Raw genomic sequence first — 56825 nt, 5'->3', positions numbered from 1 at the left:
AAGGTGGCTCTCATGGGCCGCCTGCACCGGCTCGGCCTGGACCGGGGGCTCCTCGCGCGGGGGCACGGAACCCAGTCCGCTCGTCTGGCGCACGGGCTCGGCGGCCCGGACCGGCGTAGCCGGCTCCTCGCGCTTGGTGGAGCTCGCGCCCAGGACGTTCTCCCGCCGGGCCGGCGGCTGTCCGCCGTCGAAGCCCGCCGCGATCACGGTGACCCGCACCTCGTCGCCCAGTGCGTCGTCGATGACCGCACCGAAGATGATGTTCGCCTCGGGGTGCGCCGCCTCGCTCACCAGCTGCGCGGCCTCGTTGATCTCGAAGAGACCGAGGTCGCTGCCGCCGGAGATGGAGAGCAGGACACCGCGGGCGCCGTCGATGGACGCCTCCAGGAGCGGCGAGGAGATCGCCATCTCCGCCGCGGCCACCGCGCGGTCGTCGCCGCGGGCCGAGCCGATGCCCATGAGTGCCGATCCGGCCTCGGACATGACCGACTTGACGTCGGCGAAGTCGAGGTTGATCAGACCCGGGGTGGTGATGAGGTCGGTGATGCCCTGGACGCCCGAGAGCAGCACCTGGTCGGCCGACTTGAACGCGTCGAGCACGCTGACCTGGCGGTCCGAGATGGACAGCAGCCGGTCGTTGGGAATGACGATGAGGGTGTCGACCTCTTCGCGGAGTTCGGCGATGCCGTCCTCCGCCTGGTTCGCGCGACGCCGGCCCTCGAAGGTGAACGGGCGGGTGACCACACCGATCGTCAGGGCGCCCAGCGAGCGAGCGATATTGGCGACGACGGGGGCGCCACCGGTGCCGGTGCCACCACCTTCGCCTGCGGTGACGAAGACCATGTCGGCCCCCTTGAGGACCTCCTCGATCTCTTCACGGTGGTCCTCTGCCGCCTTACGACCGACGGCCGGGTTCGCCCCGGCGCCGAGGCCGCGGGTGAGTTCACGACCGACGTCGAGCTTGACGTCGGCGTCGCTCATCAACAGGGCTTGCGCATCCGTGTTGATCGCGATGAACTCGACGCCCTTGAGACCGACCTCGATCATTCGGTTGATGGCATTGACACCACCGCCGCCGACACCGATGACCTTGATGACTGCGAGGTAGTTCTGCGGTGCTGCCACGTCGAAGGCCTCTCGCCTCGAGTTACGTGTCGTCGCTTGGCGGTAGTCCCGCCGCGACGACGGATGCCGATTGGGACGGTCCGAACGCCGACCCAAACCCTAACGTTGAAGTTTAGGGTTACCAGTGCGTCTGCTTCATGGACTCTTCCGAACAGGACACTAAGTCGACAAGTGGCGCACGTTCAACGAACACGCCGAACCTCCCGTTTTTCTTTTCACCCTATGTGATCACCCGTAGCGCTGGCCAACCAGGGTGCTGGCCAGGCGAAATGTGCGTCAACTACCCGACACCGCCGGAGCGGTGGGTGCACTCACGTCGAAGTGTCCCGCTTTGGGAGCGGCTTTCATGAGGGCGGTGAGGACTTTCGCCTTCACCGCCCCTTCTTCGCCGCTCCCCCAGATCACCGTGCGGTCTCCGCCGAGCTCCAGGGAGACCGCGTCGTACGAGGTGACCCGCACGACCCGGGTCTCCCCGGCGACCTCGTCCGGAAGGTCTCCGGCGACCCGCACCGCTTCCCGCACCAGCCGGTCGCTGCCGAACCGGCGCAGACTCGCGGACTGATCCGGAGTCAACTCCAGCAGGGGTACGTGTCCGGGAGCCTTGTCCACCGTGGCGAAGCGCACGCCTTCGGCGTCCACTTCGATGAACTTCGCACCCTTCTCCACCAACAGGACCGGCTGTCGTTCGGTCACTTTAAGTCCGATGCCGTGCGGCCATGACCGTACGACATCCACGGAGTCGATACGAGGCAACTTCTGGCGCAACCTCGCGGCGACGGCGTCCGTGTCGACCGAGATCAGCGGCGCCCCCATCGGCACCTCCGCCGCCGTCTCCACCTCCGCCGGCGTCAGTACGTCGACGCCGGTGATCCGGACCTGCTCGGCGCGGAGCCAGGAGGAGCCGTAGAGCGCCCAGAGGACGCCGGAGCCGAGCAGCAGCGCGGCCGCGGCGATCACGATCAGGAGCATGCGCCGGGACATCCGGCGACCCTCCGCGCTCGTGCGCGGCGGGCGGTCCGGGGTGTCCTTCTGCTGCTTCGCACCGCGCTGGGCGGTCGTCGGTCCGGCCACGCTCGCTCCTTATGCCGGGTCCGGGGGCGCCGCCCCCGGACCCGCCCGCCTCACGCGCCTCGGCGTGCGGCGATCGCTTCGTACACCATGCCGACCAGCAGGTCGTCGGCGTCCCGGCGGCCGAACTCGGCGGCGGCTCGGGACATTTCGTACAGCCGGTGCGGATCCGACAGCACCGGGAGGACGTTGCCCTGCACCCACTCGGGGGTGAGCGCCGCGTCGTCCACCAGCAGTCCGCCGCCGGCGTTGACCACCGGCTGGGCGTTGAGCCGCTGTTCGCCGTTGCCGATCGGCAACGGGACGTAGGCGGCGGGCAGCCCGACGGCGGAGAGTTCGGCGACGGTCATCGCGCCCGCGCGGCAGAGCATCATGTCGGCCGCGGCGTACGCCAGATCCATCCGGTCCACGTACGGTACCGGGATGTAGGGCGGCATCCCGGGCATGTTGTCGACGCGCGGCATTTCGTTCTTCGGGCCGACCACGTGCAGGATCTGGATCCCGGAGCGCTGGAGCAGCGGCGCGACCCGCTGGACGACCTCGTTGAGGTGACGGGCGCCCTGCGAGCCGCCGGAGACCAGCATGGTCGGCAGGTTGGGGTCGAGGCCGAAGGCGGCACGCGCCTCGGGGCGGACCCGGGCCCGGTCCAGCGTGGCGATGGTGCGGCGCAGCGGGATGCCGATGTAGCGGGCACCACGGAGCTTGCTGTCGGGGGTGGAGACGGCGACCCCGTGCGCGTACCGCGAACCGATCTTGTTGGCCAGGCCCGGCCGGGCGTTTGCCTCGTGCACCACGATCGGCACTCCGGCGCGCTTGGCGGCCAGGTAGCCGGGCAGTGCCACGTAGCCGCCGAAGCCGACCACGCAGTCCGCCCTGGTGCGCTCCAGGATCTGCTCGGCGGCCTTGATGGTGCCGCGCAGCCTGCCCGGGACGGTGATGAGTTCGGGGGTGGGCTTGCGCGGCAGCGGTACGGCCGGGATCAGGGCGAGTTCGTACCCCCGCTCGGGTACGAGCCTGGTCTCGAGTCCGCGCTCAGTGCCGAGTGCGGTGATTCCCACGCTCGGGTCCTGCCTGCGCAGGGCGTCCGCGAGGGCGAGCGCGGGCTCGATGTGGCCGGCGGTCCCCCCACCGGCGAGTACGACATGCACCGAAATTCACCGCTCTCCGGACGGACGCTTCTTGACGCGCCGTCTCATCGTCTTCCATCTCACCCCGGGCCTCCGCATGGCCAGGGCGGCCTTCGCTGCGGGATCCGCTCGCGCGAACGCGATCAGCAGCCCGACAGCGAACATGGTCGGCAGCAGGGCCGACCCCCCGTAGGAGAACAGCGGGAGCGGGACACCGGCGATCGGCAGCAGGCCGAGCACCGCACCGATGTTGATCACGGCCTGAGCCGTGATCCAGGTGGTCACACCTCCCGCTGCGTACCTCACGAAGGGGTCCTCCGTGCGTCCGGCCACGCGGATACCCGCATAGCCTAGAGCCGCGAAGAGGGCGAGTACCGACAGCGTCCCCGCCAACCCCAGTTCCTCCCCGGTGATGGCGAAGATGAAGTCGGTGTGTGGTTCGGGCAGTTGGCCCCATTTTTCCACACTTGCACCGAGCCCCGATCCGAACCATCCACCGGACGCCAGGGCGTAGATGCCGTGCACGGCCTGCCAGCACGAGCCGCCGGGGCCCGGTTCGCTGGCCCCCATGCAGTCGAGGCGGGACATGCGGTTCGGACTGGTCTTGATCAGCAGGAAGGCGATCAGACCGGCGGAGGCGAGTACTCCGGCGAACAGCCGGGTCGGTGCTCCGGCCAGCCAGAGCAGTCCGAACAGGATGGCCGTGAGAATGATCGCAGTGCCCATGTCACCGCCGAGCATGATCAGCCCGAGCAGCATGAAGGCGACCGGGACCAGGGGCACGAGCATGTGCTTCCACTGGTTCAGCAGCCGTTTGTCCTGTTTGCGGGCGAGCAGGTCGGCGCCCCACAGGACGAGGGCCAGCTTGCCGAACTCACTGGGCTGGAGCTGGAAGGGGCCGCCCAGGTAGAGCCAGTTCCGGTTGCCGTTGACCGACATCCCTATCCCCGGCACCTGGACCAGCACCATCAGGAAGACGGCTCCCAGCAGGAGGGGGTAGGACAGGGCCCGGTGCAGTTTGACGGGCATCCGGGCGGCCGCCGCCATCAGTCCGGCCCCGAGGACTGCGGCGAGGAACTGCTTGCGGAAGAAGTACGTGCCCGGCTTGCCGAGCTCCAGCGCCTTGATCATCGAAGCGGAGTAGACCATCACCAGACCGAGCACGGTGATGAGGAGCCCGGCGCCCAGGATCAGGTAGTACGCGGTCAGCGGGCGGTCCCACGCCCGGCGCGCCTGCTCGTACAGCCGCCGCGGGCCACCGCCCCGGGGGGAGCCGGGGGCGCCGGAGGTCCTGGAGCGCGCCTCAAGGGGCCGCCGGGCCCCGGCGGCGGGCCGCACGCGCAGCGCGAGCCCGGCGGGCAGCGGGGCGCCCCCGGCCGCGAGGAGGGGCGGTTGGAGCGCCCGGCTGATCGCCGTGGTCGCCCGTGAGCGGTCCCCGCCGCGTGCGGCAGAGCTCTCGTCGGCCGGCATGGTCCCTGTCCCCTCCACTGCTCGTGCCCGGGGCTTCGCCACCGAGGGTCCGGCCCCGGCACAACCGTGCGTGCCCGGGTGCTCCGGGACGGTACGGCGTGGAGGCCGGGCCGGTCAGGCGCTCTCGGCGGCCAGCGTGCGGACGGCGTCCGCGAAGGCCTCGCCCCGCTTGTTGTAATTGACGAACATGTCCATCGAGGCGCAGGCCGGGGCCATCAGTACGGTGTCTCCCGGCCGGGCGAGCCGTGCCGCCTCGCGGACCGCCTCGGACATCGCCCCAGTGTCGGTCCGGTCGAGCTCGGTCACCGGGACCTCGGGCGCGTGTCGCGCGAGGGCTTCGCGGATCAGCGCCCGGTCGGCGCCCATCAGTACGACGCCCCGCAGGCGCTTCGCGCAGCCGGTCACCAGCTCGTCGAACGTGGCGCCCTTGGCGAGGCCGCCGGCGATCCAGACGATCGGGTCGTAGGACGCCAGGGAGGCCTCGGCAGCGTGCGTGTTGGTGGCCTTGGAGTCGTCGATGTACGCCACTCGGGCAACGTCCGCGACGTGCTCGATGCGGTGCGGGTCGGGGCGGAAGGCCCGCAGCCCGTCGCGCACGGCGGCGGGTGCCACGCCGAAGGCCCGGGCGAGCGCGGCGGCGGCGAGCGCGTTGGCGATGTTGTGCGGGGCCGGCGGGTTGACGTCCGCGACCTCGGCGAGCTCCTGGGCCTGCTTCTGCCGGTTCGTCACGAACGCCCGGTCGACAAGGATGCCGTCGACGACCCCGAGCTGCGAGGGCCCGGGGGCGCCGAGGGTGAAGCCGATCGCCCGGCAGCCCTCCTCGACGTCCGCCTCGCGCACCAGGTCCTCGGTGGCGGGGTCCGCCACGTTGTAGACGCAGGCGACGGTGTTGCCCTCGTAGATCCGGCCCTTGTCGGCGACGTACGCCTCCATGGAGCCGTGCCAGTCGAGGTGGTCGGGGGCGAGGTTCAGGACGGCCGCGGAGTGGGCGCGCAGCGAGGGCGACCAGTGCAGCTGGTAGCTGGAGAGCTCGACGGCCAGGACGTCGTACGTCTCCTCGCCGAGGACCGCGTCCAGGAGCGAGACCCCGATGTTGCCGACGGCGGCGGTGCGCAGCCCGGCGGCCTCCAGGATCGAGGCGAGCATCCGCACGGTCGTGGTCTTGCCGTTGGTGCCGGTGACCGCGAGCCAGGGGGCCGGTTCCCGGCCGTCCCGCCCCCGCAGCCGCCAGGCGAGTTCGACGTCGCCCCAGACCGGGACGCCCGCCTCGGCGGCTGCGGCGAAGAGCGGCTTGTCGGGCTTCCAGCCCGGGGTGGTGACGATGAGCTCGGTGGACTTCGGCAGGGTGGCCCCGTCGCCGAGGCGCACGGTGATGCCCTGCGCCTCCAGCTCCTCGGCCTGGGCGCGGGAGCGCTCGTCGTCCCCGTCGTTGACCACGGTGACGACGGCGCCGAGGCCGTGCAGCACCCGGGCCGCCGGGATCCCGGAGACTCCGAGTCCGGCGACCGTGACGTGCTTGCCCTGCCAGTCCACGTTGCTCACTTCTTGGCTGCCCATCCTGCGTAGAAGAGGCCGAGGCCGACGATCACGCACATGCCCTGGATGATCCAGAAGCGGACCACGACAAGGACTTCGGACCACCCCTTGAGTTCGAAGTGGTGCTGGAGCGGTGCCATCCGGAAGACGCGCTTGCCGGTCATCTTGAACGAACCGACCTGGATGACGACGGACATCGTGATCATCACGAAGAGACCGCCGAGCACCGCCATCAGGAACTCGGTGCGGGAGCAGATCGCCAGACCGGCGAGCGCGCCGCCGAGGGCCAGCGAGCCGGTGTCACCCATGAAGATCTTGGCGGGTGAGGTGTTCCACCACAGGAAGCCGAAGCAGGAGCCCATGAGTGCGGAGGCCACGACCGCGAGGTCGAGCGGATCTCGTACTTCGAAGCAGGCGCTCGGGTTGGTGAGGGTCGCCGCGTTGGCGCAGGACTCCTGGAACTGCCAGAGCCCGATGAAGGTGTACGCGCCGAAGACCATCACCGACGCACCGGTGGCCAGGCCGTCCAGACCGTCCGTCAGGTTCACGCCGTTGGACATGGCGAGAATCATGAAGAGGGCCCAGAGCACGAAGAGCACCGGGCCGATCGACCAGCCGAAGTCCTCGACGAACGAGAGCTTGGTGGAGGCGGGGGTGTTTCCGCGGACGTCCGCGAACTGGAGCGAGAGCACCGCGAAGGCGATGCCGACGATCAGCTGACCGGCCATCTTCGCCTTGGCGCGCAGGCCCAGCGAGCGCTGCTTGACGATCTTGATGTAGTCGTCGAGGAAGCCGACGAGTCCCATGCCGGCCATCAGGAAGAGGACCAGTACGCCGGAGAAGCGCATGTCCTCGCCGGTGATCACCTTGGCCAGGACGTACGCGATGATCGTCGCCAGGATGAAGGCGATGCCGCCCATGGTGGGCGTGCCCTTCTTCGATCCGTGGCTGCGCGGGCCGTCGTCCCGGATGAACTGCCCGTAACCCTTGCGGGCGAGCAGCTTGATCAGCAACGGGGTACCGACCAGGGTCAGGAAGAGCCCTATGGCCCCCGCGAAGAGGATCTGCCTCATCGGCCGGCAACCTCGCCCTCGGACGCGTTGTCCAGCAGTGCACTGACAACCTGCTCCAGGCCGACCGACCGGGACGCCTTCACCAGCACGACGTCTCCCGGGCGCAGTTCACTGCGCAACAGGTCGACGGCAGCCTGTGCGTCGGACACATGCACCGACTCCTCACCCCACGAACCCTCGTTGTATGCGCCCAGTTGCAGCCAGGAGGCTTCTCTTCCCCCGACCGCGACGAGCTTGCTGACGTTGAGCCGGACGGCAAGCCGTCCGACCGCGTCGTGCTCGGTGAGCGAGGCGTCGCCGAGCTCGGCCATCTGGCCGAGCACCGCCCACGTACGACGCCCCTTCCCCATGGCGGCCAGCGCGCGCAGCGCGGCCTTCATGGATTCGGGGTTGGCGTTGTAGGCGTCATTGACGAACGTCACGCCGTCCGGACGCTCGGTGACCTCCATGCGCCAGCGGGAGAGGGTGCCCGCCTCGGAGAGCGCCACGGCGATCTCGTCTGCGGACAGGCCCAGCTCATGGGCGACGGCGGCCGCGGCGAGCGCGTTCGACACGTGGTGCTCACCGTACAGGCGCATGGTCACATCACTGCACCCGGTGGGTGTGTGGAGCCTGAACGAGGGGCGGCCGTCCTCGGTGAGACGGACGTTCTCACCCCGTACGTCCGCATCCGCGGCTTCGCCGAAGAGCAGCACCCGGGCCTTGGTCCGGGAGGTCATGGCGCGGACGAGGGGGTCGTCGGCGTTGAGTACGGCGAGGCCGTCCTCGGGGAGGGACTCGACCATCTCGCCCTTGGCCTGGGCGATCTGCTCACGGCCGCCGAACTCGCCGATGTGCGCGGTGCCGACGTTGAGGACCAGGCCGATCCGCGGCGGAACGAGTCCGGTGAGGTAACAGATGTCGCCGATGTAGCGGGCACCCATTTCGAGGACCAGGTGCTGGGTCTCCTCGGTGGCGCGCAGCGCGGTCAGCGGGAGGCCGATCTCGTTGTTGAGGTTGCCCGCCGGGTAGACCGTGGGGCCCTTGCGCTCCAGGAGCTGGGCGATCAGGTCCTTGGTGGAGGTCTTGCCGGCGGACCCGGTCAGGGCGACCACGGTGGTGCCGAGGCGCCCCACGACGGCGCGGGAGAGCGCGCCGAGCGCCGCCACCACGTCGTCGACGACGATCGCGGGCACGCCGACCGGGCGGGCGGCCAGGACGACTGCCGCGCCCGCCTCGACGGCGCTCTGCGCGTAGTCGTGGCCGTCGACCCGTTCACCGGCGAACGCGACGAAGAGGCTGCCTTGCTTCACCTCCCGGGAGTCGATGACGACGGGCCCGCTGACGATCACGGCCGGATCCGGAATGTCGTACGACTGCCCGCCGACGATTCCGGCGATCTCGGCGAGGGAAAGGGCGATCACTTGGTCATCCCTGACTGTTGTTCTCATGGGTGGGGGCACGGTGGGTGCCGTTCTCGTGTCCCAGGGACCGCTCGATGGCCGTGCGCAGGACGACCCGGTCGTCGAAGGGGCGCACGACGCCGTGGACGTCCTGGCCCTGCTCGTGACCCTTTCCGGCGATCAGCACGGTGTCGCCGGGGCCCGCGCGGCGGACGGCGGCCGCGATGGCGGCGGCCCGGTCCGCGTCGACCAGGACGTCACCGCGTTCGTGCACGGGCACTTCGGCGGCGCCCGCGAGCATGGCGGCGAGGATGCCGAGGGGGTCCTCGGACCGGGGGTTGTCGGAGGTCAGTACGGCGGTGTCGGCGAGCCGCGCCGCGGCCGCGCCCATCGGGCCGCGTTTGGTGGTGTCGCGGTCGCCGCCGCAGCCGAGGACGATGTGCACCTTGCCCTCGGTGACCTTCTGCAGGGAGCGCAGCACCGACTCGACGGCGTCCGTCTTGTGCGCGTAGTCGACGAGTGCGAGGTACGACTGCCCGGCGTCGACCCGTTCCAGCCGGCCGGGCACGCCGGGCACGGCGGCGACGCCGTCGGCCGCGGTCTGCGGGTCGATGCCGGCGACGGCGAGGGTGACGATCGCGGCGAGGGTGTTGGCGACGTTGAACGGGCCGGGCAGCGGGGCCGCGGCGGTGGCGTGCTCCCCCTTGGGCCCGACGACGGTGAAGGTGGAGCCGAGCTGGCCCACCTCGACGTCCTCGGCGCGCCAGTCGGCGTCCGGATGGCCCTCGGCGGAGAACGTGGTGACGGGGACGGACGCCTCGGTGATCAGCCTGCGGCCGTACTCGTCGTCGAAGTTGACGACGCCCTGCCTGCTGCGCTGCGGGGTGAACAGCCGCGCCTTGGCCTGGAAGTAGTCCTCCATGCCGGAGTGGAACTCCATGTGCTCCGGGCTGAGGTTGTTGAAGACGGCGACATCGAAGACGCAGCCGTCGACCCGGCCGAGCACCAGGGCGTGGCTGGAGACCTCCATCGTCACCGCGTCGACACCGCGTTCGCGCATGACGGCGAACAGGGCCTGCAGGTCGGTGGCTTCGGGAGTGGTGCGCTCGGACTTGATGCGCTCGTCGCCGATCCGCATCTCCACGGTGCCGATGAGGCCCGTGCTGCGTCCGGCGCCGCGGAAGCCGCCTTCGATGAGGTAGGCGGTCGTGGTCTTGCCGGATGTTCCGGTGATGCCGATCTGGAGCAGGTCGGTACCGGGGTGGCCGTAGATCTCGGTGGCGAGTTCGCCCATCCGGCCGCGCGGGTCCTCGGTGACCAGCACCGGGAGTCCGGTGGCGGCGGCGCGTCCGGCGCCCGCCGGGTCGGTGAGGATCGCGGCGGCGCCGAGACCGGCGGCCTGGGCGGTGAAGTCGGCACCGTGCAGACGGGCACCCGGCAGCGCCGCGTACACGTCCCCGGGGCGTACGGCCCGGGAGTCGTGGGTGATGCCGGTGACTTCGCCGTTGCCCGGCGGTTCCACTCCCAGCCGGGCTGCCAGCGTCACCAGGGAGGTCGGCCGCAGCCGATCCGGGCGGGGCGCTCCCGGGTAGTTCACAGGGGCGTCCTTCTGGGTGGTTCGGGACTGTTCAGCGTGGGGCACGGCGGTGAGCGTACCGGGCGCACCCGGCCTCTCGCGAAGTGAGGGGGCGGGGGTGCGGTGGTTCCCGTTCCGGTTCCCCGGATCGGGGGTGATGGTTGTCACTGAGGGTCTCCCCGAGTTCACTCGCCGGGTTTGAAGGACACCGGCAGGCGGGCCGGCTCACTGCCGGAGGGTGCGGTCTGCAGCGTCTTCAGCGCGAATTCCATGACCTGCTTGTAGATGGGTCCGCAGATCTGGCCGCCGAAGTAGCTGCCCTTGGTGGGGTTCTGGATGGCGCAGTAGACGGTGATCTGGGGGTTGTCGGCGGGGGCGAAGCCGGCGAAGGAAGCGGTGTACCCGTGGTAGCCGCCGCGTACCGGATCGACCCGGTTGGCCGTACCGGTCTTGCCCGCGACCCGGTACCCGGGGATCTTGGCCTTCGTTCCGGTGCCTTCCTCGTCGCCGACGACGGACTCCAGCATGCTGGCCAGCGTCTTGGCGGTCTTCTCGCTGACCACCCTGGTCTGTTCGGGTGCCTCGGCGGGGGTGAAGCGGCCGTCCGCGCCCTTGGTGCCGCGGACGAGGGTGGGTGCGACGCGGACCCCGCCGTTGGCGATCGTCGAGTAGATCGAGGCGGCCTGCATGGCGTTGAGCGAGAGGCCCTGGCCGAACGGGATCGTGTACTGCTGCGAGGTCGACCAGTCCTGCGGCTTGGCGAGGATTCCGGCGGTCTCACCCGGGTAGCCGAGCCCGGTCGGTGAGCCGATGCCGAATTTGCGCAGGTAGTCGTAGAGCACCTTGTTGGACTGGGCCTGGGTCTTGCCCAGCTGCCCGGTGGCCAGGATGGTGCCGATGTTGCTGGACTTGGCGAGTACGCCGTTGAGCGTGAGGTACCAGGTCGGGTGGTCGATGTCGTCCTTGAAGAGCCGGTCGCCGCGGTGCAGACGGTTGGGGACCGTGACGTGGGTGCCGGGTGTGGCGGCACCTTCCTCCAGCACGGCGGCCATCGACATGACCTTGCTGGTGGAGCCGGGCTCGTACACGTCCTGGAGCGCCGCGTTGCCCAGGGAGGCCGCGTCGGCCTGCGAGAGGTCGTTGGGGTCAAAACCCGGTGCGTTGGCCATGGCGAGGACCTCGCCGGTGCGGGTGTTCTGCACGACGACGTAGCCGCGGTCGGCCTTGGACTTCGCGACCTGGTCGGAGATGGCCTTCTGGGCCGCCCACTGGATGTCCCGGTCGATCGTCAGCTCGATGTCGGAGCCGGCGACGGCGGGGACCTCCTTGGTGCCCGCGGTGGGCACCCGGCGCCCGCCGGACTGGGCGTACTTGATCGTGCCGTCCTCGCCCGCGAGCTCCTTGTCCAGCTGCGATTCGAGGCCGCCCGCGCCCTCGCCCTCGGCGTTGACGTACCCCAGTATCCCGGCGGCGAGGCCGCCGTTGGGGTAGACGCGCTTGGTGGTCGACTCCTGGAAGACGCCGGCGAGCACATTGGCGCCGGGGCCGCCGGCCGCCTTGTCCTTCTCCGCCTTCTCGGCGAAGACGGACTTGAGGTCCTTGATCTGCGTCCAGACCTGCGGGGTCTGCCTGCGGGCCAGCACCGTGTAGCGGCTTTTGGGCTTGGCCAGCTTCTTGGTCAGTCCGGCCGCGTCGACGCCGAGGATGGGCGCGAGGAGTGCGGCGGCCTGCTGGGGCGCGTCGGGTGCCTTGCTGTCCTCGGGGGTGAACATCTTGGGGTCGGCGGTGATGTCGTACGCGTCGACGCTGGTGGCCAGCGCGATGCCGCCGCGGTCGGTGATCTCGCCGCGCTCGGCGGCGACGGTGTAGCTGAGGTAGCGGTTCTTCTCGGCCTTGGCCGCGTACGCGTTGGCGTCGACGGCCTGCACCTGCAGGAGCCGGACGACGAACGCGATCATGACGAGGGTCAGGGCCAGGCTGACGAGCCGCAGCCGCGGCCGTGGGCTTCCCAGGCGCAGCGGCCTGCCCGAGCGGGTGCGCGGGGTCCGTCCGCGCGGCGCCGCGGACGAGGGCCGCCGTCGCTGTTCGGCGCGGGCGGCGGGCCGGGGGCGGCCGGCGCGGGCGGCCGCGTTACGCGGACGCGCGGGGCCGGGGACCCGTCGGCGCGGTGGTTCCTGGGAGGGCACTGCGTCACCGTCCGGGGCTCGTGGAGGGCTGTGCTGCCGGGGTACGCGCGTTCGCGGAGGTGCTCGGCTCCGCCGGGGCGGTGCCGGTCGTGGTCGCGGACGCGCCGGGCGCGGTGGGCGAAGAGGTGGAGCGGGACGGGACAGAGGCCGGCGGGGCGGCCGCGAGGGGCGGTTGGGGGGTTTCGGGTTTCGGCGTCGTGGTGACCGGAGCGGCGCTGGCGGCGGAGGGCACCCCTCGGACCTTGCCGTCCGGGCCGAGGAAGACGGGACTGCCGCCGGGGACCATGCCGAGCTCCTGAGCGCGCCGCGCCAGGGCGTCGGGTTCGGAGGCGCTGTCGACGTCGCGCTGGAGAGCCTGCTGGTCGTCGGTGAGCTCCGTGGTCCGCTTCTTCAGCTCACTCAGCCGGAACGATCCTTCGTTGAGCGCGGAGTTCAGCAGCAGCAGCGAGATCAGGCCGCCGCCCAGAAGCAGGACGACCAACAGGACGAAGGGGGCCCGGGCGGCGTTGGCCGGTCCGGCCGGCATCAGCCGGCTGAGCCGCGCCGCACGCCCTTTCAGCCGGCCGGCCGCCTTGCTCACCGCGCCGCTCCGTCCCCGGACCGGGTCCGCCAGGTCTTGCGGTGGCTGCTCATCGCTCCTCCTCGCGGATCCGCTGGGCTCCGCGCAGGCGGGCGGGGGCGGCGCGCCGGTTCTCGGCGACCTCCTCCTCGGTGGGCAGTTCGGCGCCGCGGGTCAACAGCTTGAGCCGGGGCTGGTAGCGCTCGGGGACGACCGGCAGGCCGGGCGGGGCGGTGTTGGCGGCGCCCGCCGCCAGCACCTGCTTGACCAGGCGGTCCTCCAGCGAGTGGTACGAGAGGACGGCGATGCGCCCGCCGACGGCGAGGCTCCGCACCGCGGCCGGGATCGCCCGCTCCAGCACGGTGAGCTCGCCGTTGACCTCGATGCGCAGCGCCTGGAAGGTGCGCTTGGCCGGGTTGCCGCCGGTGCGCTTGGCGGCCTGCGGCAGCGAGTCACGGATCAGCTCGACGAGCCGGGCGCTGTTGCTGAACGGCTCCTTCTCCCGCTCGCGTACGACGGCGGAGACGATCCGCTTGGCCTGCTTCTCCTCGCCGTAGGCGCGCAGGATCCGTACCAGCTCCCCCGGCGGGTAGGTGTTGAGCACCTCGGCCGCGCCGATTCCGGTCGTCTGGTCCATGCGCATGTCGAGCGGGGCGTCCTGGGCGTACGCGAACCCGCGGTCGGCCTCGTCCAGTTGCATGGAGGAGACGCCGAGGTCGAACAGGATGCCCTGGACCTTGGGGATGCCGAGGCGGTCGAGCACCTCGGGCAGTTCGTCGTAGACGGCGTGCACCAGGGTGGCGCGGTCGCCGTAGGGGGCGAGGCGCTCGCCGGAGAGCCTGAGCGCCTCCTTGTCCCGGTCGAGCGCGATCAGCCGGGCGGTGGGGAAGGCGGAGAGCAGCGCCTCGCTGTGTCCGCCGAGGCCCAGCGTGCAGTCGACGACCACGGGCTGCTGCGGGCTCGATGCCTCCAGAGCCGGGGCCAACAGGTCCAGGCACCGCTGGAGCATCACCGGGACGTGTCGGGTCTGGCTCATGCGCCCTCTCAGGCTCAGGTCCCGGGGCGCTGCACGTACGGCCTGGTCCCCGCCCGCTCGCGAAGGGGAGGCCCGCCGGCGCCGGGGAAGGGGCGTCAGCCGACCGGCGAGCGGGAGAGGGCCGGGCCGTACGTACGCCGCGCACACGGGGAAACTTCGGAATGTGCAGGGTGTCGGTAACTTCCCGTCACTTTAGTCCACCCTGCCATTCGATCGATTCCGGATCAATCAACCCGACAGCGCGTCGGCCCCGCTTTGTTCACCCGGCCGGGTGACCCAGGGTGAGGCTTGTGGGTTACCTCACAACAAGCGTCGTTGACGTTCTTTGTCCGCTTCGACACCGGGCCGGTGGGGCCGACGAGGGATAACGTCTAGTCCATGTCGACTTCTGCGCACTCCCCTGCCCCGAGCCAGGCCCGCACCGGCGGCACCGTCACCGACCGCCTCGTCGAGGCGAACGTCCAGTACGCCTCCGAGTTCAGCGATCCCGGAATGGACGCGAAGCCGGTACTGCGCGTCGCCGTGGTCGCCTGCATGGACGCCCGCCTCGACCTGCACAAGGCACTCGGCCTGGCACTCGGCGACTGTCACACCGTCCGCAACGCGGGCGGCGTGGTCACCGACGACGTCATCCGCTCGCTGGCGATCAGTCAGCGGGCCCTCGGCACGCGCAGCGTGGTGCTGATCCACCACACCGGCTGCGGCATGGAGTCGATCACCGAGGAGTTCCGTCAGGAACTGGAGAGGGAGGTCGGCCAGCGCCCGGCCTGGGCGGTGGAGGCATACACCGACGCCGACCAGGACGTGCGGCAGTCGATGCAGCGGGTCCGCACCTCGCCCTTCCTGCTGCACACCGACGACGTGCGCGGTTTTGTCTTCGACGTGACCACCGGTCTGCTGCGGGAGATCCTTCCGGTTTCCTGACCTCTCCCGGTCCCGGTTTCCCGACCTGCCTGATCCGAGGGTGTCGAACGGGCACGATCGGGCAGCGAAAATCCCCATCGACCCGACATTTCGGCCCCGGTTATCCACAGGCGAGTGACACGAAGCGGTAACGGCAACAAGAATGCGGAGGTGACACCCCGCCGGACCCGTCCGGCGCGGTGTCCGTATTTCGGGGTGGGCCGGGCCGCACAAGGGCGCCGGCCCGTGACTGGGGAATTCCCGTGCTCCTGGTGAGCGTGGGGCAGGGCCGAGGAGGGCCGGGTGACGACCTATGACGATCGAGCGAGCCTCACAGATCTGACCACCACAGCGGAGCGGGTGCGCAGGTCGGTGGAAAGTGTGATCGAGGGCAAGCCCGAGGTCGTGCGTCTTTCGCTGACCGTGCTGCTCGCGGAGGGCCATCTCCTGATCGAGGACGTCCCCGGAGTGGGCAAGACCATGCTCGCCAAGGCGCTGGCACGGTCCATCGACTGCTCGGTGCGCCGCATCCAGTTCACACCGGACCTGCTGCCCTCGGACATCACCGGTGTGTCCATCTTCGATCAGCAGCGCCGCGACTTCGAGTTCAAACCGGGCGCGATCTTCGCCCAGATCGTGATCGGCGACGAGATCAACCGCGCCTCGCCCAAGACCCAGTCCGCGCTCCTGGAGTCGATGGAGGAGCGCCAGGTCACGATCGACGGACACACTTACGAACTGCCCGACCCCTTCATGGTCGTGGCCACCCAGAACCCGGTGGAGATGGAGGGCACGTATCCGCTGCCCGAAGCCCAGCGCGACCGGTTCATGGCGAGGGTGTCGATCGGCTACCCCAGCGCCGAGGCCGAGCTGCAGATGCTCGACGTGCACGGCGGCGTCTCGCCGCTCGACGACCTGCAGCCGGTGGCCCACGCCCACGACATCGTGAAGCTCATCGAGGCCGTGCGCACGGTCCACGTCGCCGAGGCCGTCCGGCGGTACGCGGTGCAGCTCGTCGGGGCCACCCGCAACCACCCCGACCTCAGGCTCGGCGCCTCGCCGCGTGCCACCCTTCACCTGCTGCGCGCGGCCAAGGCCTCCGCCGCGCTGAGCGGCCGGGACTACTGTCTGCCGGACGACGTGCAGGCCCTGGCCGCCTCCGTGCTCGCCCACCGGCTGCTGCCCACCGCTCAGGCCCAGCTCAACCGGCGCACCGCCGAGCAGGTGGTCCTGGAGATCCTGCAGCAGACCCCCGTACCGACGGCGTCGGGCGGCGCGGCCGTACCGGCGCCCCAGCATCAGCCGGGCGCGATGTACGGCGGCCGGCAGCAGCCCGGCGCGCGGCGGATCTGATGGCAGCCGGGGGGCCGCCCGCGATGGACGACAGCGACGACAAGGGGGGCCTGCGGGCTGCCCTGGGCGGCCTGACCACGCGCGGACGGTCCTTCCTCGCGGCCGGTGTGGCCGCCGCCGTCTGCGCCTATGTGCTGGGCCAGGGTGATCTGCTGCGGGTCGGCCTGCTGCTCGCCGTGCTGCCGCTGGTCTGTGTGACGATGCTCTTCCGGACCCGCTACCGGGTCGCCGGCACCCGGCGGCTCTCACCGTCCCGGGTGCCCGCGGGCACGGAGTCGCGGGTCCATCTGCGCATGGACAACGTCTCGCGGCTGCCCACCGGTCTGCTCATGCTCCAGGACCGGGTGCCGTACGTGCTCGGGCCACGGCCCCGCTTCGTCCTGGACCGGGTGGAGGCGGGCGGCCGGCGCGAGGTGTCCTACCGGGTGCGGTCGGACCTGCGCGGGCGCTACCCGCTCGGCCCCCTGCAACTGCGGCTCAGCGATCCGTTCGGGATGTGCGAGCTGACGCGTTCGTTCAGCGCGTACGACACGCTCGTCGTCATCCCGCGGACCGAGCCTCTGCCCCCCGTGCGGCTGGCGGGCGAGGCCACCGGTTACGGCGAGGGGCGGCAGCGGTCGCTCGCCCTGGCGGGTGAGGACGACGTCATCCCCCGGGGCTACCGGCACGGCGACGATCTGCGCCGTGTCCACTGGCGCTCCACCGCGCGCTACGGCGAGCTGATGGTGCGCCGCGAGGAGCAGCCGCAGCGGGCCAGGTGCACGGTGCTGCTGGACACCCGCCGCATCGGCTACCAGGGCGCGGGCCCCGACTCGGCGTTCGAGTGGGCCGTCTCCGGAGCGGCGTCCGCGCTGGTGCACATGCTGGAGCGGGGCTTCGCGGTCCGGCTGCTGACGGACGACGGCACGACGGTGCCGGGCGAGGGCGACGGCGGTTTCGCCGGTTCCACCCAGAACTCGGCGGACTCGGCCGGACTGATGATGGACGCCCTCGCCGTGGTCGGCCATTCGGACGGCGGCGGTCTCGCCCGCGCGTACGACGTGCTGCGCGGCGGCGAAGAAGGACTTCTGATCGCCTTCCTCGGCGAGCTGGACGAGGAACAGGCCGCGGTGGCGGCCCGGATGCGGCAGCGCAGCGGCGGGGCCGTGGCCTTCGTCCTGGACAGCGCCGCCTGGGTGCACGGCGGATCCGCCGCGTCCGACGCGGCGTGCGAGCAGCGGCTGCGACTGCTGCGCGATGCGGGGTGGACGGTGGTGCCGGTCCGGCCGGGCACGGATCTGGCCCGGTTGTGGCAGCAGGCGAGCCATCAGGGTGCGCTGAGCCAGTCCGCCGCCGTGGGCGGCACGACAGGCGGCACGACAGGTTTCTCCGGTGGTTGGTCATGAGGGGACGTTCATGAGCGGTCGTGGTCGGCTGGCGCTGTGCGCCTTTGCGGCGACGCTGATGGCGGCTTGTTCGATGCTGCCGCTGGTCGACCCGGTCACCTGGATCCTGCAGGCCACGTTCCTGCTGGCCATCCAGGCGGGCGTGGGCGCGCTCGGTCGGCGGGTGCCGCTGCCGCGGCCTGCGACCGTGGCCGTGCAGGCGTTGGTCCTGGTGGTGCTGCTGACCGTGGCGTTCGCCCGCGAGGAGGCGTTGGCGGGCTTCCTGCCCGGCCCGCAGTCCGTGCAGCGGCTCGTGGATCTGCTGACGGCGGGCGCGGACGATGTCGGGCAGTACGCGATCCCTGCGCCGGACACGGCGGGCATCCGGCTGATGCTGGTGGGCGGTGTCCTGCTGATCGGGCTCGCGGTGGACGCGCTGGCGGTCACGTTCCGCAGCGCCGCACCGGCGGGGCTGCCCCTGCTGGCCCTCTACTCCGTCGCCGCCGGTCTCTCCGACGGCGGGGCGGACTGGCTGTGGTTCCTTCTGGCCGCCTGCGGCTATCTGCTCCTCCTGCTGGCCGAGGGGCGTGACCGCCTCTCCCAGTGGGGCCGGGTCTTCGCCGGAGCCGGCACGCGCCGGGGCGGCGGCCCGTCCTCCGGCATCGGCGCCCCGGGCAGCGGGGCGCTCGCCCCGGTGCGCACGGGGCGGCGCATCGGCGCGCTCGCGCTGGGCATCGCGCTGGTCGTGCCCGCGGCCCTGCCCGCGCTCGACAGCGGCCTGCTGGCCGGCACGGGAGGCGGCAACGGCAAGGGGAGCGGCGGCGGCACCATCTCCGCCGTGAACCCGCTGGTCTCGTTGCAGAACGACCTCAACCAGCCGGAGAACCGGGAGGTGATGTCGTACCGCACCAACTCGACCGGTGTGCAGGACTTCTACCTCCGCATCCTGGCCCTGGACCAGTTCAACGGGAATGAGTGGCGGGCCTCGACCCGCCGGCTGAAGGACGTACCGAAGCGGCTCCCGAACCCGGTGGGTCTGTCGCCGGACGTCGTCGTGACGGAAGTCAGTACGAACATCTCCGCCTCCTCCTCGTACAAGCAGACCTACCTTCCGCTTCCCTACCCGGCGACCGAGGTGCGGGTCGGCGGGCGCTGGCGGTTCGAGCCCGAGGGCCGGACCCTCGTCGGGGACGACGGGGAGACCACCGGCGGCGCGCAGTACGAGGTCTCCAGCCTGGTCGTGCAGCCGACGGCCGCCCAGCTCTCGGGCGCGGGCGAGGTGCCGGCAGCCCTGCGCCGCGAGTACACCCAGGTGCCCGACTCCCTGCCCAAGGTGGTGAAGGAGACGGCCGACGAGGTGACCAAGGGGGCCTCCAACGCCTACGAGCGGGCGGTGAAGCTGCAGAACTACTTCGCCTCCGAGGGCGGCTTCACGTACGACACCTCGGTGAGCTCGGGTACCGGCAGCGCGGCGATCGGCCGCTTCCTGAAGGACAGACGGGGCTTCTGCGTCCACTTCTCTTTCACCATGGCCGCGATGGCCCGGACGCTGGGCATCCCGGCCCGGGTCGCCGTGGGCTTCACCCCCGGCACGGCCCAGTCGAACGGGGCGATGTCGGTCGGTCTGCGCGATGCGCACGCCTGGCCGGAGCTGTACTTCGAGGGCGTGGGCTGGACCCGCTTCGAGCCCACGCCCACGCGTGGCTCCGCGCCGTCCTACACGCAGCCGGACGCCCCTTCCGGTGACTCGGCCGATCCGGCGCGGCCGGAGGCTGAGGCGTCGGCGGCGGTACCGGCCGCCCCGTCCGCCTCGGAGAGCTGCCCCGCCCAGATGCGCCGGCAGGGCGAGTGCGGCAGCTCGGCGCTGCCGGGGGCCGCGGCGCCGTCGGACACCGGAACGTCGACGGGCGCCGTGCTCGGAGTGGGCCTGGCGGCGGTGCTCGTCCTGCTGCTCCCGCTGCTGCCCATGTTCTGGCGCATCCGGGTACGGGCGCGGCGGCTGGGCTCCTCCACCGGACGCACCCCGGCGGACGCGACCGCGAGGACGCTGGCGGCCTGGCAGGAGATCACCGACACCGCCTGGGACCTCGGCGTCGAGCCGGACGAGTCCCTGACCCCGCGGAAGGCCGCGGACCGGGTGGTGCGGAAGGGGCGGCTGGACACGGAAGCGGCCGAGGCGGTGCACCGGGTGGCGGGGGCGGTGGAACAGGTGCTCTACGCGCCGGAGCCGCGGCCGGTGTCGGGGCTCGCGGAGGACGCGCAGGCGGTACGGGCGGGCCTCCAGGGTTCCGTCGGCCGGTTCGCCCGCTTCCGCGCGGTCATGGCCCCGCGATCGGCCGTTCGGGTGGTGTGGGCGGTGTCGGAGCGCAGAGCGGCACTGGCCGGCCGGTGGCGGGCACCGCGGCGACCGGCGTGGCTACGGCGGCCGTCCCGCCAGGAGGGCTGAGGGCGGCGCCCCGGGCAGGCCCGCTCCTCCGGGCCGGCCCGGGGCATCAGGTCCGACCGGGACACCGCGTCCGTCCTCCCCCGGGCCGCCGGCCCCCGCTCAGGGCGCATGGGTGAGGGGCGGCCGCAGAAATGCGGCCGCCCCTCACCCATAAGTGTCCGAGCGCTTACTGGCCCTGCTCATCGCGGCGGCGCTGCCACCGTTGTTCGATCCGGTCCATCACGGACCGGCGCTGTTTCGGCTGTCGCCGTTCACCCGCGCCACCCGCGCGGACTGCCTGCTGCTCGCCCGGCTTCGGCGCCTTGCGCCAGCCCGTCACCGCGAGCACCGCGCAGCCCAGCATGACGAGGAACCCCACCACGCTGATCCAGATCTGCTGGGCGACCATTCCGGCCATGAGGAGCGCGATTCCCACCAGGAAGCCAGCAACTGCCTGGTAGACCCGTCGCCGGGTGTATGTACGCAGCCCACTTCCCTCGAGCGCTGTCGCGAACTTGGGATCTTCGGCGTACAGCGCTCGCTCCATTTGCTCGAGCATTCGCTGCTCGTGCTCCGAGAGCGGCACGGAGTCCTCCTCGTCGTCGGCCGCGGGGGGCGGCCGGTATGCGGCCCTTCCAGGATAGGCAGGGAATCGCCCCCGTGAAACCCGCCCTCATTGCCAATCAGCCAGTCCGGGCCGCCACGACGGCTCAGCTGCTGAGGCGTTGATTCCCCAACCTCCGATCCGTCATGCCGGATGGTGTCCCCCGATCATACGGGGCCAAGGCTCTGATCGGGGCTGCTGGGGCGTACTCCGTCTGCAGCTGCGTTGCTGATCAGCCGCGCTGCCGTCGCGATCCGGCCAGGCTCTCAGGCGCGCCTGGTGCCCAGAACGTGGAGCTGGGTCGCCACCGAATGGAACGCCGGCAGCTCGGCGGCGGCCGTCTCCAGCTTGAGCAGGGCCTCCATCGCACCCGGCTCGGTGTCCACCAGCACGCCCGGCACCAGGTCGGCGAAGACGCGTACCCCGTGGACCGCGCCGACCTCGACGTCCGCGCCCTCGACGAGCTCGGTGAGCTGCTCGGCCGTGTACCGCCGCGGCACCGGGTCGCCCTCGCCCCAGCGGCCCGCCGGGTCGCCGAGCGCGTGGCGGGCCTCGGTGAAGTGGCCCGCGAGCGCCCGGGCCAGCACCGCGCCGCCGAGCCCGGCGGCGAGCAGGCTGAGCGCACCGGACGGACGGAGCGCCTCCACCGCGTGGCGCACGCCCTCGGCGGGGTCGTCCACGTACTCCAGGACTCCGTGGCAGAGCACCGCGTCGTAGCCCCCGCGCCCGACCACGTCGAACAGGCCGAGGATGTCGCCCTGGACCCCCTGGACCCGGTCGGCGACGCCCGCCTCGGCGGCGCGGCGCTCCAGCGCGAACAACGCGTTGGGGCTGGGGTCGACGACGGTGACCCGGTGGCCCAGCCGCGCGACGGGCACGGCGAAGTTGCCCGTACCGCCACCGGTGTCCAGTACGTCCAGGGCGTCCCTGCCGGTCGCCTTGACCTGACGGTCGAGAGCGTCCTTGAGGACCTCCCAGACCACGGCGGTACGGAGGGAGGCGCGGGGGCGCAGCTGGTCCGACACGGCAGTTGACTCCTCGGCACGGTGCCGCCACCGAGGGCGGAGCGTGGACGGCGCGGGTGATAGGTCCCGTCCACCCTATTGCCTCGCGCCGCCGTCCCCGTCATCCCGTATCGGGTCGCTCCCCGCGGGGTTGCGGGAGGACCGGCTGGAGCACCAGCAGCCGCTCCACCAGCCGGAGGAACATCGCGGCGTCGCGCAGCAGGTCGTCCGCGTCGCGCCGGCCGGCCGCGCCGGGTATGCCCGCTTCCGCCCGGGCCCTGCGTCGGGCGCCGGAGGCGAACAGCGCGCTCCACTCGGTGAGCTCGGGGGCGATTTCCGGCAGCACCTCCCAGGCGCTGCGGATCCGCTCACGGCGGCGCCGGGACGTCTCGGGACGCCCGCGGACGGCGAGCACCGCGGCGGCGGTGCGCAGCGCGGCGAGGTGGGCGGTGGCGTAGCGCTCGTTCGGTACGTCGAGAGCAGTTGCCTCTTCGAGGCCGGCGCGGGCCTGGGCGAGGAGATCGAGAGCGGCGGGCGGCGCAGTGGCGCGCCGGAGTACGGGGTGGACATCGTGCGCCGGACCGGTCGGTGAGGGGGCAGGGCCGTCTGCGCGGCGTCGCGGAGCGGCTGCTGCGGACGAGTGGGCCATGACAGAACCTCCTGTCTCGTAACGGCTTCGTGGCCGTCTGTATCCATCGTGACGGCCCCCACTGACAATCGACTCCACTCCCCCGCTGACCTGGGCTTTTGCGTCGTTCGCGCGTTCGGGCTACCTTTTTGCACTGACCGGTCAGTACAAACGAAGGACGGGAAGGGCCTGTGGACAGCCTCGAAAGCCCGCACGGAGCAGCTGTCACCGCCGACGGCCTCGGCCTGAAGGGGCCGCGCGGATGGACGTTCCGGGGCGTGACGTTCAGCGCGGCCCCCGGCTCCCTGATCGCGATCGAGGGCCCGTCCGGCTCGGGCCGCACCTGCCTGCTGCTCGCCCTCGCCGGACGGATGCGCCCCACCGAGGGCGAGGCCATGACCGGCGGCCTGCGCCTGCCGCGCCGGGCCGCCGCCGTACGCCGGATCGCCGCGCTGGGGCCGGTTCCCGGGGTCAGCGAACTCGACCCGGCGTTCACGGTCGCCGAGCACCTGCGCGAACGCGCGCTGCTGCAGCGCCGCTTCGGCGGCTCACTGCGGGCCCTGCTGCGGCCGCGCCGCGAGCGCGTCGCCGCGGCCCGGGCCAGGATCGACGCCGCGCTGGAGGCGGCCGGGCTCGCCCCGGACACCCTGCCCAAGGCCGAGCGGACCTCCGTGAGGGATCTGGAGCGGCTGGAGGCGCTGCGGCTCTCCGTGGCCCTCGCGCTGATCGGCCGGCCGCGGCTCCTCGCGGTGGACGACACCGACCTCAAGCTCTCCGACGCGGAACGCGCCGAGGCCTGGGAGCTGCTGCGCTCCATCGCGGCCGACGGCACCACCGTCCTGGCCGTGTGCAGCCAGGCCCCCGAGGGCGCCGTGACCGTACGCACCGGCACGACCGGGGCGACGGGCCCCGCGGACACCACCGGCACCACCACAGCGACGGGCCCCGCGGACACCGCCCGCGCCGCCACACCGACAGAACCCACCGACACCGCCGGGGAGCCCGCGTCGCCGGCCGCCCCGGCCCAGGACGAAGGGACGGCCGATGCGTTCGCCGAGACTGGCCGCGCTTGAGCTCCGGCGCTTCGGCCGGGGAAGGCTGCCGCGCGCCGCACTGGCCGCGCTCCTGCTGCTGCCCCTGCTCTACGGCGCCCTGTACCTGTGGTCCTTCTGGGACCCGTACGGACGCCTGGACCGTATCCCGGTCGCGCTCGTCAACGAGGACAAGGGCACCACCGCAGCGGGCGAGCACCTCGCGGCCGGGGACGAGATCACCGGCAAGCTCCTCGACTCCAAGGTCTTCGACTGGCACGAGGTGAGCGCCGCCGAGGCCGGCCAGGGCGTCGAGGACGGCACGTACTACCTCTCGCTGACCATGCCCTCCGACTTCAGCAGGCGCATCGCCTCCAGCGCCGGCGACTCCCCCGCGACGGGTGCGCTCCAGGTGCGCACCAACGACGCGAACAACTACATCGTCGGCCAGATCTCCCGCACGGTGTTCTCCGAGGTGCGCACCGCCGCGTCGACCAACGCCTCCCGGGGCTTCCTCGACCGGATCTTCATCAACTTCTCCGATCTCCACGACGCGACCGCGAAGGCGGCCAAGGGCGCCGCAGACCTCGAGGGCGGGATCGGCAAGGCGAAGAAGGGATCGAAGGACCTCGCGGACGGGCTGAGGGACGCGAAGGCGGGCAGCAGCCGGCTGGCCACCGGCATCGTTCAGCTGAACAAGGGCGCGGGCGACCTGGAGACCGGCTCGCGCCAGGTCGCGGACGGCACCCAGGTCCTCGCCGACAAGGTCAACGGGGTGGCAGCCGACGTCCGCCCGTTCCTGAAGGACAACGGCAGGACGATCGGCGACACGGCCCGGCTCGTCGCCGACTCCTCGCAGACCGTACGGGACAACCTCGACCTGCTGGTGAAGGCGGCGCCCGCCGCCGCCACCGCCGCCCACACGGCCTCCGCCGACCTCGCCGAGGTCCACCGTGCCCGGTGCGAGGAGCAGCCGCTCCCCGACCCCACCGTCTGCGCACCGCTGAAGCGGGCGGTGACGGCGGCGGCCGACGTGTCCGCCGTGGCCGACGACGTGAACGCGCTGGTCAAGAACCAGAACGGGGACCTCAAGGCCCTCCGCGGACAGTTGACCACCTTGCAGAAGCAGGCCGACGCCCTCGCCGAGCGCTCGCCCCGTCTGGACGAGGATCTGGAGAGCGCCGTCAAGAAGATCAACGCGCTCAACACGGGCGCCCACAAGGTCGCCAAGGGCGCCGACCGGCTGCACACCGGCCTGGCCACGGCCAAGTCGGGCTCCGCCGAACTGAACACCGGGGTCGGCGCCCTCAAAAAGGGGGCGACGAGCCTGGACAGCGGCCTGATACGGCTCGGCGACGGTTCGGCCACACTCGCCAAGGGGCTCGACGACGGCGCCGGCAGGATCCCCGACTACGACAAGAAGGACCGCGACGCCCGTACGCAGGTCATGGCCGACCCCGTGCAGCTCGCCTCCCAGTCCCTGCACGCGGCCCCCAACTACGGCACCGGCTTCGCCCCCTACTTCATCCCGCTCTCCCTCTGGGTCGGCGCGATGGTGGCGTACATGCTCATCCAGCCGCTGAACCGGCGCGCCCTGGCCGCCGGGGCACCCGCGTGGCGGATCGCCTTCGCGGGCTGGCTGCCGGTTGCGGCGATCGGGCTGCTGCAGGTGGCCGCGCTGATGTCCGTACTGCACTGGGGGCTCGGCCTGCAGATGGCCCACGCCGCCGGGACCGTCGGCTTCCTGGCCCTGGTCACCTGCTGCTTCGGCGCGATCGTGCAGTGGCTGAACGCCCGTTTCGGGGCGGCGGGCCGCATCCTCGTCCTCGCGGTGCTGATGCTCCAGCTGACGTCGGCCGGCGGCACGTACCCCGTACAGACGAGTCCGGGCTTCTTCAACGCGATCCATCCGTACCTGCCGATGAGCTACGTCGTCGAGGGCCTGCGCCGGCTGATCACGGGCGGCGGACTCGGCCCGGTCTGGCAGGGCTGTGCGGTGCTCCTGGCCTTCACCGCCGGGGCGCTCGCGCTGACCGCCGTCTCCGCGCGCCGCAAGCAGGTGTGGACCGTGGACCGGCTGCATCCGGAGCTGAGTCTGTGAGCACTTTGGAACCTGTGAGAATCAGGCACATGGAAAGCAGTAACGCCACGCGCCGCCAGGCCACCCGGCAGAAGCTCTACGAAGCGGCCGTGACCCTCATCGCCGAGAAGGGGTTCTCGGCCACCACGGTGGACGAGATCGCCGAGCGTGCCGGGGTCGCCAAGGGCACGGTGTACTACAACTTCAAGAGCAAGAGCGAGCTCTTCGAGGAGCTGTTGCGCCACGGGGTCGGCCTGCTCACCTCCTCGCTGCGCACGGCGGCGGAGGAGACCGACGCGCGCGGCGGCAGCCGGGTCGAGGCGCTGGACGCCATGATCCGGGCCGGTCTGGTCTTCATCGACCGCTACCCGGCCTTCACCCAGCTGTACGTGGCCGAGCTGTGGCGCACCAACCGCGCCTGGCAGTCCACCCTGCTGGTGGTGCGTCAGGAGGCCGTCGCCGTGGTCGAGGGGGTCCTCAGGGAGGGCGTCGCGGGCGGCGAACTCAGCGAGGAGATCGACATCCCGCTGACGGCCGCCGCGCTGGTCGGCATGGTGCTGGTGGCGGCGCTGGACTGGCAGGCGTTCCAGCCGGAGCGGTCGATCGACGACGTGCACTCGGCGCTGTCCCTGTTGCTGCACGGGCGGGTCAGCGGGCGCTGAGCCCCACCCCGCGAGGGCCAGGGACGCACGAAGGCGCCGGTCCGCCGGGGCTCGATCCCCCCGAGCCCCGCCCGACCGGCGCCTTCCGTGCCGCCGGAGGACCTTCCCCCGTGACCCCGTGTCCCCCGTGGTCCCGAGTCCTCCGCCGTGCACCCCCGTTCCGGGAAGGAGTGCCGCACCCGCTCCGCCGCCCCGTGCCGGCGGCACCGGCGCGGCGCCCCTCCCGTGGTCCCCACTCTGCCGTCCGCACCGGTCGCGCCCCATCCGCGTACCTACTCATCTCACGCGGTAGGTACGGGTACTCAGACCTGCGTGCCCGAGCCCTCCCGCCCCGGTACACCGCCTGGTTACGATCATCCCCGTGTCCGTACTCCCCCTGGTGTTCACGAGTGGCTGGGCCAGCGGGATCAACGCCTACGCGGTGGTCCTGCTCCTCGGCGTCTTCGGCGCGACCGGTGTCACCGACGAGGTGCCCGCCTCGTTGCAGCGCACCGATGTCCTCGTCGTGGCCGGTGTGCTCTTCCTGTGCGAGGTGGTGGCGGACAAGATCCCGTACGTGGACTCGGTCTGGGACACGGCGCACACCGTCATCAGGCCGATCGCCGGAGCGGTCGTGGCGGCGCTCCTGGCGGGCGGGAGCGGCTCACTGCCGGAGCTCGCCGCGGGGGCGATCGGCGGTTCCACCGCGCTGATGAGCCATCTGGTGAAGGCCGGCACCAGAATGGCGGTCAACACCTCCCCCGAGCCGTTCAGCAACATCGCGGTGAGCATCGCCGAGGACCTCGGGGTCGCCGGAGTCGTCACGTTCGCCATATTCCATCCGTGGATCGCGGCCGGCATCGCCGCGACGCTGCTCCTGCTCGGCCTGGTGATACTGGTCTTCCTGGCCTCCCGGATCCGCCGGTTCCTGCGCCGCAGGGCACAGCGGCGGGAGGAGAAGCGCCTGGCGGGGGCCGTCGCCCACCGGCCTGACGGCTGAGCTGTCGGCAGCGCCGGTTAAGGTCGCTGGCATGGCACGTATTGCGGTGATCGGCGCCGGGTTGGGCGCGATGTCGGCGGCGGCCCGGCTGGCCGTGGCAGGCCACCGGGTGACGGTGTACGAGCGGTCGGGGACGTTCGGCGGCTCGGTCGGCCGCCACGCCCTGGAGGGCTTCACGTTCGACACCGGCCCCGGCCTGCTCCATCTGCCCGCCGTCTACCGCGACCTGTTCGTCAAGACCGGCAAGGAGCCGCTGGAGCGGTGCGTCACCCTGACCCAGGTCGACCCGGCGAGCCGTCATGTCTTCGCTGACGGCACCGACGTCCTGCTGCCGAACGCGTCGCGGGCCGGTGTCGTCGCGGCGCTGGACGCCGCGCTCGGCGAGGGCGCGGGCGGGAGCTGGGGCGCGTTCCTCGACCGGGCCGGGGACGCGTGGGACCGCTCCCGGCGCCCGCTGCTGGAGGAGCCCCTGCGCCCCGACTGGCAGGTCCTGACCCGCGATCCGTATCCGGCGCCCGTGCGGCGGCGGCTGCTGCGCCCGGCTCTCCGGGCCGGCACGGTGAGCGAGATCGGTTCCTGGGAGCTGGCGGAGCCCCGGCTGGCCGCCCTGCTGGACGGGTACGCGCTGGCGTACGGCCTCGATCCGCTGCACGCCCCGGCGAGCGCGGCCCTCTTGCCGTACATGGAGGAGACCTTCGGCAGTTGGTACGTCTCCGGTGGCATGCGGGCGCTGGCGCAGGCCGTGTACGAGCGGTGCCTGGCCCGGAAGGTGGAGTTCGTCTTCGGCGCCGAGGTGGCCCGGGTCCTGGAGAAGGGCGGCCGGGCCGCCGGGGTGGAGCTGGCGGACGGCACGGTCGCGGAGGCGGCCCACGTGGTGCTGGGGGCCCGGCCGCACCCGGGCCTGATGCCCGCTCAGGAGCTCTGGCAGGACGGCGACGTGACGGTGCAGCCCCGCCCGGAGGGCTCCGCCCCGGCGGGCCGGTTCATGGTGCTGGCGTCGCTGCGCGGCGCCCGGCCCGCGGATGCCGCGCACCGGACGCTGGTGCATCCGGCGGACGGAGCGGCCGAGCGAGAGGCCGTGTTCGGCGGCCGGCTCGCCGCGCACCCCACGGTCACGGTGCTGCGCCCCGACGATCCGTCGACCCGGCCCGACGATGCCCACGAGGCCGTGACGCTGACGGCGACGGTCGCCCCGCACGGCCCGGTGGACTGGACGGACCCGGCGCTGCGGGCGCGGTACGCGGACACGCTGATCGACACCGCGGGCGCGGCCGTGCCGGGCCTGCGGGACCGGGTACTGCGCATGGAGGTGCGGACGCCCGCGGAGTCCGAGGCCGAGACGGGTGCGCCGGGCGGTGCCGTTCCCCCGCCCGCGCTGGCGGGCGCGGGGGGCTACTGGCTCCACGCGGGCAACCGCACCCGGCTGCCCGGGCTGCTCCTGGCGGGCGGCTGGTCGCATCCGGGGGGCGGGCCGGCGCACGCGGGGATGTCCGGGGCGCTGGTGGCGGGGATCATCGTCGAGGGGAACGGGTTCCGCGGATCGCAATGAGGGCCGCGGGCCGGGCCCTGCCGGCGTGGCCGGCCGGCCTCAGTAGCGGTACTGCTCGTTGTAGCCCGTGTCGTAGCCGTTCGGGTACGGGGCGGGCTGCTCCGGAGGCACCGGCGGGTACTGCTCGCCCTCGCGCTGCTGCGGCACCCAGACGCCGCCCGGCGGGGTGTCGGAGGCGTACGGCTGGGAGGAGGCGTACGGGTCGGCGAACTGCCGTCCGCTGTCGTAGCTGTCGTAGTTCCCGCCGTTCCCCTCGTCCGCGTAGTTCTCGTACGTGCCGTACTGCGGGGTGCTCGCGGTGGTGCCGATGTACGGATCGGAGTAGGCGGCGTACTGCTGCTGGTCCGTGCCGTAGTCGTACTGACCGGCCCCCGCGTAGGTGTCCTGACCGCCGTAGGTCTCCTGGCCGCCGTAGGTCTCCTGCCCGCCGTACGAGTCCTGACCCTGCGCCGGGTACGCGGCGGGGTCGGCGTACGGGTCGTACGCCGCGTACTGCGACTGCTGCGGTTCCTGGTGCTGCTCCGGCTGCGGGCGGGGATCGGTGTAGATGCCGTACTGCCCGGTGTCGTCCGGGAGCGGCTCCGGGGCGTAGACCGCGGCCGGTCCGGCCTGCGGTGCGGACTCCGGCTGTCGCGAGGCCTCGTGGTCGTACTCCGTCTCCAGGTCCGAGACCTGCAGCGTGGGCTCGCGGTCGGCTCCGCCGCCCCGGCGGCGCCGGCTCTCCCCGGGGCTGCCCCCTATGGCCCAGCCCGTCGAGAAGCCGCGGCGGAAGGAGAGCGTGACGTACGTCTGGCCCGTCGCGAAGGCGATCGCGCCGACGACGATGACGAACACGGACGGCATCAGGACACCGATGACGACACCGACGAAGCCGGTGAAGGCGAGCAGGCGCCAGCGGAGGCGTGCCTTGTACTGCAGCAGCACCTCACCGAGCAGCCACAGTGCGACGATGCCGAACGCGATGTAGAGGACCGTCCAGCCCATGCCCGCCCCCTTCTACGGCCACCGCCCCGGGTCGCGGCGGGTACGGCCGGTCACGACTGCTTGTGCAGTCCGAGATTCTCGTAGATTTCGAGCGTCGCCGTCGAGTTGTTCAACGTGATGAAGTGCAGCCCGGGAACACCCTCGGAAAGCAGCTTCGCGCAGAACCGCGTTGCGAAGTCGATGCCAATGGAGCGTACAGCGGCGGGATCGTCCTTGGCGGCGAGGATGCGTTCTTTCAGTTCCACCGGCAGGGTCGCGTTGCTGAGCTGCGCGAATCTCTCCAGTTGCCGGACGCTCGTGAGGGGCATGACCTCAGGAATGACGGGCGTGTCGCAACCCGCAGCGACCACCCGGTCACGCATCCGGAGATAGGCGTCCGGGTCGAAGAACATCTGCGTGATCGCATAGTCCGCACCGGCGCGGCACTTGTCCACGAAATGCCGGATGTCGGTGTCCCAGTCCTCCGAGCGGGGGTGCCGTTCGGGGAATGCCGCGACGCCGACACAGAAATCTCCGGATTCCTTGATCAGCCGGACGAGGTCCGCCGCGTACCGCACGCCCTGCGGGTGCTCGACCCACGGGCCCATCGGGTCGCCCGGCGGGTCTCCGCGCACGGCGAGGATGTTCCGGATGCCGGCGTCCGCGTACTGCCCCACCATGTTGCGCAGTTCAGCGATGGAGTGGTTGACCGCCGTGAGGTGCGCGACCGGGGTGAGCGTGGACTCGGCGGCGATGTCCTGGGTCGCCTTGACCGTCCCGGCCCGGGTGGACCCACCGGCTCCGTATGTCACGGAGACGAAGCTCGGTCCCACCGCCTCGACCCGGCGCAGCGCGTTCCAGAGGTTCCGCTCGCCCTTCTCGGTCTTGGGCGCCCAGAACTCGAAGGAGTACGAGGTCTTGCCGGTCGCGAGCATCTCACGCACGGTGCGCGCGTGATCTGTCCTGGTGGAGGGTGTGCCAAGGGCCATACCGGCAGGTTAACCAGGGTGCGGCGGACGCCCCAACCGAACTGGGGCGATTTGGCTCGATTGCCCGATCTTTGTCCACGCTTCGGACACTTCTGTCTCGAACCGACCTCGGTCGCACGTCCGGTTCACGCCTGCGCGCGGTCCCGGATCCTTCCGGCCAGTTCGGCGGCGGCCGACGCCGGATCGGACGCCTCGGTGACGGCCCGCACGACGACGACCCGGCGCGCTCCGGCGTCCAGCACCTCGTCGAGGTTGCCGGCGTCGATCCCGCCGATGGCGAACCAGGGGCGGGCGGGGGCGAGCGAGGCGGCGTAGCGGACGAGGTCCAGGCCGGGGGCGTGGCGGCCGGGCTTGGTCGGGGTGGGCCAGCAGGGGCCGGTGCAGAAGTAGTCGACGCCGGGCTCGGCGACGGCCGCGTCGACCTCGGACCCGGCGTGGGTCGAGCGGCCGATGACCACGTCCTGGCCGATGATCGCGCGGGCGGCCGGGACCGGCAGGTCGCCCTGGCCCAGGTGCAGCACGTCGGAACCGATGGCGTGGGCGACATCGGCCCGGTCGTTGACCGCGAGGAGTTTGCCGTGGCGCTTGCAGGCGTCGGCGAAGAGCGCGAGGTGTTCGAGTTCCTCGGCCGCCTCCATGCCCTTGTCGCGCAGCTGAATGATGTCGACGCCGCTGGTCAGGACCGCGTCGAGGAACTCGGGAAGGTCGCCCTGGCGCCGGCGGGCGTCCGTGCACAGGTAGAGCCGGGCGTCGGACAGCAGCGCGCGAGGCGTGGACATGGTGCGGTTCCCCCCGGGGACGACGATGACGGTGGTTCGGTGCGGTGCCGCGCGGACGCGGACCGCACCGAGCGGCCCGCGTCCCCTGTGCGGCTGTGGTTCAGACGGCGAGCGCCTGGGCGCGGCGCTTCACCTCCGTGCCACGATTCTCACTCAGCGCCTGCGCGGGCGTGCCCGGCAGGCTCGGGTCGGGGGTGAAGAGCCATTCCAGCATCTCCGCGTCGGAGTAGCCGTCGTCCCTCAGGAGCGTCAGGGTCCCCGAAAGGCCCTTGACCACCTTGTCGCCGTCGATGAAGGCGGCAGGCACCTGGAGCGCCCGGTTCTCACCACGCCGTACGGCGATGAGCTGGCCCTCCTTGACCAGCTGGCGTACACGCGTCACCTGGACATCGAACATTTCGGCGATGTCGGGGAGGTGGAGCCAGGCAGGGACGAGAGCATCGATCTTTGCGTCAATCTCGGTCACGGGGACAAGCGTGCCATCCCGGACCGACAGTCGGTACCCGGGCCGCCCGTACGGGGGCCGGTCGGCCCGTCAGAGCGTGGCCGATTTCAGGGGAACGGCGGGGTCGGCGACCCGCTCCGGCGCGAGTTCCGCCCCCGATTCGACGAGTTTGCGCCCCTGCGCCAGATCGCGCGGACGGCCGACCGCCAGTACGGCGACGAGCGCGCCGGCCCGCAGCCAGCACACCGTCCACGACGGCTCGGCCGGATCGCCGCGCCACACCAGCGTGTCGGCCCGCGTGTGGTGGCCCGCGTACTGGACGAAGCGGCCGAACTGCTCGGACCAGAAGTACGGCACGGGGTCGTAGACCGGGGGCGGCCCGTCGCCCACGGAATCAGAGGCGGCGACGGCTGCGGCGACCGTCCGGGGGCCCTGGAGGGCGTTGTCCCAGTGGTGGACGAGCAGCCGCTCGCCGTACCGGGCCGAGGGGAAGGAGGCGCAGTCCCCGACCGCGTACACATCGGGGAGCGAGGTGTGCAGTGACGCGTCGGCGGTCACCGATCCGTCCGGCCCGAGCTCGATGCCCGAACCGGCGAGCCATCCGGTCGCGGGCCGGGCGCCGATGCCGACGACGACCGCGTCCGCCGGGACCGTGCGGCCGTCGGCCAGGACCACGCGGCCGGGCGCGATGCTGTCGACGCGCGCGCCGGTGAGGAGTACGGCGCCGCTCTCGGCGTACCAGCCGGCCATGGGGGCGGCGACCTCGGCGGGCAGCGCGCCGGCGAGCGGGTGGTCGGCGGCCTCGACGACGGTGACCGCGCAGCCGGCCGCCCGGGCGGCGGTGGCGAACTCGGCGCCGATCCAGCCCGCGCCGACGACCACGACGTCGTGCCGGCGTTCGAGGACCGGCCTCAGCCGGGCGGCGTCGTCCAGTGTGCGCAGGAGGTGGACTCCCGGGACGCCCTCGGAGCCGGGCAGCACCAGGGGCTCGGCCCCGGTGGCGACGACCAGGACGTCGTAGGGGACGGGCCCCTCCGGGGTGTCCAGTTCGTGGTCCGCCGCGCGCAGCGCGGTCACGTCGAGGCCGAGCCGCAGGGCGATCTCCAGCGCCTCGAAGTCGATGTCGAAGGCCGAGTCCTCGGCCTTCCCGAGGAGGACCGCCTTCGACAGCGGCGGCCGGTCGTACGGCTGATGCGGTTCGGCGCCGATCAGCGTGACGGGGCCGGTGCAGCCCCGTTCGCGCAGGGCCACGGCGGTCTGCACGCCCGCCATGCCCGCTCCGGCGATCACGACGCGAGTGCCCTGCCGTGCTTCTGTCTGCTGCTGTCCGCTCTGCTCGTCCACCCGTCCACCTTAAGCACCTGACACACCGTCAGGTAGCCGGTGCCCCGCTCACGGTGACCGGATCGCCGCACCCCTGCCCGTGTCCACCGCACCGTCGGCTCCCTTGCCGGGGTCGCGGGGCAACGGTTTAGGGTGGCCGTGCACATCACTCGCGGGAGCCCGGACGCACCGGGCTGAGAGGGAGGCTGGACGGCCTCCGACCGTACGAACCTGATCCGGGTCATGCCGGCGAAGGGAGGGGCTGGACGCCCATGCGTACGCACCCTGCGAACGGGTCCGACGTCCTCGTCATCGGGGGCGGCATCATCGGCCTGGTCACCGCCTGGCGGGCCGCCCGGCGCGGCCTGGCCACCGCGGTCGTCGATCCCGCACCGGGCGGCGGCGCCGCCCAGGTCGCGGCCGGAATGCTGGCCGCCGTCACCGAACTGCACTACGGCGAGGAGATGCTGCTCGGCCTCAACGTCGCGTCCGCCGCCCGCTATCCGGCGTTCGCGGCCGAGCTGGAGGCGGCGAGCGGGCAGGACATCGGCTTCCGCGCCTGCGGCACCCTGGCCGTCGCTCTCGACGCCGACGACCGGGCCCATCTGCGGGAACTCCACGCCCTGCAGCGCCGCTCGGGGCTGGAGTCGGAGTGGCTGACCGGCCGTGAGTGCCGCCGCCTGGAGCCGATGCTCGCCCCGGGCGTACGCGGGGGTCTGCGGGTCGACGGCGACCATCAGGTCGACCCGAGGCGGCTGGCCTCCGCCCTCCTGACGGCGTGCGAGCGGGCCGGGGTCGCCTTCCACCGCCAACGGGCCGAACGGCTCGCGGTCACGAACGGCCGCGCCACCGGAGCCGTGCTGGCCGACGGGACGCGGGCGGCGGCCGATCAGGTCGTGCTCGCGGCGGGCAGCCTCAGCGGCCGGCTCGCGGGGGTGCCGGAGCACGTCGTACCTCCGGTCCGCCCGGTGAAGGGCCAGGTGCTGCGGCTGACCGTGCCTCCCGCGTACGCCCCCTTCCTCTCCCGCACCGTCCGGGCCGTGGTCCGGGGCAGCCACGTCTATCTCGTACCGCGCGAGAACGGCGAGCTGGTCATCGGCGCCACCAGCGAGGAGATGGGCTGGGACACCACCGTCACGGCGGGCGGCGTGTACGAGCTGCTGCGCGACGCGCACGAGCTGGTGCCGGGCATCACCGAGCTGCCGCTCACCGAAACCGTCGCCGGCCTGCGCCCCGCCTCCCCCGACAACGCCCCGCTGCTCGGCCGCACCGCCCTGCCCGGCCTCCACCTCGCCACCGGGCACCACCGCAACGGGGTACTCCTCACCCCCGTCACCGGGGACGCCATGGCACAGCTGCTGGCCGACGGCGAGCTGCCCGAGGTGGCCCGCCCCTTCTCCCCCGGCCGTTTCTCCCCCACCGCCGCCCCCGTACGACAGGAGCAGCCCGCATGACCGAGCCCGTACCCGCCCCCGCGGCCGCGTCCGCGTCCCCGTCCGCGAACAACGACCCTGTGAACGTCTCCGCGAACGTCTCCGCGAACGTCTCCGTGAACGTCTCCGTGAACGGCGAGGCCGTCGCCGTGGTGCCCGGGACCTCTCTGCAGACCCTGGTCGCCTCCATGACGCATGCGCCCTCCGGCGTCGCGGCCGCCCTGAACGAGAGCGTCGTCCCGCGTGGCCAGTGGCCCGCGGCCACCCTCACCGACGGCGACCGGGTCGAGGTCCTCACCGCGGTCCAGGGAGGCTGACCATGTCCGACGACGTCTTCTCGCTCGGCGGCACCGTCCTCGGTTCCCGGCTGATCATGGGGACCGGCGGCGCACCCAGCCTGGACGTGCTGGAGCGGTCCCTGACCGCGTCCGGCACCGAGCTGACCACCGTGGCGATGCGCCGCCTCGACCCGACCGTGCACGGCTCCGTGCTCTCCGTGCTGGAGCGGCTCTCCATCCGTGTGCTGCCGAACACGGCCGGCTGCTTCACGGCGGGCGAGGCCGTGCTCACCGCCCGGCTGGCCCGCGAGGCGCTCGGCACCGACTGGGTCAAGCTGGAGGTGGTGGCGGACGAGCGCACCCTGCTGCCCGACCCCATCGAGCTGCTGGACGCCGCGGAGACGCTGGTGGACGACGGTTTCACCGTGCTGCCGTACACGAACGACGACCCGGTCCTGGCCCGGAAGCTGGAGGACGTGGGGTGCGCGGCGATCATGCCGCTCGGCTCCCCCATCGGCTCCGGCCTGGGCATCCGCAATCCGCACAACTTCCAGCTGATCGTCGAACAGGCGCGGGTGCCGGTGATCCTCGACGCCGGCGCCGGGACGGCTTCGGACGTGGCGCTGGCGATGGAGCTCGGATGCACGGCCGTGATGCTGGCGTCGGCAGTGACCCGGGCGCAGGAACCGGAGCTGATGGCCGCCGCGATGCGGCACGCGGTGGAGGCCGGGCGGCTCGCTTACCGCGCGGGGCGGATCCCCCGTCGCCACTTCGCCGAGGCCTCGTCGCCGGTGGCGGGGCGGGCGGTGCTGGATCCGGAGCGCCCGGCGTTCTGACCCGCTCCCGGGCGGCCCGTGTGGTGCATCTCATGTCCCTGCCGAGGCCCCTCCCGAACCCGGCGCCCCACCCGTTCCGCGGCACGAAATCGCATGTCCCTGTCACGGCTCGGCTGCAGTACGGAGCCGGGACCGCTCCGCCAGTCGGCCGTGTCCGCGGTGCCTCGTAGACTCGGCTCCGTGGATACGACCCTCCAGGACCCTCTCGTCGGGCAGCTGCTCGACGGCCGCTACCGCGTCGATGCCCGCATCGCCGTGGGCGGCATGGCCACGGTCTACCGGGCCATGGACACCCGGCTCGACCGGGTGCTCGCCCTCAAGGTGATGCATCCGGCCCTCGCGACCGACGCCTCGTTCGTCGAGCGCTTCATCCGTGAAGCCAAGTCGGTGGCCCGGCTCGCGCACCCGAACGTGGTCGCGGTCTTCGACCAGGGCGCCCAGGAGCAGTACGTCTACCTCGCGATGGAGTACGTGGCGGGGTGCACGCTGCGCGACGTACTGCGCGAGCGGGGTGCCCTGCAGCCGCGGGCCGCGCTGGACATCCTGGAACCGGTGCTCGCCGCGCTGGGGGCCGCGCACCGGGCAGGCTTCGTCCACCGGGACATGAAGCCGGAGAACGTGCTCATAGGCGACGACGGCCGGGTCAAGGTCGCCGACTTCGGCCTGGTCCGGGCCGTGGGCTCGGTCACGAACACCACCGGGAGCATCCTGGGGACGGTCTCCTACCTCGCCCCCGAGCAGATCGAGCACGGCACCGCGGACACCCGCGCCGATGTGTACGCGTGCGGTGTCGTGCTGTACGAGATGCTGACGGGCGCCAAGCCGCACACCGGGGACTCCCCCGCCCAGGTCATCTACCAGCACCTCAACGAGGACGTCCCGGCCCCCTCCGCCGTCGTCCCGGGCCTCGCGCCCCCACTCGACGCGCTGGTGGCGAGCGCCGCCGCCCGCGACCCCGAGCTCCGCCCGGTCGACGCGGTCGCGCTGCTCGCCGAGTCCCGCCGGGCCCGGTCCGGCCTCACCGACGCGCAACTGGACGCCGTGCCGCCGCAGGCCCTGGCCGAGGTGCGCGTCGCCGCCGAGGACCGCACGAGCGTGATCCCGCGGGTGCTGCCGCCCGGCCAGGGCACCGCCCACCACACCAGCCGGCTGGAGATGCCGCCGCAGCCGCCCGCGCGGGCGGCCGCCCGCCGCGCGGGCCCGGGCCGTCGGAGGCCGCCGCGCGGTGTCCTCGCGGTGGTCCTCGCCGTCCTGCTGGTCCTGGGGGTCGGCGGAGGTGTCTGGTACATCAACTCCGGGCAGTTCACCCAGGTCCCCGCGCTGCTGGGCCAGAGCGAGAAGGCGGCGAAGGAGCGGCTGTCGAAGGCCGATCTCGAACTCAAGGGCGTGCGACGGGACTACAGCGACACCGTCGACCGCGGCAAGGTGATCAGCAGCGACCCGAAGTCGGGCGACCGGATCCGGGGCAACGGCTCGGTCTCGCTCGTCGTCTCGCGCGGTCCCGAGATCGTGACGGTGCCCGATGTCCACGGTGTCGCACTCGCCGGGGCCAGGCGGCAGCTGGAGAAGCGGGGCCTGGTGCCCGGCATGGTCACCAAGGAGTTCAGCGACGACGTGAGCGCCGGTGAGGTGGTGCGTACGGACCCCGAGGCGGGCGCCGAGCGTCACCCGGACTCCGCGGTCGCGCTGGTGGTCTCCAAGGGCAGCCCGGTCGATGTCCCCGATGTCACCGGCCAGTCGGTCGACGACGCGACGGCGGAGCTGGAGGACGCCGGCCTGGACGTCGTCGTCGCGCCGGGCCGGGTCAACTCCCCGGAGGACGAGGGCGACATCGCCCGCCAGTCGCTCGAGGAGGGAGCCGAGGCGGCGGAGGGCGACACCATCACCCTCACGGTCTCCAAGGGCCCGCAGATGATCGACGTCCCGGACGTCACCGGCAAGGACGTCGACGAGGCCCGCGGCGAACTCGAGGACGCGGGCTTCGAGGTCAAGGTCGACCGCCCGTTCCTCTCCTTCAGCGACACCATCGCGAGCCAGTCCGTCGACGGCGGCGACCAGGCCCCCGAAGGCAGCACCATCACCATCAAGACCAAGGGGCTCTAGGTCCTGTCCGGAGACCCGAGTCCGCGCCCCGACGCCCGGCACGCACACCGAACACATGCCCCGACCGCCGCCGCGCCCGCGCTTCGCGTGGACGACGCGGGACTTCAGACAGGACCGATCCGTATGCGCAACCCCGTCGGCGGCCACATCCCGGTGGCCGGCGGCCTCGCCAAGGTCGGCCTGCCCTACGCACGCGAGATGGGCGCGGAGGCCGTCCAGGTCTTCGTGGCCAATCCGCGCGGCTGGGCGACCCCGGCCGGCAACCCGGTGCAGGACGACCTGTTCCGTACCGAGTGCGCCGCCGAGTCCATACCCGCGTACGTCCACGCGCCCTATCTGATCAACTTCGGCTCGCACACGCCGGCGACCGTGGAGAGGTCCGTTGACTCCCTGCGCCACTCCCTGCGCCGGGCGCGCGAGATCGGCGCTCTGGGCGTCGTGGTGCACACCGGCTCGGCGACCAACGGACGGCCCCGGGAGGAGGCGCTGGCGCAGGTGCGCACCCATATGAGGCCGCTGCTGGACGAGCTGACGCATGACGACGACCCGTTCCTGCTGTTGGAGTCCACCGCGGGGCAGGGGTTCTCGCTCTGCTCACGGACCTGGGACTTCGGACCGTACTTCGACGCGCTCGACGCCCATCCGAAGCTCGGCATCTGTCTCGACACCTGCCACATCTTCGCCGCGGGACACGACCTGACCGGGCCGACGGGCATGAAGGAGACCCTGGACCTGCTGGTGGAGACGGTCGGCGAGGGCCGCCTGCAGCTGATCCACGCCAACGACTCCAAGGACGTGGCCGGGGCGCACAAGGACCGGCACGAGAACATCGGGTCGGGCCACATCGGCGAGGAGCCGTTCCGGGAGCTGTTCTCCCACCCGGCCACCGAGGGCGTTCCGCTGGTCATCGAGACACCGGGCGGCAAGGAGGGCCATGCGGCGGACGTGGCCCGGCTGAAGGAGCTGCGCGGCCGGGGCTGACGGGTGAACGACTGCCGGGAATACCCCAGGGGGGTATATCGTTCTTGCTGTCGGCAGGAACCGCTCCTCGGCATTGGGGGTTCACCATGCAGGACCACACAGAGCACGCTCAGCACGCGCGGGGCACCGGCCACAGCAGCCATGCCGACCACTCCGGTCACTCCAGTCATCCCGGTCACGGCTCGGGCGGCGCCAGCTGGGCGACGGCAGCGCGCGCCACACTCCACTGCCTCACCGGATGCGCCATCGGCGAAGTCCTCGGCATGGTGATCGGCACCGCGTTCGGCTGGGGCAACCTGCCGACGACGATCCTCGCGATCGTCCTCGCGTTCTTCTTCGGCTACACGCTGACGCTGCGGTCCATCCTCGCCGCGGGAATCGCCTTCAAGGCGGCGTTCCGCGTCGCGCTCGCGGCCGACACCCTCTCCATCGCGGTGATGGAACTGATCGACAACGGCGTGATCGTCCTGTGGCCGGGCGCCATGGACGCCGCACTTTCGGACGTCCTGTTCTGGGGGGCACTCGCCATCTCGCTCGCCGTCGCCTTCGTCGTCACCACACCGGTGAACAAGTGGATGATCGGGCGCGGCAAGGGACACGCGGTGGTGCACCAGTACCACCACTGACGGGGCACGCGAGGAACAGCCGGTTCAGAGCTCGGGGCCGTCCCCGGGCTCCTCCTGGTAGGAGTAGCGCTGTTCCTTCCACGGGTCACCGACGTTGTGGTAGCCGCGCTCCTCCCAGAAACCGCGGCGGTCGGCGCTCATGTACTCGATGCCCCGGACCCACTTGGGGCCCTTCCAGGCGTACAGGTGCGGCACGACGAGCCGGAGCGGGAAGCCGTGTTCGGCGGTGAGCAGTTCGCCGCCCTTGTGGGTGGCGAACAAGGAGCGCTCGGAGGCGAAGTCGTCGAGCCGGAGGTTCGAGCTGAATCCGTACTCGGCCCAGACCATCACATGGGTGACCTGTGGCGCGGGCGGCGCCAGCGCCACGACGTCGCGGGCGAGAACTCCGCCCCACTCGGCGCCCAGCATGCTGAATTTGGTCACGCAGTGCAGATCGGCGACGACCGAGGAGAAGGGCAGCGCGGAGAATTCCTGATGGTTCCAGCAGTGTTTCTCACCGTCGGCCGTGGCCCCGAAGACCCGGAATTCCCAGCGGTCGGGCTTGAACTTGGGTACCGGCCCGTAGTGGGTGACCGGCCACCCACGCTGCAGTCGCTGGCCCGGCGGAAGCTCGGACTGCTCTGATGCGCGGTGTTCCCGGCTTTCCGGCTGACCCATGACTCCATGGTGACAGACAGGCAGGGGTGGTCATGACCAGGGCAGAGGCGATTCGGGCAACTCATACTAAGCGTGCACTTACTGGACGCCCACCGGGTCCGGTGCGAGGATGCGGCCAACTTGCCCAGTTCACCGGTTGGAAGGAGCCTGTGCCATGCAGGGCGACCCCGAGGTCCTCGAGTTCCTGAACGAACAGCTGACCGCCGAATTGACTGCCATCAACCAGTACTTTCTGCATGCAAAGATGCAGGACAATTTCGGCTGGACGAAGCTCGCCAAGTACACACGCTCCGAGTCCTTCGACGAGATGAAGCACGCCGAGATCCTGACCGACCGCATCCTCTTCCTGGACGGCCTGCCGAACTACCAGCGGCTTTTCCACGTACGCGTGGGCCAGACGGTCACCGAGATGTTCCAGGCGGACCGCCAGGTCGAGGTGGAGGCGATCGACCGCCTCAAGCGCGGTATCGAGCTGATGCGCGGCAAGGGCGACATCACGTCCGCAAACATCTTTGAGTCGATCCTGGCGGACGAGGAACACCACATCGACTACCTCGACACCCAGCTGGAGCTGGTCGAGAAGCTCGGTGAGCCGCTCTACATCGCGCAGCTGATCGAGCAGCCGGAGAGCTGACCGGCAGCGCTCAGGCGGCTTCGGGAAGGGCGACCGGCCCGGTGGCGATGCCGGGAACGGGGCCGGCGCCGGAAGCGATGCCCTGATCGGCATCGGGAGCGGCGCCGGCCGTGACACGGTCCGCGGAGCCCGGCGTCCGCTTCTGGTCGAGCAGCTCACGGCGCGCGCAGGCACCGCGGCCGAGCATCGCCTGGATGGTGCGGACGCAGCCACCGCAGTCGGTCCCCGCCTTGCAGGCGGAGGCTATCTGGCGGGGCGTGCAGGCGCCGTCCTCCGCATGCTTCTTGACCTGCTGCTCCGTAACGCCGAAGCACGAGCAGACGTACATGCGGTTCACCTCCCGGCGGGATGGATCGTGGGCGCCGCCCCGGTAATCGGTGAGGCTAACCTAACCTTACCCGCCGCTCAAGGCCCATAAAAGCCCCGGAACGCCCTGTGGGGCACGGATCACATCGATCCGTGCCCCACAGTCGTACGCGTGCGGCGTTCGGTGACGCCTACTGGTCCCGGTACATCTCGGCGACCAGGAACGCGAGGTCCAGCGACTGGCTGCGGTTGAGCCGCGGGTCGCAGGCCGTCTCGTAACGCTGGTGGAGGTCGTCCACGAAGATCTCGTGGCCGCCGCCGACGCATTCGGTGACGTCGTCACCGGTGAGCTCGACGTGGATGCCGCCCGGGTGCGTGCCGAGGCCCTTGTGCACCTCGAAGAAGCCCTTGACCTCGTCCAGGACGTCGTCGAAGCGGCGGGTCTTGTGGCCGGACGCGGCCTCGAAGGTGTTGCCGTGCATCGGGTCGGTCACCCAGGCCACGGTCGCGCCGGAGGCGGTGACCTTCTCGACCAGCTCGGGAAGCTTGTCGCGGACCTTGTCGGCGCCCATCCGGACGACGAAGGTCAGCCGGCCGGGCTCGCGCTCGGGGTCGAGGCGCTCGATGTAGCCGAGGGCCTCGTCGACGGTGGACGTCGGGCCGAGCTTGATGCCGATGGGGTTGCGGATCTTCGAGGCGAACTCGATGTGCGCGCCGTCCATCTGCCGGGTGCGCTCACCGATCCACACCATGTGGGCCGAGGTGTCGTACAGCTGACCGGTCCGCGAGTCGACACGGGTCAGCGACGACTCGTAGTCCAGCAGCAGGGCCTCGTGCGAGGCGTAGAACTCGACGGCCTTGAACTCCGCCGGGTCCGTACCGCACGCCTTCATGAAGTTCAGCGCGTTGTCGATCTCACGGGCCAGGGCCTCGTAGCGCTGGCCGGAGGGGGACGACTTCACGAAGTCCTGGTTCCAGGCGTGCACCTGGCGCAGGTCGGCGTAACCACCGGTGGTGAAGGCGCGGACGAGGTTCAGCGTGGAGGCGGACGCGTGGTACATCCGCTTCAGCCGGTCCGGGTCCGGGATGCGCTCGGCCTCGGTGAAGGCGAAGCCGTTGACGGAGTCGCCGCGGTACGTCGGCAGCGTCACACCGTCGCGGGTCTCGGTCGGCTTGGAACGCGGCTTGGAGTACTGACCGGCGATCCGGCCCACCTTGACGACGGGCACGGAAGCCGCGTAGGTGAGGACGGCGCTCATCTGGAGCAGCGTCTTCAGCTTGGCGCGGATGTGCTCGGCCGACACGGCGTCGAAGGCCTCGGCGCAGTCACCGCCCTGAAGCAGGAACGCCTCGCCCTTGGCGACGGCTCCCATGCGGGCACGCAGCTGGTCGCACTCGCCGGCGAAGACGAGCGGCGGATACGACGCGAGGTCCGCGAGTACATCGCGCAGGGCCTCGGAGTCGGGGTACTCGGGCTGCTGCGCCGCGGGAAGGTCTCGCCAGGTGTTGCCACCGGCGACGGAGGTATTGGCGTTCACGGTCACGACTCTCACATTACGGGGTCGCGTCCAATGTTTTTCCGGGTGCTCAACGGATGAGACGGACATGCGGCACCGCCAGTGACACGGAGCACAACCGGGCCTGCTAGCGTCACACCTTTCTGAATTGAACAAGTGGACCACAGGGGTGGGGCTTTGAAGCGGAATCACCGCAGGGACCTCAAGAAGAGACGCCTGCTGTACGGCGTCGGCGCCGCGGTCGTCGCCACGGCGACCATCGGCACTCTCGCCATGGCCTCGCAGGACACCGCGACCACCGACGGGAAGTCGGTACCGGCCTCCGCCGCGCTGCAGAAGCAGTTCGCGGACGCGGCGGCCGAGTTCGACGTACCGCAGAGCGTGCTGATGGCGGTCTCGTACCGGCAGACGCGCTGGGAGAGCCACGACGGCGAGCCGAGCACCAGCGGCGCGTACAACGTGATGGGGCTGACCAGTGTGTCGCCCGACGACGTGGAGCAGCCGGACGACAAGGAACGTCTGGCACACATGAACCTGAGCGGCCGGCCGGAGATCGAGAAGACCTTCGATGCCGCCAAGGTGCTTCGCACCCTGCCGAAGACGACCGTCGACACCTCCGATCCGCGGCTGCACACCCTGGACGAGGCCGCCGATCTGATCGACGCCGGCACGGACACGGTCCGCGACGACACCGAGGAGAGCATCCGCGCGGGTGCCGCGCTGCTCGCGCAGTACCAGCGGGACGCTACGGACTCGCTGCCGGACGACGCGGCCCACTGGTATCCGGCGGTGGCGCGTTTCAGCCAGTCGCCGGACAAGAAGGGTGCCGACCTCTTCGCGAAGCGCGTCTTCGAGTCGATCAAGACCGGTGAGCGCGCCGTCACTCAGGACGGCCAGGTGGTCACGCTGCCGGCCGCCCCCTCGGTCGAGCCGGTCAAGCCGTCGAACGTGCCGCTCGCCGCGAGCTTCGCGAGCACCGCCGCGGCTCCCACGCCCGAATGCCCGGCCGGCCTGAACTGCAACTTCGTTCCCGCCAAGACGTCGAGCACGGGCCAGCGCTCCTACTCGCCCGCCCAGCGTCCCGCACAGGGCGTCGACATCCGCCGGATCGTGATCCACGACACCGAGGGAAGCTACGCGGGCTCGCTCGACACGCTCACGAACCCGGCCGCGCTCGCGAGCGCGAACTACCTCGTCCGCGCCTCGGACGGTCTGGTCACCCAGATGGTCGAGAACAAGAACCTGGCGTGGCACGCGGGCAACTGGACCCTGAACATGCACTCCATCGGCGTGGAGCACGAGGGCTACGCCATCAAGGAGAGCAGCTGGTACAGCGAGCCCCAGTACGAGTCCACCTCCGCGCTGGTGAAGTTCCTGGCGGGCAAGTACGGCATTCCGCTGGACCGCGAGCACATCATCGGACACGACGAGGTGCCCGTACAGCTCGACAGGTCCTCCAAGGACACCCACTGGGATCCGGGACCGTTCTGGGACTGGAACCACTTCATGACCCTGATGGGCGCCCCGACGGGCGCCGGTGGCGCCGGTGGCCCCGTCAAGGCCGGCCAGATCGTCCGCGTGGTGCCGCCGTTCACCACGGCCAACCAGCCGAAGCTGACGTACGGCACCAAGGCGGTCACCTCGCGCCCGGCCAACTTCGGCTACCTCTACACCTCGCCGTCGACGACCGCGACCACGCTGAGCGACCCCTACTTCACGGCTCTGTGGAGCGAGGGTTCGAACTGGTCCAACAAGGTGCGCGCGGGAAGCACCTACGTCGTCGCCGAGGCGCGGACCAACTGGACGGCGATCTGGTACGGCGGGAAGAAGGCCTGGTTCTACAACCCCGGCGGCCAGTACACCGTGCCGCTCGCCTCCGCCCCCAGCCTGGTGAAGGCCAAGGCCGGAGTGACGGTCAAGATCTACGGGCGTTCCTACCCGGAGACCGCCGCCTACAACGAGGCGGGCCTCGAGGCTCCGACGGACAACCCGGACTACCTGACGAAGTACTCCCTGCCCGCGGGCCAGGCGTACGTGAAGGCCGGTCCCGAGGTGAAGGGCGACGACTGGTTCGTCGGTGCCCAGAGGAACCTCGTGGGCAACACCGTCTACGTCCCGATCCGCTACAACCACCGCCTGGCGTGGGTGAAGGCGAGCGACGTCCAGACCAGCTCCAGCGTCGCACCGGACGCGGGGACGAACCGCTACAACGTCCTGGGCCGTGACTCGGCCGGTGTGCTCTGGCAGTACCAGGGCACCGGCAGTCCCACGACCCCGTTCTACGCCCGCTACCGGGTGGGTCCGGGCTGGCAGGGCTACAACGCGATCACCGCGATGACGGCCCTGCGGGCCGACGGCACGGGCGACATGGCGGCCCGGGACAAGAGCGGCTACCTCTGGTACTACCAGGGCAGCGGCAACCCCGCCCAGCCGTTCAAGGCCCGCCTGAAGGTCGGCGGCGGCTGGGGTGTCTACAACGGCATGTGGGGCGCCCGCGACATCAACGGAGACGGCAAGGCCGATCTGATCGCCCGCGACGCCTCCAACGTCCTCTGGTACTACCAGGGCACCGGCGACCCGGCGAAGCCGTTCGTGACGAAGGCACGCGTCGGCGGCGGCTGGGGTGTCTACAACACGCTGATCTCCACCGGTGACCTGACCGGGGACGGCAAGGCGGACCTGGTCGCCCGGGACAAGGCCGGGGTGCTGTTCCTGTACAGCGGCACCGGCGACCCTGCCGTGCCGTACGCCGCGCGCACCCAGGTCGGCAAGGGCTGGGGCGTCTTCAAGGACCTCCTCGGCCCGAGCGACCTGAACCGTGACGGCCTCCCGGACCTGATCGCCCGGGACAGCAAGGGCGTGCTGTGGTTCTACCGGTCCACGGGTGACATGGCGAAGCCGTTCGCTCCGATGGCCAAGGTCGGCGGCGGCTGGGAGATCTACAACACACTGGTCTGATCCTCTTAGGACCGGACCGTGAAGGGGTCCGTTGCGCCCATCGGGCGGAACGGGCCCCTTCGTGCGTGCGTCATGGGTTATGGTTCGGGCATGTTCGCGCACTCGACCCGTAACTGGTGGTGGACCGCTCATCCGGCGGCCCACTGATCGCGCGTACACACCGACGCAGAGGCCGCCCGAGGGGCGGCCTTTCCCATGTCCAGGGGCCGTTCCTCCCAGCTGATCCCAGTGGAAGGAACACCGCAGATGGCACCGCACACCGCATCGCACTCGATCGTCCAGAGGCTCCTCGGCGACGACTGTCCGCCCTTCGCCCTGCTGCGCAGGCGCACCCCCGGCCACGACCACGACACCGTCGAGGTGCTGATCGGCCGGGTCCACGAGGCCGAGCGGCTCGCCGACCTCCCCGTGGGCGAGCGGCCCACTCTCGCCCTGGTGCCGTTCCGGCAGATCGCCGAGCGTGGCTTCGACGTCCGCGACGACGGCACACCGCTGACGGTGCTGGTCGCGGACGAGACGTACGAACTGCCCCTGGACGAGACGCTGGACGCGTTGCCCGCCCACGCGGTGCGGGTCCGGGACGGTGCGTTCGACGTGTCCGACGAGGAGTACGCGGGGACGGTGCGACGGGTCATCGAGGACGAGATCGGCCGGGGCGAGGGCGCGAACTTCGTCATCCGGCGGACCTTCCGGGGCGAGATCCCGGGGTTCGGCCGGCCGGACGCGCTGGCGCTGTTCCGGCGGTTGCTGGACGGTGAGCGCGGGGCGTACTGGACGTTCGTCGTGCACACCGGGGAGAGGACGCTCGTCGGCGCCAGCCCCGAAGTCCATGTGCGGATGTCCGGCGGGACGGTCGTGATGAACCCGATCTCCGGCACGTACCGCTACCCCGCCGAGGGGCCGACCGCCGAGAACCTGCTGGCCTTCCTCGGCGACCGCAAGGAGACCGAGGAGCTCTCCATGGTGGTCGACGAGGAGCTCAAGATGATGTGCACCGTGGGCGACATGGGCGGGGTGGTGATCGGGCCCCGGCTCAAGGAGATGGCCCATCTCGCGCACACGGAGTACGAGTTGCGCGGCCGCTCCTCGCTGGACGTGCGGGAGGTGCTGAAGGAGACGATGTTCGCGGCGACGGTCACGGGCTCCCCCGTGCAGAACGCCTGCCGGGTCATCGAGCGGTACGAGTCCGGCGGGCGCGGCTACTACGCGGGGGCGCTGGCCCTGTTGCGCAAGGGGCCCGACGGGGCGCAGACGCTGGACTCGCCGATCCTGATCCGGACCGCCGACATCTCGGCCCGGGGCGAGCTGCGGGTGCCCGTCGGGGCGACGCTGGTGCGCCACTCCGATCCGGAGAGCGAGGTCGCCGAGACCCACGCGAAGGCGGCCGGTGTGCTGACCGCTCTGGGGGTGCGGCCGGGGCGGCCGCAGGCCGAGGGGGCGCGTCCCGGGCTGGCGGACGACCCCCGTGTGCGGGCGGCTCTGGACGCCCGGCGCGACGGGCTGGCGCCGTTCTGGCTGCGGATGCAGGAGCGCACCGACGCGCTGTCCGGTCATGCGCTGGTGGTCGACGGCGAGGACACGTTCACCTCGATGCTGGGGCATCTGCTGCGTGCCTCGGGCCTCGACGTGTCGGTGCGCCGCTACGACGAGCCGGGGCTGCGCGAGGCCGTACGGGCGCACGAGGGGCCCGTCGTGCTGGGGCCCGGCCCGGGGGACCCGGGTGACGCGGACGACCCGAAGATGCGGCTGCTGCGCGCGCTGGCCGCGGAGCTCGTGCGGGATCACCGGCACGGGCTGCTCGGGGTGTGCCTGGGCCATGAGCTGATCGCGGCGGAGCTGGGTCTCGGCATCGTCCGCAAGACCGTTCCGTACCAGGGCGCGCAGACCCGGATCGATCTGTTCGGCCGCCCGGAGACCGTCGGGTTCTACAACAGTTTCACCGCGCGCTGCGACGACGCGGCTGTCACCGAGCTGGCGGCGCACGGCATCGAGGCGAGCCTGGACCCGGCGACGGGGGAACTGCACGCGCTGCGCGGGGAGGGTTTCGCCTCGGTGCAGTTCCATCCGGAGTCGGTGCTGACGCTGCGCGGCTCGGCGATCGTGACCGAGCTCCTGGCGGGGCTCCCGGTACGCGGCTGACCGTGCGCCGCCCGGCCCGGTGAGGTAGTCAGGGGCCGGGCGGCGCCGGGACCAGCACGTTTTCGCCGCGGCGGCCGGCCAGGTAGTCGTCGACGTTCTGGACGGTGGCCGCGATGATCTGACCCAGGGCGTCCTCGGTGTAGTACGCCTGGTGGGAGGTGACGAGGACGTTCGGGAAGGTGACGAGCCGGGCCAGGGTGTCGTCGTCGACACCCTCCAGGGACTTGTCGAGGAAGAAGAGCCCGGCCTCCGCCTCGTACACGTCCAGTCCGACGCCCAGCAGCCGTCCGGCCCGCAACTCCTCGACCAGGGCCTTGGTGTCGACGAGACCGCCGCGGCTGGAGTTGATCAGGATCGCGTCGTCCTTCATGTGGGACAGGGCTTCCTTGCCGATGATGTGGTGGGTCGAGGGCAACAGTGGGACGTGCAGGCTGATCAGGTCGGACTCCGCCAGGAGCTGTTCCTTGTCGACGTACCGCATGCCGAGCTCGACGCACGCCGGGTTCTCGGCGATGTCCCAGCCGAGGAGATTCATGCCGAAGCCGTGGGCGATCCGGGTGAAGGCCTCGCCGATCTTGCCGGTGCCGATGATGCCGGCCGTGCGGCCCCGCATGTCGCGGCCGAGGAGGCCGTCGAGGCGGAAGTCGAAGTCCCGGGTGCGGATCGTGGCGCGGACGATGCGGCGGTTGACCGCCATGGTGAGGGCCCAGGCGAATTCGGCGACCGAATAGGGCGAGTACCAGGAGACCCGGGAGACCCGCAGGGCGAGGCGCTCGGCCACGTCCAGGTCGATGTTGTTGAAGCCCGTGGAGCGCTGGGCGATCATCTGCGTGCCGCCGGCCGCGAGGGTCTGCAGGACCTTGCCGCCCAGGTCGGCGTTGACGCTGGTGGAGATGATCTCGTAGCCCGCGGCGATGGGTGCGGTGTCCCGGTTCAGGAAGACGTCCACACAGCGCACCTCGTGCTTCCCGGCGAAGGCCTTCTCGATCAGCGGCTTCTCGTCGGACTGCACACCGAATGCCAGGATTTCCACGACGTCTCCCGTGACTGATGCGGGCTGGGCCCGGGGGCCGGTCATCGCGAATATACGGTGGCCGGGCCGGGCCCGCCGCTCAGCCGAAGAAGACCCCCGCCTCCGCATAGAGCGCCGGGTCGACCGTCTTGAGCCTGGCGGTGGCCTCCGCCATCGGCACCCGCACGATGTCCGTGCCGCGCAGGGCCACCATCTTCCCGAAGTCGCCGTCGCGCACGGCGTCGATGGCGTGCAGCCCGAAGCGGGTGGCCAGCCAGCGGTCGAAGGCGCTGGGGGTGCCGCCGCGCTGGACGTGGCCGAGCACGGTGGTCCTGGCCTCCTTGCCGGTGCGGCTCTCGATCTCCTTGGCCAGCCACTCGCCGACGCCGGAGAGGCGGACATGGCCGAAGCTGTCGTGCGATCCGTCCTTGAGGACCATGTCCCCCTGCGCGGGCGCGGCCCCTTCGGCGACCACCACGATCGGTGCGTAGCTCGCCCGGAACCTGGAGGTCACCCAGGCGCAGACCTGGTCGACGTCGAAGCGCTGTTCCGGGATGAGGATGACGTTGGCACCGCCGGCCAGACCCGAGTGGAGCGCGATCCATCCCGCGTGGCGGCCCATCACCTCGACGACGAGGACCCGCATATGGGATTCGGCCGTGGTGTGCAGCCGGTCGATGGCCTCGGTCGCGATGGAGACGGCGGTGTCGAAGCCGAAGGTGTAGTCGGTGCCGGACAGGTCGTTGTCGATGGTCTTCGGTACGCCGACGCAGGGGACGCCGTACGTGTCGGACAGGGTGGCCGCCACCCCGAGGGTGTCCTCGCCGCCGATCGTGACGAGCGCGTCGACCTCGTACGCGGCGAGGGTCTCCCGTACCCGGCGGACGCCGTGATCCGCTTTGAGGGGGTTGGTGCGCGAGGAACCGATGATGGTGCCGCCGCGCGGCAGGATGCCGCGTACCGCCGGGATGGAGAGCGGGACCGTCTCGCCCTCCAGCACCCCGCGCCAGCCGTCCCGGAAGCCGATGAAGTCGTAGCCGTACTCCTGTACGCCCTTGCGGACGAGGGCGCGCATGACCGCGTTGAGCCCGGGGCAGTCGCCGCCCCCGGTCAGTACTCCGACCCGCATGAAGCATCCCTTCGCCGAAGTGAGCTCATTCCTCACCACGCTAAGGGTGATCCAGGTCACAGGAGAGGGTTCGTACGGTCAATTCCCGCGCAAAGTCCGGCTGTTGATCTCAGACGTCGTCGAGCCCGCGCTCGATCGCATATCGAACGAGCTCCACCCTGTTGTGCAGCTGGAGCTTGCCCAGGGTGTTCTGGACGTGGTTCTGGACGGTGCGGTGCGAGATGACCAGCCGCTCGGCGATCTGCTTGTACGAGAGCCCCTTGGCCACCAGCCGCAGCACCTCGGTCTCCCGGTCGGTGAGCTGGGGGGCCTTCGGCTCGTTCGACGCGACGGGTGCGGGTTCGGAGGCCAGCCTGCGGTACTCGCCCAGGACGAGGCCGGCGAGGCCGGGAGTGAAGACCGGGTCGCCGACGGCGGTCGAACGGACCGCGTCGGTCAGCTCCTGGGTGCTCGCCGACTTCAGCAGATAGCCGGTGGCGCCGGACTTGACCGCTTCCAGCACGTCGGCGTGCTCGCCACTCGCGGAGAGCACCAGGACCCGCAGCCCGGGCTGCGATCCTACGAGCTCCTTGCACACCTGCACGCCCGGCATCCCGGGCAGGTTGAGGTCGAGGACCAGGACGTCGGGGGTGACGGCCCCGGCCCGGCGGACGGCCTGCGGGCCGTCACCCGCCGTCGCCACCACGTCGAAGCCGGACTCGGCCAGGTCGCGGGCGACGGCGTCGCGCCACATCGGATGGTCGTCGACCACCATCACCCTGATGGGCCGCTGCTGCCCGGCGCCCTCTTCGGTTGCTGCGCTCATCGGACTGAACCCGCCTTCCCCCGTGAAACCTTCGGAACCTTCAATTCGACCTCGGTGCCCTGGCCGGGCACCGAGATCAGTTCTGCCGTGCCGCCCAGGTCGCGCAGCCGCCCGCGGATCGACAGGGCGACGCCGAGGCGGCCCTCGCCCTCGGCCTGGGCCAGCCGTCCCTCCGGGATGCCCGGTCCGTCGTCCCGGACCGTGACGATCGCCTCGTCCGGCCAGTCCTCCACCAGGATCCACGCCTGGGCACCCTCCCCCGCGTGCACCCGGACGTTGTCCAGGGCCGCGCCCACGGCCGCCGCCAGTTCCCGGGCCGCTTCGGGGGCGAGTAGCACCGGTGCGCCGGGCTCGGCGAAGGTCACCCGGGAGCCGGCGTGCGGGGCGAGCAGGGCGCGCAGATCGGTTGCGGCCGGGGGGTCCTCGTCGTCGTCCGTCTCGACGGTCCGCACGACGGCGCCCTCGGCCGCGTCCTCGGAGACCCGGGTGGGGGGCACCAGGCCGCTGGAGACCAGGGTGCGCAGGGCGACCTCCTGCTCCCCGGCCATCCGGCCCAGTTCGGCGGCCTCGCCACCGATCGCCGTGCCCCGGCGCTGCACCATGGCGAGGACCTGGAGCACGCTGTCGTGGATGTCGCGGGCCAGACGTTCCCGCTCCCGGGTCGCGGCCTCGATCTCCAGGGCGCGGGCGAGGGTGCGCTCACTGGCGCGGGCGACCTCGACGACGTACCCGATGGCGATGGAGGCGACCCAGACCAGCAGGACGTTGTGCAGGGTGTCGCGGCTGGGTTCGGCCCGCTCGATCAGGTTGGCCACGGCGACGAAGGTGGAGGCGAACGCCGCCCACCGCCAGCCACCCTTGATCGCGAAGGCCAGGACGGATCCGGCGGTCCAGATGGACGGCAGGGTCGGCCCGTCCATGTGCTGGGCCTGGAAGTCGGCGAGCGGGGTGACGAGGATGCCGATGAGCGCGAGCGTGAGGTCGGCGCCCAGGAAGCGCTTGGTGCAGGCCGCGGCGCCCGAGACCTTCGGCAGGGTGGCGAGCGTCCAGAGCGTCATGACCGCCAGGAAGGCGATGGCCACCCATGGCCGTTCGTACTTCTCGCGTCCGAAGACGGCGAGCAGGATCGCGTAGAGCATCGTCAGGACGCGGTACGCGGTCAGGGCACGCCACAGCGGCTGCTCGACCGACATCCGCACCACGCGTACACGCTTGGCCATGCTGTTCTCCCCCGCCCCCCGGCGGACCTTCGCGCCCTCAGGCGTCGTCCCGGTCCGCTTCCGCGCCCGATGGCGCCTTCTTGGCCTCGGCCCGTCGCTTCGCCTCGTCGGCGAGCTGCCGCTTGGCGGCGGTCGCGTAGATGTCGACGTACTCCTGGCCCGACAGCTTCATGATCTCGTACATCACCTCGTCGGTGACCGAGCGCAGGATGAAGCGGTCGTGCTCCATGCCGTGGTAGCGGCTGAAGTCGAGCGGCTTGCCGATCCTGATCCCCGGGCGCATCAGCTTGGGCATCACCTGGCCGGGCGGCTGGATCTTCTCCGTGTCGATCATCGCGACCGGGATGACCGGCGCGCCGGTCGCGAGCGCCACCCGGGCGAGGCCGCCGGGCTTGCCGCGGTAGAGGCGGCCGTCGGGCGACCGGGTGCCCTCCGGGTAGATGCCGAACAGGCCGCCGCTCTCGATGACCTCGATGCCGGCCTTGATCGCCGCCTCGCCTGCGCCGCGGGCGCCCGAGCGGTCCACCGGGAGCTGTCCGACGCCCTTGAAGAAGGCCGCGGTGAGCTTTCCCTTGACCCCGGGCGCGGTGAAGTACTCGGACTTGGCGATGAAGGTGACCTTGCGGTCCAGGACGGCGGGCAGGAAGAAGGAGTCGGAGAACGACAGATGGTTGCTCGCGAGGATCGCCGGTCCCTGCGCGGGGATGTTCTCCAGGCCCTCCACCCACGGCCTGAAAGCGAGCTTCAGAGACCCGCCGATGGAGAACTTCATAGCGCCGTAGATCAACTCGGTTGCCTCCTGTCGTGCCGTCCGACAGACCTTAACCCGTGCCGTGCCCCGCGCTCCCGCCCGGCACGGGCGGGTGCCCCCCGCCCCGGCAGGTGACGGCCCTGGTCGGTGTCGGCCCGGTCGCGTACGGTGAAGTAATCCTTCCGCACTCCCCTCTTTCGCTCCCCTTTCGAGCCTCACGAACAGGAGACCCCGGTGCCGGTCCTTCCTGGAGCCGAGCCGTTCCGCCACGAGGGCGGAGAGGTCGGCGTCCTTCTCTGTCACGGCTTCACCGGCTCCCCGCAGTCGCTGCGCCCCTGGGCCGACTACCTGGCGGAGCGCGGGCTCACGGTCTCGCTGCCGCTCCTGCCCGGGCACGGCACCCGCTGGGAAGACATGCAGGTGACCGGCTGGCAGGACTGGTACGCGGAGGTGGACCGGGAGCTGCGGGCGCTGCTGGAGCGGTGCGAGCAGGTCTTCGTGTTCGGTCTCTCCATGGGCGGCGCGCTGTCGCTGCGGCTCGCGGCGAAGCACGGCGACGCGGTCCGGGGGCTCGTGCTGGTCAACCCGGCCAATAAGGTGCACGGTCTCGCGGCGCACGCCCTGCCGGTGGTCCGCCATCTGGTGCCGACGACGAAGGGCCTGGCGAGCGACATCGCGCTGGAGGGTTCCCACGAGGTGGGCTACGACCGGGTGCCGCTGCACGCGGCGTACTCGGTGCGGAAGTTCTTCCGGCTGGTCGACGCCGAGCTGCCCCAGGTGACCCAGCCGATCCTGCTGCTGCACAGCCCGCAGGACCACGTCGTGCCGCCCGCCGACACCGCCCGCATCCTGAGCCGGGTGTCCTCCACCGATGTCGAGGAGATCCTGCTGGAACAGAGCTACCACGTGGCGACGTTGGACCACGATGCGGAGCGGATCTTCGACGAGAGCTACTCGTTCATCGGCCGCCTCGCTCCGAACGTCGGAATGAAGGGGAGCACGTCCGGTGGCTGAGCACGACGCGGAGCGCGCAGGCAGCGAGGAGGAGCGCGAGCCGCTCCCCGCCGGGGGAGCGGCCGTCCCCGACGAGGACGGCGGTGCGCCCGCTGCGGAGACCCCGCCCGCGCCCGCCGGGGCCGAGGGCGAACGCCCGGTCGACGAGGACGCCGTCTGGAAGGCGATCGTCGAGGGGTACGGGGAGGAACCGCCGGACCCGCCGGGTGCCAGGCCCTTCCGGTCCGTGGAGGACCTCGCGCTCCCGGAGGAGGACACCGTCGCTCCGGACCCGGACAAGGGCCTCGGCAAGAGCCGGCCCAAGCCGCCGGAGAAGCCGCTCGGCAGCTCGGTGGTCTTCGCCCCGGGTGTCGGCGGTCCGCGCGACTACGAGCCGGCGGAGCCCGCCGAGGGCGACGTCGACGGCGATGACGACAGCGGCGAGGGGCACTTCGTGCCGCCGGAGCCGCCACCGCTGCCGGAGGCCGACGTCACGGCGAAGTTCGCCTGGCTCGCGGTGATCGGCGGCCCGGTCCTGCTGCTGCTCGCGGTGCTGCTTCAGTGGGAGATGACCTGGTGGCTGACCACGGTCTGCGTCGGCGGCTTCCTGGGAGGTTTCGCGACGCTGGTGGCGCGCATGGAGCACGACGACGAGGACGGTGACGACCCGGGCCGCGGCGCGGTGGTCTGATCCGCCCTAGGGTGTCGCGGGCACCCTGAGCGCGGCCAGCACCGGCAGGTGGTCGGTCGCCGCCAGCAGGTCGGCGTCCACGACTCCGGGCAGTCCCGTCGGGACTCCGCAGCCGAGCACCTCGATGCCGTCGCTCGCGAAGACGGCGTCGAGCCGCTTGTGCGGGTCGTGCGGCGGGAAGGTGTGCTCGCCGCCCCGGGGCCGCAGGGCCCAGCAGTCCTGGAACCGCCCGGCGAGCAGCCGGAAGGCACGCCCGCTCGGTACGTCGTTGAGATCGCCGGCCACGACCACGTGGTCGACGCCCATCGCGTCCACCGTCTCCAGCAGCCGCCCGGCCTGGGCGAGGCGTTCGGTGCGCTCCAGGCTCAGGTGGCAGCTCAGCACGCCGATCCTGGCGCCCGCGATCCGCACCACGGCCGTGGCGAAACCCCTGCGGTGCAGTCCCGGGGTGAGCGGCAGCAGGATGTCCTCGGTGCGCTCCACCGTGGCGCGCAGCGAGCAGAGCAGCAGGGGCCCGGCGGCGGTGGCACCACCGCCGAGGACCACCAGGCCGCTGCGTGCGGCGAGCCGGGCGGCCGCCTTGCGCCAGCGGAAGAAGCGCGGCGCCTCCTGGACGAGGACCAGATCGGGTGCGCAGGCCTGGATGACGCGGGCCAGTGCGTCGCAGTCGTCACGCATCGACCGGATGTTGTAGCTGAGCACCCTGATGACGGCCGAGCCGTCCTGTTCGGTACGGGAGACGGGCAGCGACGTCATGACCATGGAGCTCACGATACGGCGGACGCCCGCCCCGCCCCGAGGGGGCGCGACGGGCGTCCGGTGTGTCCGTGTCGGGCCGGATCAGCCCTGCCGGGCCAGGTCCGCCGCACCCACGAGGCCGGCCTTACCGCCCAGTTGGGCCGCGAGCACCTGGGCGTGCGGGCGCCACTCGCCGCCGATCAGCCAACGCCGGAACGACTTGCGGATCGGGTCGAGGACCAGTTCGCCCTCGTCCGAGACGCCGCCGCCGACGATGAAGGCCGACGGGTCGAAGAGCGAGGCGAGGTCGGCCAGTCCGGCGCCGGCCCAGCGGGCCAGCTCGCGGAACGAGTCGACGGCCACCGGGCAGCCCTGGCGGGCGGCCTCGCTGATGTGCTTGCCCTCGATGCCCTCGACCGTGCCGTCGCCGAGCGCGAGCAGGATCGTGGCGTTCTCGGGGGTGGCGTTGGCGCGCTGCTTCGCGTACCGCACGAGGGCGCGGCCGGAGGCGTACTGCTCCCAGCAGCCCTGGCTGCCGCAGCCGCAGAGGAGCCCGTCCGGGACGACCCGGATGTGGCCGAACTCGGCGGCCACGCCGAAGCGTCCGCGGCGCAGCTTGTTGCCGATGATGATGCCGCCGCCGAGACCGGTGCCCAGCGTGATGCAGATGACGTCCTCGTGGCCCTGGCCCGCGCCGAAGCGGTACTCGCCCCAGGCGGCCGCGTTGGCGTCGTTCTCCACGACCACGGGAAGGCCGACGCGCTGCTCGACCTTGTCCTTCAGCGGCTCGTGCCGCCAGTTGATGTTCGGAGCGAACAGCACCGTGGCCCGCTTGTCGTCGACGTATCCGGCCGCGCCGATGCCGACCGCCTCGACCGGGTGCCCCTCGCTCGCGCCGGACACCGCCGCCGCGATGGCGTCCACGATGCCTTCGGCCGTCGGCGGGGTCGACACCTTGAAGGTCGAGAGGATGTGGCCCTCTTCGTCCACCACTCCAGCTGCGATCTTCGTGCCGCCGATATCGACGCCGATGGTGAGTCCCATGAATCCCTCAGTTTCGGTCGAGCCCCGCTGGGGCAACCGTACCCGAGGCCCGGGCCCGTCCTGTCGTCGCCGGTCAGTCCAGGTCGATGTGTTCGCCGGCGCCGGGCCCCTCGTCACGGGGGTCGGAGGGGTCGTCCGCCTTGTTTTCCTTGCCTGCGGGGTCGCCGGCACCCTGGGTCCAACGGCGTTCCTGACCCTCGACCGCCGAGCGGTAGGCGGCGAGCAGCTCACTGCCCGCGGCGGCGATGTGATCGAAAACGTCCGGATTACGTTCGATGACGGGCTCGACGGCGGACTTCGCCTGCTTGATGACCTGCTGGACGGCTCCCTGCGCCGCCACGCCGAACAGCGGCGTCTGGAGGGAACCGAGCTTGTCGGCCACGGCGTCGACCAGCTTGCGCAGCTCCTCGGCGGCGGAGCCGGGCGGCGAGCCGTACTCAGCGCGACGGCGGGCCTTCTCGGCGGCGAGGTCCTCGGCGCAGGCCTGCGCCCACGCGTCGTCGTCGGCGGGACGATCGGTGGCTTCGCTCATGGCGGACTCCTGCGACGTGGCTGCCGGGCTGCCCGGCATCCGGGGCTTCTACCAACGACGGTACCCGAACGGTGGCCCTGGGCCGTTCAGCTCGTCCTCGGCCACAGTGCGGGGTCCGGCGTGAAGCGCACCCGCAGCACCCCGTCGGTGAGGGCCGCGCCGGAGACGGTGCAGCGGCGCAGCGCGGACTCCAGGGGCACGATGCGGTGGAACGGTCCGACGG

The 56825-nt window shown here is 71.6% G+C and carries 52 protein-coding genes and 1 riboswitch (2 of these 53 running past the window's edge); of the genes, 21 read left to right on the top strand and 31 right to left on the bottom strand.

Translation table 11 applies throughout. From position 1 onward, the window contains the following. The 11 genes from ftsZ to rsmH all read right to left on the bottom strand — a co-directional run. A protein-coding gene (gene ftsZ, locus ACFYPA_RS24855; protein WP_359085131.1) for a cell division protein FtsZ crosses the window boundary here: on the bottom strand, positions 1 to 1125 show its 5' portion. It extends 90 nt beyond the left edge of the window; the window shows 1125 of its 1215 coding nt (coding positions 1-1125); its start codon is at positions 1123 to 1125; its stop codon lies beyond the left edge, outside the window. A 276-nt stretch (positions 1126 to 1401) separates the two neighbouring features. Continuing rightward, the gene (locus tag ACFYPA_RS24850) at positions 1402 to 2196 is read right to left on the bottom strand and encodes an FtsQ-type POTRA domain-containing protein (RefSeq protein WP_359314634.1); all 795 of its coding nucleotides are present in this window, start codon (positions 2194 to 2196) and stop codon (positions 1402 to 1404) included. 50 nt (positions 2197 to 2246) lie between these two features. After that, positions 2247 to 3341 carry an undecaprenyldiphospho-muramoylpentapeptide beta-N-acetylglucosaminyltransferase gene (gene murG / locus ACFYPA_RS24845; RefSeq protein WP_359085129.1) on the bottom strand — a complete coding sequence of 365 codons (1095 nt, stop codon included), beginning with the start codon at positions 3339 to 3341 and terminating at the stop codon, positions 2247 to 2249. Positions 3342 to 3347: 6 nt separating this feature from the next. Then, positions 3348 to 4790, bottom strand: a complete 1443-nt coding sequence (gene ftsW, locus ACFYPA_RS24840; protein WP_389134232.1) for a putative lipid II flippase FtsW — start codon at positions 4788 to 4790, stop codon at positions 3348 to 3350. 114 nt (positions 4791 to 4904) lie between these two features. Beyond that, positions 4905 to 6332, bottom strand: a complete 1428-nt coding sequence (murD, locus tag ACFYPA_RS24835) for a UDP-N-acetylmuramoyl-L-alanine--D-glutamate ligase (RefSeq protein WP_389134393.1) — start codon at positions 6330 to 6332, stop codon at positions 4905 to 4907. Beyond that, positions 6329 to 7399, bottom strand: coding sequence for a phospho-N-acetylmuramoyl-pentapeptide-transferase (mraY, locus tag ACFYPA_RS24830; RefSeq protein ID WP_359085127.1), 1071 nt, complete (start codon positions 7397 to 7399; stop codon positions 6329 to 6331). Before mraY ends, murD begins: the two co-directional genes overlap by 4 nt. Continuing rightward, the gene (gene murF / locus ACFYPA_RS24825; RefSeq protein ID WP_359085126.1) at positions 7396 to 8802 is read right to left on the bottom strand and encodes a UDP-N-acetylmuramoyl-tripeptide--D-alanyl-D-alanine ligase; all 1407 of its coding nucleotides are present in this window, start codon (positions 8800 to 8802) and stop codon (positions 7396 to 7398) included. The genes mraY and murF overlap by 4 nt, the downstream gene beginning before the upstream one ends. 4 nt (positions 8803 to 8806) lie before the next feature. Then, the gene (locus ACFYPA_RS24820; protein ID WP_359350222.1) at positions 8807 to 10525 is read right to left on the bottom strand and encodes a UDP-N-acetylmuramoyl-L-alanyl-D-glutamate--2,6-diaminopimelate ligase; all 1719 of its coding nucleotides are present in this window, start codon (positions 10523 to 10525) and stop codon (positions 8807 to 8809) included. Between the two features lie 17 nt (positions 10526 to 10542). Next, positions 10543 to 12543 carry a penicillin-binding protein 2 gene (locus ACFYPA_RS24815; protein ID WP_359085124.1) on the bottom strand — a complete coding sequence of 667 codons (2001 nt, stop codon included), beginning with the start codon at positions 12541 to 12543 and terminating at the stop codon, positions 10543 to 10545. Between the two features lie 4 nt (positions 12544 to 12547). Beyond that, positions 12548 to 13123, bottom strand: a complete 576-nt coding sequence (locus ACFYPA_RS24810) for a cell division protein FtsL (RefSeq protein WP_359085123.1) — start codon at positions 13121 to 13123, stop codon at positions 12548 to 12550. 49 nt (positions 13124 to 13172) lie between these two features. Beyond that, entirely contained in the window at positions 13173 to 14138 is a 966-nt protein-coding gene (rsmH, locus tag ACFYPA_RS24805; RefSeq protein ID WP_359085122.1) for a 16S rRNA (cytosine(1402)-N(4))-methyltransferase RsmH, read from the bottom strand. A 378-nt stretch (positions 14139 to 14516) separates the two neighbouring features. On the opposite strand from rsmH, the gene ACFYPA_RS24800 reads away from it, so the two are divergent. From ACFYPA_RS24800 to ACFYPA_RS24785, 4 genes are all read left to right on the top strand, one after another. Next, positions 14517 to 15062 (top strand): carbonic anhydrase, encoded by a 546-nt coding sequence (locus tag ACFYPA_RS24800; RefSeq protein ID WP_359085121.1) that lies wholly within the window; start codon positions 14517 to 14519, stop codon positions 15060 to 15062. A 282-nt stretch (positions 15063 to 15344) separates the two neighbouring features. Beyond that, the gene (locus ACFYPA_RS24795; RefSeq protein WP_359085120.1) at positions 15345 to 16394 is read left to right on the top strand and encodes a MoxR family ATPase; all 1050 of its coding nucleotides are present in this window, start codon (positions 15345 to 15347) and stop codon (positions 16392 to 16394) included. After that, entirely contained in the window at positions 16394 to 17779 is a 1386-nt protein-coding gene (locus tag ACFYPA_RS24790; protein ID WP_389134228.1) for a DUF58 domain-containing protein, read from the top strand. Before ACFYPA_RS24795 ends, ACFYPA_RS24790 begins: the two co-directional genes overlap by 1 nt. A 10-nt stretch (positions 17780 to 17789) precedes the next feature. Further along, positions 17790 to 20204, top strand: a complete 2415-nt coding sequence (locus ACFYPA_RS24785; RefSeq protein WP_359085118.1) for a DUF3488 and transglutaminase-like domain-containing protein — start codon at positions 17790 to 17792, stop codon at positions 20202 to 20204. A 166-nt stretch (positions 20205 to 20370) separates the two neighbouring features. On the opposite strand, the gene ACFYPA_RS24780 is transcribed toward ACFYPA_RS24785, so the two are convergent. From ACFYPA_RS24780 to ACFYPA_RS24770, 3 genes are all read right to left on the bottom strand, one after another. Further along, positions 20371 to 20769: a DUF3040 domain-containing protein gene (locus ACFYPA_RS24780; protein WP_359085117.1), complete on the bottom strand. Its 399-nt coding sequence runs from the start codon at positions 20767 to 20769 to the stop codon at positions 20371 to 20373. Between the two features lie 284 nt (positions 20770 to 21053). Next, positions 21054 to 21812, bottom strand: coding sequence for a methyltransferase (locus ACFYPA_RS24775; protein ID WP_359085116.1), 759 nt, complete (start codon positions 21810 to 21812; stop codon positions 21054 to 21056). 100 nt (positions 21813 to 21912) lie between these two features. Further along, positions 21913 to 22440 (bottom strand): SAV_6107 family HEPN domain-containing protein, encoded by a 528-nt coding sequence (locus ACFYPA_RS24770; protein WP_359085115.1) that lies wholly within the window; start codon positions 22438 to 22440, stop codon positions 21913 to 21915. A 170-nt stretch (positions 22441 to 22610) separates the two neighbouring features. Here ACFYPA_RS24770 and ACFYPA_RS24765 point away from each other — a divergent pair, with 170 nt between their 5' ends. The 5 genes from ACFYPA_RS24765 to ACFYPA_RS24745 all read left to right on the top strand — a co-directional run bounded on the left by ACFYPA_RS24765 (position 22611) and on the right by ACFYPA_RS24745 (position 28720). Beyond that, complete coding sequence (locus tag ACFYPA_RS24765; RefSeq protein WP_359085114.1) at positions 22611 to 23492, top strand: ATP-binding cassette domain-containing protein; 882 nt, start codon at positions 22611 to 22613, stop codon at positions 23490 to 23492. Beyond that, positions 23464 to 25551, top strand: a complete 2088-nt coding sequence (locus ACFYPA_RS24760; protein WP_359085113.1) for a YhgE/Pip domain-containing protein — start codon at positions 23464 to 23466, stop codon at positions 25549 to 25551. Before ACFYPA_RS24765 ends, ACFYPA_RS24760 begins: the two co-directional genes overlap by 29 nt. A gap of 29 nt (positions 25552 to 25580) precedes the next feature. Beyond that, complete coding sequence (locus ACFYPA_RS24755; protein ID WP_359085112.1) at positions 25581 to 26192, top strand: TetR/AcrR family transcriptional regulator; 612 nt, start codon at positions 25581 to 25583, stop codon at positions 26190 to 26192. Between the two features lie 361 nt (positions 26193 to 26553). Beyond that, positions 26554 to 27171, top strand: a complete 618-nt coding sequence (locus ACFYPA_RS24750) for a DUF4126 domain-containing protein (RefSeq protein ID WP_359085111.1) — start codon at positions 26554 to 26556, stop codon at positions 27169 to 27171. A gap of 31 nt (positions 27172 to 27202) precedes the next feature. Beyond that, a complete protein-coding gene (locus ACFYPA_RS24745) occupies positions 27203 to 28720 on the top strand; it encodes an NAD(P)/FAD-dependent oxidoreductase (RefSeq protein WP_359085110.1) in 1518 nt (505 codons plus the stop codon). A gap of 39 nt (positions 28721 to 28759) precedes the next feature. On the opposite strand, the gene ACFYPA_RS24740 is transcribed toward ACFYPA_RS24745, so the two are convergent. From ACFYPA_RS24740 to ACFYPA_RS24720, 5 genes are all read right to left on the bottom strand, one after another. Next, positions 28760 to 29704 (bottom strand): hypothetical protein, encoded by a 945-nt coding sequence (locus ACFYPA_RS24740; protein WP_359085109.1) that lies wholly within the window; start codon positions 29702 to 29704, stop codon positions 28760 to 28762. A 50-nt stretch (positions 29705 to 29754) separates the two neighbouring features. After that, on the bottom strand, positions 29755 to 30672 hold the full coding sequence (gene metF, locus ACFYPA_RS24735) for a methylenetetrahydrofolate reductase [NAD(P)H] (protein ID WP_359085108.1): 918 nt from the start codon (positions 30670 to 30672) through the stop codon (positions 29755 to 29757). Between the two features lie 125 nt (positions 30673 to 30797). Further along, positions 30798 to 31451 carry a thiamine phosphate synthase gene (thiE, locus tag ACFYPA_RS24730; protein ID WP_359085107.1) on the bottom strand — a complete coding sequence of 218 codons (654 nt, stop codon included), beginning with the start codon at positions 31449 to 31451 and terminating at the stop codon, positions 30798 to 30800. 100 nt (positions 31452 to 31551) lie between these two features. Then, positions 31552 to 31917 (bottom strand): Rv2175c family DNA-binding protein, encoded by a 366-nt coding sequence (locus ACFYPA_RS24725; protein ID WP_359085106.1) that lies wholly within the window; start codon positions 31915 to 31917, stop codon positions 31552 to 31554. Positions 31918 to 31986: 69 nt separating this feature from the next. Then, complete coding sequence (locus tag ACFYPA_RS24720; RefSeq protein WP_389134391.1) at positions 31987 to 33168, bottom strand: NAD(P)/FAD-dependent oxidoreductase; 1182 nt, start codon at positions 33166 to 33168, stop codon at positions 31987 to 31989. A 213-nt stretch (positions 33169 to 33381) separates the two neighbouring features. Then, positions 33382 to 33494, top strand: a riboswitch (TPP riboswitch). On the opposite strand from ACFYPA_RS24720, the gene thiO reads away from it, so the two are divergent. From thiO to ACFYPA_RS24690, 6 genes are all read left to right on the top strand, one after another. Continuing rightward, entirely contained in the window at positions 33492 to 34673 is a 1182-nt protein-coding gene (gene thiO / locus ACFYPA_RS24715) for a glycine oxidase ThiO (RefSeq protein ID WP_359085105.1), read from the top strand. It overlaps the preceding riboswitch by 3 nt. Before the next feature lie 95 nt (positions 34674 to 34768). After that, entirely contained in the window at positions 34769 to 34969 is a 201-nt protein-coding gene (gene thiS / locus ACFYPA_RS24710) for a sulfur carrier protein ThiS (protein WP_359085138.1), read from the top strand. A 2-nt stretch (positions 34970 to 34971) separates the two neighbouring features. Continuing rightward, complete coding sequence (locus ACFYPA_RS24705) at positions 34972 to 35766, top strand: thiazole synthase (RefSeq protein WP_389134218.1); 795 nt, start codon at positions 34972 to 34974, stop codon at positions 35764 to 35766. 180 nt (positions 35767 to 35946) lie between these two features. Continuing rightward, a complete protein-coding gene (gene pknB, locus ACFYPA_RS24700) occupies positions 35947 to 37869 on the top strand; it encodes a Stk1 family PASTA domain-containing Ser/Thr kinase (RefSeq protein WP_389134215.1) in 1923 nt (640 codons plus the stop codon). A gap of 123 nt (positions 37870 to 37992) precedes the next feature. Further along, the gene (locus tag ACFYPA_RS24695) at positions 37993 to 38850 is read left to right on the top strand and encodes a deoxyribonuclease IV (protein WP_359085102.1); all 858 of its coding nucleotides are present in this window, start codon (positions 37993 to 37995) and stop codon (positions 38848 to 38850) included. An 86-nt stretch (positions 38851 to 38936) separates the two neighbouring features. Continuing rightward, positions 38937 to 39476 (top strand): DUF4396 domain-containing protein, encoded by a 540-nt coding sequence (locus tag ACFYPA_RS24690; RefSeq protein ID WP_389134212.1) that lies wholly within the window; start codon positions 38937 to 38939, stop codon positions 39474 to 39476. A gap of 24 nt (positions 39477 to 39500) precedes the next feature. Here the strand turns inward: ACFYPA_RS24690 and ACFYPA_RS24685 are convergent, their stop codons facing one another. After that, positions 39501 to 40133, bottom strand: coding sequence for a sulfite oxidase-like oxidoreductase (locus ACFYPA_RS24685; protein WP_359085100.1), 633 nt, complete (start codon positions 40131 to 40133; stop codon positions 39501 to 39503). Between the two features lie 154 nt (positions 40134 to 40287). On the opposite strand from ACFYPA_RS24685, the gene bfr reads away from it, so the two are divergent. Further along, positions 40288 to 40767, top strand: coding sequence for a bacterioferritin (gene bfr / locus ACFYPA_RS24680; RefSeq protein WP_123470058.1), 480 nt, complete (start codon positions 40288 to 40290; stop codon positions 40765 to 40767). Between the two features lie 10 nt (positions 40768 to 40777). On the opposite strand, the gene ACFYPA_RS24675 is transcribed toward bfr, so the two are convergent. Next, positions 40778 to 41095, bottom strand: coding sequence for a (2Fe-2S)-binding protein (locus tag ACFYPA_RS24675; protein WP_359085099.1), 318 nt, complete (start codon positions 41093 to 41095; stop codon positions 40778 to 40780). Between the two features lie 169 nt (positions 41096 to 41264). Beyond that, positions 41265 to 42611, bottom strand: coding sequence for a class II 3-deoxy-7-phosphoheptulonate synthase (locus tag ACFYPA_RS24670; protein WP_352125180.1), 1347 nt, complete (start codon positions 42609 to 42611; stop codon positions 41265 to 41267). 156 nt (positions 42612 to 42767) lie between these two features. On the opposite strand from ACFYPA_RS24670, the gene ACFYPA_RS24665 reads away from it, so the two are divergent. The 3 genes from ACFYPA_RS24665 (at position 42768) to ACFYPA_RS24655 (ending at position 47687) form a co-directional block, all read left to right on the top strand. After that, positions 42768 to 45548 (top strand): N-acetylmuramoyl-L-alanine amidase, encoded by a 2781-nt coding sequence (locus ACFYPA_RS24665; protein ID WP_359085098.1) that lies wholly within the window; start codon positions 42768 to 42770, stop codon positions 45546 to 45548. Positions 45549 to 45620: 72 nt separating this feature from the next. Continuing rightward, positions 45621 to 45695, top strand: a complete 75-nt coding sequence (locus ACFYPA_RS24660) for a trp operon leader peptide (protein WP_219572129.1) — start codon at positions 45621 to 45623, stop codon at positions 45693 to 45695. A gap of 99 nt (positions 45696 to 45794) precedes the next feature. Further along, a complete protein-coding gene (locus ACFYPA_RS24655; RefSeq protein ID WP_359314591.1) occupies positions 45795 to 47687 on the top strand; it encodes an anthranilate synthase family protein in 1893 nt (630 codons plus the stop codon). A 28-nt stretch (positions 47688 to 47715) separates the two neighbouring features. Here ACFYPA_RS24655 and ACFYPA_RS24650 read toward each other — a convergent pair whose 3' ends face one another. From ACFYPA_RS24650 to ACFYPA_RS24630, 5 genes are all read right to left on the bottom strand, one after another. Further along, complete coding sequence (locus ACFYPA_RS24650) at positions 47716 to 48720, bottom strand: 2-hydroxyacid dehydrogenase (RefSeq protein ID WP_359085096.1); 1005 nt, start codon at positions 48718 to 48720, stop codon at positions 47716 to 47718. A gap of 79 nt (positions 48721 to 48799) precedes the next feature. Further along, positions 48800 to 49828 carry a 6-phosphofructokinase gene (locus ACFYPA_RS24645; RefSeq protein ID WP_359314588.1) on the bottom strand — a complete coding sequence of 343 codons (1029 nt, stop codon included), beginning with the start codon at positions 49826 to 49828 and terminating at the stop codon, positions 48800 to 48802. A 109-nt stretch (positions 49829 to 49937) separates the two neighbouring features. Beyond that, on the bottom strand, positions 49938 to 50633 hold the full coding sequence (locus ACFYPA_RS24640) for a response regulator transcription factor (RefSeq protein WP_359085094.1): 696 nt from the start codon (positions 50631 to 50633) through the stop codon (positions 49938 to 49940). Then, positions 50630 to 51853: a MacS family sensor histidine kinase gene (macS, locus tag ACFYPA_RS24635; protein ID WP_359314582.1), complete on the bottom strand. Its 1224-nt coding sequence runs from the start codon at positions 51851 to 51853 to the stop codon at positions 50630 to 50632. The genes ACFYPA_RS24640 and macS overlap by 4 nt, the downstream gene beginning before the upstream one ends. Before the next feature lie 37 nt (positions 51854 to 51890). Then, on the bottom strand, positions 51891 to 52640 hold the full coding sequence (locus ACFYPA_RS24630) for a lysophospholipid acyltransferase family protein (RefSeq protein ID WP_359085092.1): 750 nt from the start codon (positions 52638 to 52640) through the stop codon (positions 51891 to 51893). Between the two features lie 198 nt (positions 52641 to 52838). On the opposite strand from ACFYPA_RS24630, the gene ACFYPA_RS24625 reads away from it, so the two are divergent. Beyond that, positions 52839 to 53618, top strand: a complete 780-nt coding sequence (locus ACFYPA_RS24625; RefSeq protein WP_359350184.1) for an alpha/beta fold hydrolase — start codon at positions 52839 to 52841, stop codon at positions 53616 to 53618. Beyond that, complete coding sequence (locus ACFYPA_RS24620; protein ID WP_359085090.1) at positions 53611 to 54288, top strand: hypothetical protein; 678 nt, start codon at positions 53611 to 53613, stop codon at positions 54286 to 54288. Before ACFYPA_RS24625 ends, ACFYPA_RS24620 begins: the two co-directional genes overlap by 8 nt. Positions 54289 to 54294: 6 nt before the next feature. Here the strand turns inward: ACFYPA_RS24620 and ACFYPA_RS24615 are convergent, their stop codons facing one another. From ACFYPA_RS24615 to ACFYPA_RS24600, 4 genes are all read right to left on the bottom strand, one after another. After that, positions 54295 to 55050, bottom strand: coding sequence for an endonuclease/exonuclease/phosphatase family protein (locus tag ACFYPA_RS24615; protein WP_389134203.1), 756 nt, complete (start codon positions 55048 to 55050; stop codon positions 54295 to 54297). Between the two features lie 78 nt (positions 55051 to 55128). Beyond that, a complete protein-coding gene (locus ACFYPA_RS24610) occupies positions 55129 to 56070 on the bottom strand; it encodes an ROK family glucokinase (protein ID WP_350998474.1) in 942 nt (313 codons plus the stop codon). Positions 56071 to 56143: 73 nt separating this feature from the next. Then, entirely contained in the window at positions 56144 to 56602 is a 459-nt protein-coding gene (locus ACFYPA_RS24605) for a DUF5304 domain-containing protein (RefSeq protein ID WP_359085088.1), read from the bottom strand. An 86-nt stretch (positions 56603 to 56688) separates the two neighbouring features. Further along, positions 56689 to 56825, bottom strand: the 3' end of a protein-coding gene (locus tag ACFYPA_RS24600) for an ArsA family ATPase (RefSeq protein ID WP_389134199.1). The gene runs 1078 nt beyond the window's last position; the window shows 137 of its 1215 coding nt (coding positions 1079-1215); the start codon falls outside the window, past its right edge; it ends in the stop codon at positions 56689 to 56691.

This window comes from Streptomyces sp. NPDC005775 (assembly GCF_042871565.1).
In the GTDB taxonomy this organism is placed as follows: Bacteria; Actinomycetota; Actinomycetes; order Streptomycetales; family Streptomycetaceae; genus Streptomyces.
This window is presented reverse-complemented; position numbering and strand designations above follow the sequence as displayed.

What these genes read in the sequence shown, in the direction of transcription:
- bfr (WP_123470058.1), top strand. Translation starts at nt 40,288, where the DNA reads ATGCAGGGCGACCCCGAGGTCCTCGAGTTCCTGAACGAACAGCTGACC.
- ACFYPA_RS24610 (WP_350998474.1), bottom strand. Translation starts at nt 56,070, where the DNA reads ATGGGACTCACCATCGGCGTCGATATCGGCGGCACGAAGATCGCAGCT.
- ACFYPA_RS24770 (WP_359085115.1), bottom strand. Translation starts at nt 22,440, where the DNA reads ATGGCCCACTCGTCCGCAGCAGCCGCTCCGCGACGCCGCGCAGACGGC.
- ACFYPA_RS24785 (WP_359085118.1), top strand. Translation starts at nt 17,790, where the DNA reads ATGAGCGGTCGTGGTCGGCTGGCGCTGTGCGCCTTTGCGGCGACGCTG.
- thiE (WP_359085107.1), bottom strand. Translation starts at nt 31,451, where the DNA reads ATGTCCACGCCTCGCGCGCTGCTGTCCGACGCCCGGCTCTACCTGTGC.
- ACFYPA_RS24740 (WP_359085109.1), bottom strand. Translation starts at nt 29,704, where the DNA reads ATGGGCTGGACGGTCCTCTACATCGCGTTCGGCATCGTCGCACTGTGG.
- ACFYPA_RS24745 (WP_359085110.1), top strand. Translation starts at nt 27,203, where the DNA reads ATGGCACGTATTGCGGTGATCGGCGCCGGGTTGGGCGCGATGTCGGCG.
- ACFYPA_RS24605 (WP_359085088.1), bottom strand. Translation starts at nt 56,602, where the DNA reads ATGAGCGAAGCCACCGATCGTCCCGCCGACGACGACGCGTGGGCGCAG.
- ACFYPA_RS24615 (WP_389134203.1), bottom strand. Translation starts at nt 55,050, where the DNA reads ATGGTCATGACGTCGCTGCCCGTCTCCCGTACCGAACAGGACGGCTCG.
- ACFYPA_RS24755 (WP_359085112.1), top strand. Translation starts at nt 25,581, where the DNA reads ATGGAAAGCAGTAACGCCACGCGCCGCCAGGCCACCCGGCAGAAGCTC.
- ACFYPA_RS24790 (WP_389134228.1), top strand. Translation starts at nt 16,394, where the DNA reads ATGGCAGCCGGGGGGCCGCCCGCGATGGACGACAGCGACGACAAGGGG.
- ACFYPA_RS24640 (WP_359085094.1), bottom strand. Translation starts at nt 50,633, where the DNA reads ATGAGCGCAGCAACCGAAGAGGGCGCCGGGCAGCAGCGGCCCATCAGG.
- ftsW (WP_389134232.1), bottom strand. Translation starts at nt 4,790, where the DNA reads ATGCCGGCCGACGAGAGCTCTGCCGCACGCGGCGGGGACCGCTCACGG.
- ACFYPA_RS24645 (WP_359314588.1), bottom strand. Translation starts at nt 49,828, where the DNA reads ATGCGGGTCGGAGTACTGACCGGGGGCGGCGACTGCCCCGGGCTCAAC.
- mraY (WP_359085127.1), bottom strand. Translation starts at nt 7,399, where the DNA reads ATGAGGCAGATCCTCTTCGCGGGGGCCATAGGGCTCTTCCTGACCCTG.
- metF (WP_359085108.1), bottom strand. Translation starts at nt 30,672, where the DNA reads ATGGCCCTTGGCACACCCTCCACCAGGACAGATCACGCGCGCACCGTG.
- ACFYPA_RS24720 (WP_389134391.1), bottom strand. Translation starts at nt 33,168, where the DNA reads ATGGCGGGCGTGCAGACCGCCGTGGCCCTGCGCGAACGGGGCTGCACC.
- ACFYPA_RS24675 (WP_359085099.1), bottom strand. Translation starts at nt 41,095, where the DNA reads ATGTACGTCTGCTCGTGCTTCGGCGTTACGGAGCAGCAGGTCAAGAAG.
- ACFYPA_RS24800 (WP_359085121.1), top strand. Translation starts at nt 14,517, where the DNA reads ATGTCGACTTCTGCGCACTCCCCTGCCCCGAGCCAGGCCCGCACCGGC.
- thiO (WP_359085105.1), top strand. Translation starts at nt 33,492, where the DNA reads ATGCGTACGCACCCTGCGAACGGGTCCGACGTCCTCGTCATCGGGGGC.
- rsmH (WP_359085122.1), bottom strand. Translation starts at nt 14,138, where the DNA reads ATGAGCCAGACCCGACACGTCCCGGTGATGCTCCAGCGGTGCCTGGAC.
- ACFYPA_RS24690 (WP_389134212.1), top strand. Translation starts at nt 38,937, where the DNA reads ATGCAGGACCACACAGAGCACGCTCAGCACGCGCGGGGCACCGGCCAC.
- ACFYPA_RS24705 (WP_389134218.1), top strand. Translation starts at nt 34,972, where the DNA reads ATGTCCGACGACGTCTTCTCGCTCGGCGGCACCGTCCTCGGTTCCCGG.
- macS (WP_359314582.1), bottom strand. Translation starts at nt 51,853, where the DNA reads ATGGCCAAGCGTGTACGCGTGGTGCGGATGTCGGTCGAGCAGCCGCTG.
- ACFYPA_RS24695 (WP_359085102.1), top strand. Translation starts at nt 37,993, where the DNA reads ATGCGCAACCCCGTCGGCGGCCACATCCCGGTGGCCGGCGGCCTCGCC.
- ACFYPA_RS24760 (WP_359085113.1), top strand. Translation starts at nt 23,464, where the DNA reads ATGCGTTCGCCGAGACTGGCCGCGCTTGAGCTCCGGCGCTTCGGCCGG.
- ACFYPA_RS24655 (WP_359314591.1), top strand. Translation starts at nt 45,795, where the DNA reads ATGGCACCGCACACCGCATCGCACTCGATCGTCCAGAGGCTCCTCGGC.
- ACFYPA_RS24685 (WP_359085100.1), bottom strand. Translation starts at nt 40,133, where the DNA reads ATGGGTCAGCCGGAAAGCCGGGAACACCGCGCATCAGAGCAGTCCGAG.